We start from the raw sequence: 44,188 nt of genomic DNA, 5'->3' as shown, positions 1-44,188 counted from the left end.
TTCTTATTGTCTGAAAAGTGGTCCCTACTGGATTCGAACCAGTGACCCCCTGCTTGTAAGGCAGGTGCTCTGAACCAGCTGAGCTAAGAGACCTTCGTAATTGGATTGCAAATATAGGGCTGTTTTTGAATAATCCAAATAGTTAAAATGAAAAAAATTAAATTAAATTTAATGTAAAGGCTTAACTCTTTTCATTTCAAATAAATAATTTTTTAGTTTTTAAAAAGAAATTTTTGTCTTTTTCTTTTTTTCTTCAATTTTGACTCCTTTAAACAGGTAAATAATCCCTACAAATGATATCGAAATTGTAATAATTGAAAAGATAAAAGCAGCACTTGTAGCTAAAGTTTCATCAAAGTTGAAACGATGAGCAGCATACATAAATACCGCTTCTCTGATTCCGAAACCACTAAATGAAATAATCGATAAAATACCTGAAACTAGAAATATCAATAAATAAATACTGAAATTTTCAGGATGAATGTTTAACCCTTCCAAAACAAAATATAACATTCCGACTTGAATCAATTGTAAAACGATTGAATAAATCATTGAGTTGTAAAATGTTCGTTTATGAATAGGAAACAAAATACCAAGGATGAATGGAACTGCTATAAATCCAATTAAAGAGACCATCAAAGAACCGTACTGAATCAGAGGATAGTCGGTAAGATTTGATAAGAATACTAAAAAAATGATGATTAATAGCATAGCACATAAACCAATAATTTTATCTAAGAAAACTGCTTGAGAAATTTCTTTTAAACTGATTTTATAATTCTTATTCAGGACATAAACTTTGTACGCATCACCACCAATTCCCCCGGGAACAAAAGTATTGTAAAACATACCTAAGAAATATAAACGCGCATTGGATTTATAGGATAAATCGAGGTTGATATCCCTGAAATAATAATCTAATCTAAAAACAGAAAGTGCCTGAGAGACGACATATAAGACAACAGCAATAAAAATATAAATCCAATTTGCATTTTTGTAATGACTGAAAATATCGAAAATGTGCAACTTCACAAAAAAGATGTAATAAATTAGGATGAAACTAATAGCCAGTTTTATTCCTGTTACAATGTATTTTTTAGTTTTTGGATTCAATCGAAATCTTTTGATAATTAACAGACAAATTTAGAGAATCTTCTAGTAATGATTCAAAAAAATATTTATCGACTAATATTTGTTTGATATTATGTAGTTTTGCGATTAAATCAATTGAATCATGCAATCAAAAGTTATTGTAATTACAGGCTCTTCTTCGGGAGTGGGATTGACATTGGCAAACTACTTTCATGAGAAAGGACATCAAGTTTATGGTTTATCAAGGACAGCAAAAGGTCAGGAAAAATTTAAACATATAGCAACGGATATTTCAGATAAAGAAAATGTGGGACGTAGTTTTCAAGAAATTTTTGAACAGACAAATAATAAAATTGATGTATTGATTAACAATGCAGGGATAGGAATGTTAGGAGCTGTGGAAGATGCGACGAAAGCGGATATTGAGAAGCTGTTGGATGTGAATGTGTATGGTTCAATTTATACGATGCAAGAGGTATTACCAGCAATGCGTATGCAAAAGAATGGTCATATTCTAAATGTCTCTTCTATTGCAAGTAATAACGGTTTACCATTTAGAGGTTATTATTCTGCTTCGAAAGCAATGATTGATCGATTGATTGAGTCAGCTCGTTTAGAAAATCGCCATACAGGAATAGAAATAGCAACATTGAATTTTGGAGACATTAAAACCAATATCGCTGAAGGGCGTGTAAAAAGTTTCGTTTCTCAATTTTATCAAAAAAGATACGAAGCAATGGTGGCAGATATTGATCATGAAGTTCAGGACGGAACACCTCCGGAAGATTTGATTCCTATTATAGAAAATATTTTGAATCAAAAGAATTTGAAGCCACATTATTATATTGGAAAATCGATGCAGAAATTTTCAGTGACACTAAAGAATATTTTACCGCAAAAAATGTTCGAAAATATTATTGCAAAATACTCAAAATTAGATTAATCAATGGAAGAAGTGATTTGGCATTACAAAGCTTTTGATTTATTAACATCAAAAGAGCTATATAAAATAATTCAATTAAGGGCTGAAGTTTTTGTTATAGAACAAGAGTGCCTCTACCAAGATTGCGATGGTAAAGATTTGATTTGTGGTCATATTTGGGCGACGATAGATGAAGAAATTGCAGCTTATGCCAGAATTGTCCCTAAAGGAATTTCATATGAACATGAACCTTCGATTGGCCGTGTAATTTCGAATCAAAAATTTCGAGGCTTTGGATTGGGAAAACAATTGATGACAAATTCGATTCAAGTTATCGAAAATCAATTCAAAACTTCTTCTATTCGAATTTCAGCTCAATCGTATTTGAAAGATTTTTATTCTTCTTTTGGATTTGAGCAAGTTTCTGATGAATACTTAGAAGATAATATTCCGCATATTGAGATGTTGAGAAAATGAAATTTTTAAAATACGCTTTCATTTCGATATTTTCTATTTTCATGATATTGTTTTTGGTGGATGTTTACTACTCGAACCAACTCAAAAAAATGGCTCTGTTTAGTGGAGAGGTACAGGAATGGAATCAAATACGAGAAGGAAAAACAAATGTAGAGTTAGCAATTTTTGGTTCTTCACGTGCTTTTATTCAAATTAATCCTTTGATTTTAGAACAAGATTTAGAATTGACAACGCATAATTTTGGACTGAATGGAAGCAAATTTAAAATGCAGTGGTATCGTTTCAATTTGTATTTAACTTATAATCCAATCCCAAAAATTGTTGTTTGGAATTTAGACACGTTTTCGTTTTCACATATTGACGAGGTTTTTCAACCCAATCAATATACGCCGTTTATGTTATGGAATTTTAAATTGTATGAAGCGTTAAAAGAATACAAAGACACGAAACGTGCAGATTTTATAATTCCTCTTTATCGTTACCGAGACCAGACATATTGGAAAGATCAAATCTCAAAATCGAAAAAAGAACACGTGCATGAGGATGGACTTTTTCGTGATGATGGTTTTAAATCATATAACCGAGAATGGAATGTGGATTGGGAAAAGATGAAGAAAAAGAACTCTGATTTTGATGCCAAAGAGTATGCTTTATTAGAGCAGTTAATCAATAAATGTCAAAAAGAGGGAATTCAACTGATATTTACAATTGCACCAGAATTTTACAAAGGGCAGGATTATATGTTAAATCGTGAAGAAGTGATTAATAGATATAAAACAACACTAGAAAAATACAACCTTCCTTTGTTAGATTATTCGGATGATTCGATTAGTTACAATCAAAAGTATTTTTACAATACAACGCACATGAATGATAAAGGGGCGGATACTTTTACAAAAAAATTAGCAAAAGATTTGAAAGCTTACATTAAATCAAAATCATAAAAGGGTTTAAAATTTTTTTTAAACAATTAAATTCAAGAAACTTAACTAGCTTAATAATGAAAAAAATACTATCATTTTGTTTTATTTTATTGACATTCGTATCGATGAATGCACAATCTATTCAACAAAATATAAAACGTGATTATATAGCTTATACTCAATTTGTTTTAGAAAAAAAGTTTGATCAAGCCCTGGAATATACAAATCCAAAAGTTTTTGAATTTTATACAAGAGAACAGTTTAAAACTGCTATAGAATCTATTTTTACAACGCCTGGTCTAGAGTTGAAACTGTCTTTACCAAATACGTTTGAAATTGGTGAGGCTAAACATATAGATAAGATTGATTATGTAAAAATGAATGTAGTTTCTTTATTTGAAATGAAGATAACTGAAATGGATTTTTATAATGAAGAGGAAGAAACCATTGAATATGTTGTTAGTGCGTTAGAAGAAGAATATGGTGAGGGAAATGTAGTTTTTGATAAAAAAACTCAATACTTTAAAATAACAGATAATTCAGAAGTTGTAGCAAGTTCTTTAGATAATAAAATGACATGGAAATTTCTTGTAATTCAACCTAATTTGAAACCTGTTTTAGAAAAAATAATTCCAAAAGAATTCTTAAATTAATAAAAATGCCTTATAAAGCTAGCTTTATAAGGCATTTTTATTAAGGAATATATAATCTAAACTATTTCTACTTTCTTCTCTTTTTTCTGTGTTAAATAAACACCAGACAAAATCATTGCGAATCCAACTAAATGGAACCATGTAATTTTTTCTCCAACCAAAAATCCCCAAAAGACAGAGATAATAGGCATTAGATAAGTAACCATAGAAGCGAACAAAGAACCTGTTGCTTGAATTAAGCGGTAGAATAATATCATAGCTAGTGCTGTTCCCATTAATCCTAGGATTGTTACAAATCCCAAACTTTTCAATTGCTGCTCTGTTCCTTCAAAAGTATCAAAGAATCCTGAAAAGAATAAAATAACAATAGAAGGCAATAACCAAATTGTAAATAAAGCCGAAGATAATTGGAACGAAGGAACGTCATTTAAATAACGGGTTAAAATCAAACTATTTAATCCATATAAGGCGGTAGCCAGCACTATAAGCAAACAATGAACTAAACTGTTTTCGCCTGAAAATCCATCGCCGCCAATTAATAAAACAGCGCCCAAAAAACCTATGACTGCTCCGGAAACTTGATTTTTTGTTCCTTTGATGTTAAACAACAATGCGCCAAATAATAAGATAAATAAAGGAACAAGAGAATCTAAAATCCCAGCCATTGAACTTGATACATGTGTTTGAGCCATAGGAAATAAAAACATGGGGATAAAGTTTCCGCAGAATCCGGCCAACGCCACATATCTCAGTTTATTTTTTGGAATTTTGAATAGGCTGGGAATTCCCCAAATGGCTAAAATCCCACCGGCAATGGACAGACGCAAAGCCCCAACTTGATATGGAGTATAAGCGACTAATCCTTGTTTGATGAGAATAAACGAGCTTCCCCATGTAAGCGCTAAAACGCCAAGGATCATCCAGTATTTGAATTCGATTTTCATTTTCTAAGTTTGCGCAAAGATGCAAAAGTTGAAGCGTTTTTCAAACATAAATTTACCTGCAAAAGCAATCTTTTGTATGATCGTTTACCATTCCTGTGGCTTGCATGTGCGCGTAAATAATTGTAGAACCAAAAAATTTGAAACCACGTTTTTTTAAATCTTTTGCCAATTGGTCTGAAATTTCGGTCGTGGCAGGAACTTCTTTTATTGAATTCCAATTGTTAACAATAGGCTTGTGATCAACATAGCTCCAAAAGAAATCTGAAAAAGAACCAAATTCTTTCTGAATTTTGATAAATAGTTTTGCATTATTTATTGCTGCAATAATCTTTCCACGATGACGAATAATTCCTTCATTTTTTACCAATTCCTCAATTTTAGTTTCGTCAAAATCTGCGACTTTTTTGACATCAAAATCAGCAAAAGCTTCTCTGAAGTTTTCCCGCTTTTTTAGAATCGTGTACCAGCTTAGTCCGGCTTGGAAGGATTCTAAAATTAAAAACTCGAATAGGGTTTTGTCATCTTTCACAGGTTTTCCCCATTCGTTATCGTGGTAATCGATGTACAATTGATCATTATTTACCCAAGCGCAACGTGTTTTTTCCATAGTTTATAAGTTTTTATATTTTATTTCTTTGATAAATCATCATAACAATTTTTCAAATCTTCCAACCATTTAGAATTTATAGTAGAGTCATTTTTTGTTTTATTCATGGCTTGACGTAATAAAGGTAAGAAGTCTTTGTTTTGAGTTTCTAAGATTGCTTCAAATAATACAGTCGTGTAATCATCTTTTACTAATTCTTGTTTAATGATATCAATAACTCTATCGTCATTTCTTCTTGCTAACCCTGCTATAGCTTCCATTTTTGTATCTCTGTGTTTATCATGTACACGATTCCATAATGCTTTTCGAATCTTTTCATTATCAAAATCAATTTGACCAAGATAGAAAGTGGCCCAATCTCTTATGCGGTTTGCTTTATCCTCTGAAAATTTAATTAAAACATGAATAGCATTTTCATCTTCTACAAATCCAAGCGCAGCAACAAGTGCCTGTTTAATCAAAATATTATCTGTATTTTGAAAGGAGCAGATTTTATTAATTTGTTTTTTATTTAAACTATCGTTGTTGAAACTAATTCCAAAAAATATTGAAAATAATGTATCTATATCTGTTTCTGTATTTAATAAGCCAAAATAAATTTTCAAGGTTTCTTTTCTGAAAGGTCTTTTGTCTTTTCCGAGTTGAGCTAAAATATCGATACCAATCATTTTCTTTTTTTGTTCATTTGATTGGATAAATTCAACACATTTGGCAAATAATTCTTTACTGGGACGACTTCTTAATATTCGAATATTTTCCCAACGAGACTTGTTTGTTTTGTTGTTTAAAAGACGAAATATCAGTTTTTCATCGCTCCAACTCATTTTACTCATAACTATAAGTTTTTTAATGCGTCTTCAACCGAATATGTTGGTAATTGACAGGTGTAATTTTCGCAAATATGGATGGAAGTTTTTCCTTCTTCCAAACGATTTTTGGTGATTTCTAACTTTTCAGTTTTTGAAGCAACAAAAATTGCATTTGGAATATACTGTTTTTGCAGTTCATTGAGGTATTTCGTTGAATCATTTCCTACCATTACAATTTCTTTGAAGGAATAACTGAAATTTAAATACAATTGAATCCAATTTGCAAACCCAGTTGGATAATCAACAATTTTTTCTTCAATATTAGATAGCATTTGTCTCGCTTGTTGAATGTAATTTTCTTGATTTAAAATCTTACCAAGTTTAAATAAATTATTTGCCATTATCGAATTAGAAGAAGAAATGACATTGTCATAAATCTCAAAGGTTTCGTTTACCAAGGGTGTATCGTAATGCGATTTGTAAGCAAACATGTTGTTTTTATGGTTGTAAAATTGATTGAAAACTTCTTCGGTTAAAGTCTGAGCAGCTTCTAAATAATGCATTTCAGCAGTTGTTTCGTAAAGTTTAATCAATGCTTCAATCATCAAGGCATAATCATCCAAAAAACCTGAAATTGTGGTTTGTTCATCTTTATAATTTCGAAATAAAGTTTCGCCATTCCATTGATGTTCTAAAATAAAACTGACCACTTTTTTTGCTAAATCTAAATACTCAGAATATTCAAAAGCTTGAAAAGCATCACATAAGCCAATAATCGTTAAGGCATTCCAAGAAGTTAAAACTTTTTCATCGCGGTGAGGTTTTGTACGCTGTTCGCGAATGGGGTTGAGTATTTTTTTCCATTCAGCAACTTTCATATGAAGCTCTTCTAGCGAAATGTTTTGTTGTACTGTAAAATCTTCATCATCCGTTAAACGCATCAAAATATTATTTCCATGCTCCCATTCACCAAATTCGTCAACGTTGTAATATTTTTTAAAAAGATCGAAATCATCATTTAAAATTGATTTCAATTCTTTTGTTTTCCAAACATAATATTTTCCCTCTTCAGCTTCTGAATCTGCATCAATAGCTGAATAAAAAGCATTATCCGGAGAAAGCATTTCATCTTTCAACCAATTCACAGTTTCTTCAACCACAGTTTGATATTTCTTTTCTCCGAAAATTTTGTAGGCATTCGAATACAATGAAAGCAATTGTCCGTTGTCATAAAGCATTTTTTCAAAATGAGGAACTTTCCAATACGGGTCCACAGAATATCGTGCAAATCCTCCTTTTAATTGGTCGTAGATTCCTCCGAAAGCCATTCGGTCTAACGTAATTTTGGTTTGAATCAAACAATTTTCATTTTGGGTTTGGACTCCGTAACGTAAAATAGTTTGCCATGCATTGGGTAGCATAAATTTAGGAGCACGGTTGAAACCTCCCCATTCATCATCAAATTGTTGTTGCCAAAATTCAAAGGTCTCATCTATCTTGGAAGTAGAAAAAACAGCGGAAGATTTTAATTCTATGGTTTCCATTTTATTTAAACCATCCGCAATAGAATTGACGTATTCCATCATCTTTGAATGATTCTGATGATAGAGTTGATGGATGTTCTCTAACAATTCAATCCATTGTACCTTTGGAAAATAAGTTCCACCATAAAAAGGACGACCATCCGGTAAAGCGAAAACATTCAACGGCCATCCTCCTGATTGATGAATTAATTGTGAAACATTCATGTATAAGGCGTCCAAATCTGGTCGTTCTTCCCGATCAATTTTAATGCAAATAAAGTTTTCATTCATTACTTTTGCGACTTCTTCGTCTTCAAAAGACTGATGTTCCATTACATGACACCAATGGCAGGCTGAATAACCAATCGAAATAAGCAGCGGTTTATTGACTTCTTTTGCATAAAGAAGCACTTCATCACTCCAGCTCTGCCACCAAACAGGATTATTTTCGTGTTGTTTGAGGTATGGGCTTGTCGCTGATTTGAGGTTATTTTGTTGAAAATTCATACTGATTCTTTAATAATTTAAAGTTCGTACAATTTTTATGGATGAAAAATTATATTTTCGACAAAAATTAAATAAACATGAACATTTACGAATATATTTCTATTGGTGCATATATGGCATTGATGATTGGAATTGGAATTTATTCTTATCGAAAATCGTCAAACAATTCAGAAGATTTTTTGATTGGAGGTCGTAAAATGGGAGCAGCTGTTACAGCCCTTTCAGCAGGAGCAGCAGACATGAGCGGTTGGTTGTTGATGGGGGTTCCGGGCGCAATGTATTTTACTGGATTGTCCAGCGCATGGATTGCGATAGGATTAACGACAGGGTGTTTGTTAAATTATATTTTTGTTGCACCTCGTTTACGTATTTATACAGAAGTAGCCCAAAATGCGATTACTTTACCTGTTTTTTTTGAGAACCGTTTCAAAGATAAATCTCGTTTATTACGAATTGTTTCTTCAATTTTAATTTTAGTATTCTTTACATTGTATACTTCTGCCGGAATGGTTTCCGGAGGCAAGTTGTTTGAGTCAGCTTTTGGAATGGATTATATGACAGGACTTTGGATGACTAGTTTAGTTGTGGTGTTGTATACATTTTTAGGTGGTTTTTTGGCTGTTAGTTTAACAGATTTTGTACAGGGAACGATTATGGTTTTGGCGTTGGTAATTGTACCTATTGTAGCCATTTCTGAAATAGGAGGAGTCGGTGAAACATTCTCTATTATCAATGATAAAGGGGATAAATACCTGGATCTTTTTAAAGGAACGACAACGATAAGCATACTGTCTTTGATGGCTTGGGGATTAGGATATTGCGGTCAGCCGCATATTTTGGTTCGTTTTATGGCAATTGATAAGCCATCGGATTTAGCAAAAGCTCGAAATATTGGAATTACTTGGATGATTTTTACCGTTGGAGGAGCTCTGTTAGTAGGTTTAGTTGGAATAGCTTATTTAATGAAATATGATCAGACGACTATGTTTTCTTTTGACCATTCTAAGACAGAAGCAGAGACTATTTTTATATATTTTTCACGTGTGTTATTTCATCCATTGATTGGAGGGTTTTTATTGTCTGCTATTTTAGCAGCGGTAATGAGCACGATTTCTTCTCAATTATTGGTCACATCAAGTTCGTTAACAGAAGATATTTACAAGGCATTTATCAAAAAGAATGCAACACCAAAGCAATTGTTAACAGCAAGCCGGTTGTCAGTGTTAATTGTTGCGATTATTGCGGTATTGTTGTCATTAACACCTAAAGATTCTATTTTAAATTTAGTAGGAAATGCTTGGGCAGGTTTTGGATCAGCTTTTGGACCGGTGATTGTTTTTTCTCTTTTTTGGAAAAAAACGTCTTGGCAAGGAGCTTTGGCAGGAATGTTGACAGGAGGAATTGTTGTATTAGCTTGGGTTTATACAAATCATAACTATAAAGATTGGTATGAAATAATTCCCGGGTTTATATCTTCTGTGCTTGTTATTTATGTGGTTTCTTTAATGACACAAAAACCGAATCAAGAAATTGACAAAGAGTTTGACGAAATGAAAGAAATTCTGAAGAAAAATTAATTCTGAAAAAAGAGTATAACTTTAAGTGATCTCATGATTTGAAAGGTGAGTGACTGATTGTTTTCAGTATCATTTTTGAGAGTATTATGATGAAAACATAAATCATAATAATCTCGAATTGTTGATAAGTTTCACTTTCTTAGAATGAGTAAAAAAGGGAGATTTGTTTGTATATTTGTAAAGTTTGATTAAAAAAATAATCAAAAATTAAATCAATTTAAACGAAAAAATGAACGATATTATTCAATTACTGCCAGATCATGTAGCGAATCAAATTGCCGCGGGGGAAGTTGTACAGCGACCAGCGTCGGTGATAAAAGAATTGATTGAAAACGCAGTAGATTCTGGAGCAACTTCTGTTCAAATAATTGTAAAAGATGCAGGGAGAAGTCTGGTTCAAGTGATTGATAATGGTTCGGGAATGAGTGTTACTGATGTTCGAATGGCTTTCGAACGACATGCGACTTCCAAAATCAGAACAACTGAAGATATTTACGCTATTCATACAAAAGGTTTTCGTGGAGAGGCTTTAGCATCAATTGCTGCAGTAGCTCAGGTTGAAACTAAAACACGTAGAGAAGAGGACGAGGTAGGATCACAACTGATCATCGAAGGCGGAGAAGTTCGCAATCAAGATCCGGTAGTTTGCCCTGTTGGAACATCCATTTCAGTCAAAAATCTTTTTTACAATGTTCCGGCCCGTCGTAATTTCTTGAAATCAAATCAAGTTGAGTTTCGTCATATTCAGGATGAATTTCAGCGGGTTTCGATGGCACATGAGAATATTAGCTTCTTTTTACATCACAATGATGCCGAAGTTTATCATTTAAAAGCAGGGAATCTGAAGCAACGAATTGCACAGATTTTTGGAAAAAAATTAAACTCACAAATTATTTCGGTTGAGGAGGATACAGAAATTGTAAAAGTGAAAGGGTTTGTAGGGAAACCTGATGCAGCAAAAAAATCGCGTGGAGAACAATTTTTCTTTGTTAATCATCGCTTCATTCGAAGCGGATATTTACACAATGCGATTGTAGATGCTTTTGAAAGTTTACTGCCTGCAGGTTACAGTCCTTCTTATTTTCTGTACCTGGAAATAGATCCTTCAAAAATTGATATTAATATTCATCCTACCAAAACTGAAATTAAGTTTGAAGATGAAGCTTTGATTTTTACCATTCTTAGAGCTGCAGTAAAGCATGCTTTGGGACAATTTAATGTCATTCCTTCTTTAGATTTTGAACAAGATCCAAACTGGGCATTTATTCCCTCAGCTACTGAAGATACAGAGATTAAGGTACCTGAAATTACGGTGGATTCTAGTTTTAATCCTTTTGAACATCAACAAATAAGAACACCAAAGCCATCTGATATTCGGGCGAATATGGATTTTTATAAAGATGCAGTCGAATTAGAAATTGAAAATAATCATGCACATCAATTATTTGAATCTGAAGATTTTCAAGATAGTTTTGACGTGATTCAATGGATGAATCAATATTTAATTGTAGAATACCGAGGCGAATTATTAATTATCGATCAGCACAGAGCACATCAAAAAATATTATTCGAAAAATTTATTCATTCTAACAATGGAAATGCTTTGGTGCAGCAGATGCTTTTTCCGATAGAATTGGAACTCTCATCAAATGATCGTCAGAAATTAATCAATGTTGAACATCAATTATTAAGTTTTGGATTTGACATTTCATTGGATGAAGAAACCATTCAAATCAATGCCATTCCTGTGGATGTACAACAAGAGGATGTTGTGTCGGTTATTATGGATTTTATTGAAGAATTAGAGTACCAGGAATCAATCGAATTAGAAAATACTTTTGCGAAAATTTTGGCTAAGAATGCGGCTGTTAAAAAGGGGATTTCATTAAAACCTGAACAAATGCAGACGTTGGTAGAAGAATTGCTAAAATTACCAAATCCGAATTATACACCTTACGGACGACCAATTTTTGTGCAAATGAATACAGCTGATATTAAAAAAACATTACAGTAAACCGATGAGACAATCTATACCACCGATTACAAAGAATTTACTTATTATCAATGGTTTATTCTTTTTAGCAACTTTTGTTTTTAGTACAAAAGGAATCGATTTGAGAGTTATTTTAGGTGCTTTTTACCCGGAATCTCCAAATTTTAAATTTTGGCAAATTTTGACGCATATGTTTATGCATGCCGATTTTACACATATTTTGTTTAATATGTTTGCGTTGTGGATGTTTGGTTCTGTAGTTGAACAAACTTTTGGACCAAAGAAATTTCTAATTTTATATTTATTAGCAGGATTGGGAGGCTTTACATTATTTAATTCTGTAAACTATTTTCAGATTGAACAATTTAAAGAAACCATTCAATCGCAAGGAATAGGATTGGGACAAATTTATGAAGCAGCTAAATTAAATCTACAAGGAGGCTATCATACAAACTCAGTTATACAAAGTAATCAGGCAGCGTCCGATATTTTAGATTATTATGTTACTCCGATGGTAGGAGCTTCCGGAGCAATTTATGGGTTGTTACTGGCTTTTGCGGTTTTGTATCCGGACGAAAAATTAATGTTAATCTTTTTTCCTGTTCCTATTAAAGCGAAATATTTTATACCAATTATGGTGTTGATTGAGTTTTATATGGGATACAAAAATATTGGGAATATAGCCCATTTTGCGCATTTAGGAGGAGGATTAATCGGTTTCTTGCTGGCAAGAAAGTGGAAAAAGAATTTATATAGATGGAATTAGAAAATGGGAAATAATATCTTAGACGATTTAAAATTAAAATTTTCATCAGGGAACAGTGCTACAAAGTTAATTTATATTCAGGTTGTTGTATTTTTCACCTTGTTGATTATTGATTTTATTTCTCGTACGGTAGCAAATTCAATCATCATAACAACAGATTTATTTGCATTGTCTTCTTTTGATGATTTGATTGTAAAACCTTGGCAAATCCTAACGTATTCTTGGTTACACGGAAATCTTTTTCATTTAATCATGAATATGGTACTGTTGTACTTTGTTGGGCAACTATTTTTACAACAGTTTCAGAATAGAAATTTAGTGACATTCTATATTTTTGGAGGAATTACAGGAGGAATTTTCTTTTTAGTTTTTCAGAATATCTTTAATTACTCACATTTATTGGTTGGAGCTTCAGCGGCGATTTATGCTGTTTTTTTTGCAATGATTTCTTACAATCCTAAAATGCCTGTTCGTTTATTGCTTATTCCAACTTCATTTCCTTTACTTTATGTAGGGTATGTATTTATTGCATTTGATGTGTATAACATTATTGTAAATCAAAATGCCGGAGGAAGTATTTCACATTTGGGTGGAGCTATTTTTGGGTATCTTTACATGAAACAATTTGAAAAAGGCAATGATTTTTTAGGTAACTTTATTACACGGATAGAAGAGTTGTTTAAAAAGAAAGAAAAGACGACTTTCAAAACACATAAAAATTCTTCTTCAGCTTCATCTCGAACGAATGTTCCGAAAGATGATTACGATTTTAATCATCAGAAAGTTGAAAAGCAGAAAAAAATAGATGTAATTTTAGATAAAATTTCTCGTTCAGGTTACGAGAGTTTGTCAAAAGAAGAAAAAGACTTTCTATTCAGAGAAGGTAGATAATAAAAATGAGTATAATCAGTAAGTTCAAACTAAATTATTTCAATCGTTTAGTACTAACAATTAATATTGTTTTTTTGTTGGTGGCTTACTGTGTGTATTTAAATAAAGTTTTTACACCAACAGAGATCCCTTATTTCAATTTTATTTCAATTGGCTTTCCTATTTTATTTGCATCTGGCGCGTTATTTTTGTTGTATTGGTTAGTAGTTAGCTGGAGACATTTTTTACTGGTTTTAGTACTTTCGGCTGGTTTGTTTTACCCAATTTATCTTTCTTATCCAATTGTACAGTTCAATAAGGTGAAAGATAAGAAAGCTGATTTATCTGTTTTGACGTATAATACTCACGGATTTAAAGAAGAAGGAACAAAAGAACTTTTGATAAAGAATAAGGCCGATATAATGTTGCTTCAGGAAGCATATCAAGGGCAGCAAAAAAGTTTAAAGAATAAGGAGTTTAAAGATTATTATTCAGAGTTTTATGGGTTGTTGACAATATACAGCAAATACCCAATTATTCAAACAAAAAAAATAACACCGGATAATAATGATGATTTAAATGGATTAGCGGCATATGCAGATATAGACTTGGGAACAGATACCATTCGTGTTATCAATGTTTACCTGGAACCGATGTATATCGATAAAGAGATGGTGAAAGACATTATACAATCAGACAATTCTCAAAAGGCTGAAGTTTCCAGTAGAAAAGTAGAATTGAAATTGGTAAAAGGAATGCAAAAACACCAAAAGCAGTTAGAAGCAATTATTCCGTATATTACATCTTCACGTCATCCTGTTATTTTGGGTACTGATCTAAATTCGACACCTGTTTCGTATGAATATGAGAAGTTGAAAAGTTATTTACATGATTCATTTATTCAGGTAGGAAAAGGAGATGCAACTACTTTTCATGGATTTAAGTTTCCAATTCGAATTGATTATTTGTTTCATTCTAAAGAATTTGAAACGATAGAGGCCCGTGTGATTCGAAAAAAATTCTCAGATCATTATCCTGTCGTTGTAAAATATAAATTTTCAGAATAATTTTTTCCTATATTTATTCCATAATCAATCAAAATGAACCAGAAAGAGAGTTTTATTCAAGAAATGCAAAGTCGTTATTCCTATAAAAATGATAAAATAGTTTTAGGAAAAGCGAAGTTAGATGGAGAAATTGTGGAAGAAACCGAGATTTCGGTAGCTCTTAAAACAATGAATCGTCATGGTTTAATAGGCGGAGCAACAGGAACGGGTAAAACAAAATCTTTGCAGATTATAGCAGAACAACTTTCTTTAAAAGGAGTTCCAACATTGTTGATGGATATCAAAGGAGATTTGTCTGGAATCGGTGCAGCTGCAAATGTGGCTGATAAAAATGCACAGGAGAGAATGGACTCGTTGAATTTGCCATTTGAACCTCAGGCTTCACCAGTAGAATTATTATCAATTTCTGACGAGCCCGGAGCAAGATTACGTGCGACTGTAAGTGATTTTGGTCCAATCTTGTTCAGTAAAATTTTAGAGCTGAATGAAACACAAGAAAGTATTATCTCGATTATATTCAAATATTGTGAAGACCGGAATTTGCCATTAATTGATTTAGAAGATATTCGACGTGTTTTACAATATGTAACAGATTCTGATGAAGGAAAGTTGGAATTAAATTCCAATTATGGAACAATTGCTCCGGCTTCATTGGGAGCTATTTTACGTAAAATTGTTGCGTTGGAACAACAAGGTGCTGCTAAATTTTTTGGAGAGCCAAGTTTTGATGTACAAGATTTGTTGAAAACAAAAGATGGGAAAGGAATTGTTAATATCATTCGGTTGATTGATATTCAGAATCAGCCGAACCTGTTTTCAACTTTTATGTTGAGTTTATTAAATAAAATTTATTCCCAGTTTCCGGAATCTGGAGATTCCGACAGACCCAAATTAGTTATTTTTATTGATGAGGCTCATTTGATTTTTAAAGAAGCAACCAAAGCTTTATTAAATCAAATCGAGACAATGGTGAAATTAATTCGTTCAAAGGGAGTAGGTTTATATTTTGTCACTCAAGTTCCCGGTGATGTTCCTGATGCTGTCTTGAGTCAATTAGGGTTGAAGGTTCAACATGCTTTAAGAGGTTTTACCGCAAAAGACCGTAAAGAAATTACAAAAGCGATTGAAAATTATCCGACAACAACTTATTATAAAGCAAATGAGGTTATTACTCAGTTAGGTATTGGAGAGGCATTTGTGACTGCTTTAGATGAGAAAGGTATCCCAACTCCTTTGGCTTATACGTATATGAGAGCACCTAACTCGAGAATGGATGTATTGACATCTGATGAAATTAATAGCATCGTTTCAAATTCAGATTTGGTCAATAAATATGCGACAGAAGTAAATAGACAATCTGCAAATGAAATATTGTCTCAGAAATTAGAGCAACAGAAAGAAAACGAAAAACCTACTACTAAAACAGCCCCAACAAAAAGAATTCCGAAAGAAAAAGATTGGACTGATAATCCGATGGTAAGAGATGTAAGTCGTACTGCTACACGGAAATTGATTGATCTGGGAATGAAGATATTAACTAATTTTTTAAAAGGAAAAAAATAAGCAAGTGTACGCGATTTTAGATATTGAAGCGACTGGCGGTAAAGTAGGAGAAGAGTCAATCATAGAGGTTGCTGTGTATAAGTATGATGGGAAAGAGATTATAGATCAATTTATATCATTGGTTAATCCGGAAAAAAAGATCGATCAATATGTGCAAAGGTTGACTCATATTACAGATAAAATGGTGCTTACAGCGCCGAAATTTCATGAAGTAGCCAAACGAATAGTAGAGATTACTGATGATTGTATTTTGGTTGGGCACAATGTCATGTTTGATTATCGGATGTTGAAACAAGAGTTTAACCGACTTGGTTATAATTTTCAGAAAGAGTGGATAGATACTTTTGAATATAGTGAAAAACTAATTCCGGGATTGCCTTCTTATTCTTTAGGAAAACTATGTCAATCTTTGGGAATTGTTGTGACGGATCGTCATAGAGCTTCTGGTGATGCTCGTGCAACAGTGGCATTATTTAAGATGCTTATAGATAAAGATTCCCAAAAAATTATCATAAAAAAAACAGGGTTAAATCAACCTAAAAAAGCACATTCAAAATATCAAAAACTTTTAGAAGGTCTACCTAACTCAATAGGTGTCTTTTATTTATATAATAGCAAAAAGCAATTAATTTATATTAGTAGAAGCAATAATATTGCGGGATCTGTCAATCAAATTTTCACTTCTAAAACATTAAAGGCTAATAAGCTTAAGCGGTATACACGCTCTATAAAGTATGAAGAGACCGGAAGTGGATTTCTTTCAGCGATAAAAGAGAATAGTGAAGTTTTAAACAATCAACCTATGTATAATACAAAATTGGTTGAGAATAAAGTCTATCCTTTCGGATTATATCTTTTAGCATCTAAAAGAGGTTATTCAAGGTTAGAAATTGGAAAAGTTAGGAAAGTGCAACCTGTTTTGAAATTCAAAACAAAAGAACGCGCAAAGGAGGTTCTAGAAAAAATAGTTAATGATTATAATTTATGCAAACAGGTAAATGCAGGTGTCAAGTCTGATGACTCTTGTTTTCAATACAAAGTGAATAAATGTAATGGAGCCTGTATAAAAGAGGAGTCAAGAGATGTTTATAATAAAAGAATTGAAGATTTTATTCTAACAACTGAATATCCATCCGATACTTTCTTAATACTTGATAAAGGTAGAAAAGGGACAGAGAAATCTTTTTATTTAGTTGAAAAAGGAGAGTTTAAAGGATATGGTTATTATGAATTTCATCATCAAATAAAATCATTAGAAAAGATTCATAATATTTTAATTCCGATTCAAGAAACAGATGAAATAAAAAATATGCTAAAATATTTCCTTTACAAAGTTTCATCTAATCCTAATCAAATTATCGTATTAGATGAATTATAAAAAATTAAATAAAAAAAGGTCCGTTTTAAACGGACCTTTTTTTATTTAATATGGAATATTTATTTAATTTCTTTGAAGACAACTCGTCTGTTTTCTAAATTTTTCCATGCCGGACAATTTGTAACAGGATTACATTCTGCCCATTTCAAATCAGATTTACCTCTTCCTACTGAAGATAATTTTGTTGTATCTACCCCTTTATTTGCTAGATAACGAACAACAGAAGCAGCACGTCTTTCAGATAATTTTTGGTTATAATCAACACCTCCAGCAGCATCTGTATGACCTTCAACCATAAATTTAAAGTCAGGATTTGCTAATAATACTTCTGCCGCATGATTTAATTTTTCATACGATTGCTCTCTAATACGATCAGAATCGTAGTCAAATTCGATACCTTCTAAGTAAGCATTAATTGTAGTTGCAACTTCGTCTCCAGATATTCTTACAACTTTTTCAGGACAACCTCCATTTGTTGGTGGGCCAGGAATTGTAGGGCATTTATCTTCACTGTCCGGAATTCCGTCACCATCAGAGTCTAAAGAACAACCAGATCCGTCTACGCGAATACCTTCTGGTGTTCCAAGGCATTTATCCCATTGGTCACATACACCGTCTCTGTCTTCGTCAATACATTCGAAAGGAGTAGGAACGATCGGAGCTTGATAACCTAAAGGAGATACCCATTGTAAAGCATCTTTATGTTTTCCTATTTTATAATGTAATCCTAGAGAAAAAGTAATCATATTATCGTCACGCCCTTCTTCTACATCAGCAGCGGTCCAATAACCAATTTCAGGTTTTCCAGAACCATCAAATTCTTCATCTCCAGACATTACGTACATCGCTCGCAATTCTAAATCAAATTTATCATTGACTTTGTATCGTAATCCAGCTCCTACTTGAGAATATACTGATTTGTCTGCGAGTTTTTGATCAGTAACTAAACCGTAACCGTTTCCAGAGCCGTAGAAATGTTGTCTATAGGCTTTGTATCCTAAAATACCAAATCCTCCATACAAATGCATAGCCCATTTAAATTCGGTTTTGTTATCTACTCTTCTCAATAAATTAGAAGCATTAACATCGGCTAAAACAGATATACCATTGTATTTAGTTATACCATGAGCTTTACCTTGAAAAGCATTGCCCCATGGAGTATTATCATATATGGTACCTTTTTGTCTCGTTTGTCCTAATTGGTATTGTAAACTTAAGCCAAAAGCATGAGTAATCTGCTTATTTACTTGTAGCTGAAAATCGTATCCCGGAGTGAAGTATCCTCCCCCCATCCAAGAAACTAAATCAGTGTTTTGTAAAGCATTTGCTCCTGCAAAAACTGAAACAGACCAATCGTTAAATTCTTTTTTACTGTTGTTGAACGGTTTTTCATCGTACTTGGTTTGGGCAGACACACAGACTACCGAACCCAAGATTAATAAAGATAAAAGTTTTTTCATAGGTTAGAATTATTTTATAACTAATAATATATAAAGCGTTGCTAATATATTTTACAAAACTAATGATTTAATAATTAATATCTTAAAAAAAAGATAAACTTTTGATAAAATCTCTTGAATAGTTTTGAGGGTGTGGGATTCTCAATCGGGAACAATGAATGAAAAGATTATTGTAAAATAATATATCAATATCTATTAGCCGATCCACATATTTTTCATTTTCTTTTGGTTGAAAATATGTTCTTCCCATTTTTTCTTCGATTTCTTTTATTTTTTTTAAAAGTTCAAATGGAGAAAATAGAGTAGTAATTTCAATTTTCTGATTCAAAAATAAATGATTTGTTGTAAAACCTTCCGCCTCATTTTCTAAAATATTTGACTCTTTTTTTATTTCTCCAACCTCTTTGTTTATAAGGGTTTTAGCAATTTCTAAATTGTTTTTTTTGTTTCCTAAGTTTGTTCCTAGTAACAAAATGGCTTTATTTTGCGACATATTGTGCAAAAGTAATAATAAATTAAAAATGAAAAACTTTTTCGGGAGAGTCTTCTCAACTATTATAGGAAATCTATTAACGTTTAGTGTGTTTATCATTATACTTTTCGTTTTGATATTTGTTTCAGCATTATCCACACCATCTAAAAATGTGAAGGAAGGATCTGTTTTAGAAATTTCACTTGAAGATCCTATTATGGAAAGTGATATGGATCGTTCAGTATCTATTTTTAATATGTCAAATGAATCAGGTGTATTTTTGCAAGATATTCTTCATTCTATTGAAGAAGCAAAAAATGATGATAAAATAAAGGGAATTAGTTTAAAACTAGATAAATTCTCAGGAGGAGCAACACAAGCAACAGATATTCGCAATGCTTTAGAAGATTTTAAAAAGTCCGGAAAGTTTATTTACTCTTATTCTAACTCAGGAAGTCAGTTGTCATATTATATAAATAGTATTGCAGATAAAATTTATCAAAATCCTTTGGGAGGAACTTTGTTGCAAGGTTTAAGTTCTAACATTATGTTCTATAAAAATGCAGGAGATAAATATGGAGTAGATTTTCAGGTAATTCGCCATGGACAGTTTAAAAGTGCTGTGGAACCGTATATGAGAACCAATATGTCCGAAGAAAATCGTTTGCAGTTATCAGAATTATTGAATGATGTTTGGGGTAATGTAGCCAATACGGTATCGAAGTCTCGCAAAATTTCTCCGGAGCAATTTAATCTTGTTACAGATAGTTTGTATGCATTTATTCCGGAAATGGGAAAAGAAAACAAAATTTATGATGTTCTTGCTCAAGAAAATGATTATCAAAAAATTTTATTTGAAAAACTTGGTTTGAAAGAGGAAAAATCAAAAACGAATTTTGAGGTTCTAGAAAAACATACGATTAAAGTTGAAGATTATTTTGAAACGTTATCAGAAAAATCGGAAAAAAACAAGATTGCTGTTCTTTATGCATCAGGAACAATTACAGAAGGAGATGGTTTTGATGGGATTCAATCTAAAACTTATGTTGACGCGATTCGTAAAATAGCTGGAAATGATAAAATAAAAGCATTGGTTTTACGTGTTAATTCGCCAGGAGGAAGTGCTAATGCTTCAGAAGAAATTTTATATGAATTGATGCAGTTAAAAACAAAAATGCCAATTGTGGTTTCTTTTGGAGATGTTGCCGCGTCCGGAGGATATTATATTGCACAGGCTTCTGATAAAATATATGCTCAACCGAATACCATTACAGGATCTATTGGAGTCTTTGGAATGATTCCTAATGCAAAGAAACTATTTAACAATATCGGTTTAGATTTTGACGAAGTAAAAACAAATGCTAATGCAGATCAATTGAAATCTTTAACAACTCCAATGTCGGCAACAGCGAAGAATACGATGCAGAAATCAATTGTATTAATTTATGGCAAATTTGTGAACCATGTTGCGGCAAATAGAAAATTAACGTACGAACAGGTTGATAAAATAGGAGAAGGACGTGTTTGGTCAGGTACACGTGCAAAAGAAATTGGTTTGGTGGATGATTTTGGAAGTTTAGAAACAGCAATTCAAGAAGCAGCAAAATTAGCAAAGATTGAAAAATATTCAACCGAAAGTTTCCCAAAACGTAAAGATTCTTTTGAAGAATTTATGGACAATCTTCAAGGTAAGAATACCGAAGCTGCTATAGCGAAAGAATTAGGTTCGGATGGAATTAAGATTTATAAAGAAATTAAGATGTTGAACGAACAAAAAGGCGTTCAATTACGATTGCCTTACGATATTCAAATTCAATAAAAATCATAAAAAAGGGTTAAAAATATTTTAACCCTTTTTTATTGTTAAAATCTTCCTATTTTAGTAAAAATATTTACATGATTAAAAAATTAAATTCTCTTTTATAATCATGTAAATTTATTATACTTTTGTACATTCATTTTTAATAATACTGAGACATAATCAACGATGGGATTATTTGATTTTTTCACGCAAGAAATTGCGATTGACTTGGGGACTGCCAACACTTTAATTATACACAATAATAAAGTTGTTGTAGATAGTCCTTCTATCGTCGCTATACATAGAAGAACAAATAAAGTTATTGCTGTTGGAGAACAAGCAAAACACATGCAAGGGAAAACGCATGACGATATAAAAACAATTCGTCCTTTGAAGGATGGAGTAATTGCTGATTTTGAAGCTTCAGAATTTATGTTGACAGAGTTCATCAAGAAAATTCCTGGAATTCAAGGCAAATTATTTTCACCTTCACTTCGTATGGTGATTTGTATTCCTTCCGGAATTACAGAAGTTGAAAAACGCGCCGTTAAAGATTCTTGTGCGCGTGTTAATGCAAAAGATGTACGCCTTATCTACGAACCAATGGCTGCTGCTATTGGAGTTGGTATTGATATCACTCAACCCAAAGGTAATATGATTATTGATATAGGTGGAGGTACAACAGAAATTGCTGTTGTTGCATTAGGTGGTATTGTTTGTGACAAATCTGTTAAAATTGCAGGAGATGTCTTTACAAATGATATTGCATATTATCTAAGAACCCATCATAATTTATATATTGGAGAAAGAACCGCTGAACGTGTTAAAATAGAAGTAGGAGCTGCCGTTGAAGAATTAGAGCACGCACCGGAAGATATGCCGGTACAAGGTCGCGATTTGATTACAGGAAAACCAAAAGAAATTACTGTAAACTACCGCGAAATTGCTCGTGCATTGGACAAATCTATTTTACGCATTGAAGATGGTGTAATGGAAACATTGTCTCAAACTCCTCCGGAACTAGCTGCAGATATTTACAACACTGGTATCTATATGGCAGGTGGTGGAGCAATGTTGAGAGGCTTGGATCAACGTATCTCTAAAAAAACAGGTTTACCGGTTTTCTTAGCTGATGATCCTTTACGAGCTGTTGTTCGAGGAACGGGGATTGCTCTTAAAAATATAGATAAATTCACGTTCTTAATGAAATAGAAGAGTAAAAAGCAATGCAATATATTCTGAATGCGATTAGAAGAAATGGAATGCTGTTAATTTTTGTCTTTTTAGAGTTAATTGCGTTGTTTCTTGTTTTTAAGAAAAATATTTATCACGAAACTATTCTTGCTTCTGCAAGCACATCTTTCACAGGTTATGTGGACGATAAAATAGCTAAAATTACAAACTTTGTTCATCTACCTCAAACGAATAAAGAATTGATGGACGAAAATGCTTTTTTACGAGAGCAGTTAGTACATTTAGGTATCAAAGATGCTAAAACGAAAAAGTTTTATAAAGCAGATACATTAGGTTATCATCAAACTTATTCTTTTGTTCCTACTGAGATCGTAAATAATTCGGTTATCAAAACGCAAAACCTTTTGACAATTGATAAAGGTACGAATGATGGAATAGAAAAAGGTGATGGTATTATCACAAATAATGGTGTAATAGGTATTGTGACGTATGCCGGGAAAAATTATTCTCGCGCAATTTCTTTATTGAACAAAGACATTAATATCAATGCACGTATCAAAGGAAATCAATATTTCGGAACAGTAAAATGGGATGGTAAAGATCCTCGTTTTGTACAGTTGTATGAAATTCCTAAATATATCGAGGTCAAAAAAGGAGATATCATTGAAACGGATGGTAAATCGCCGGTTTTTCCGGAAGGAATTATGATTGGTAAAGTGGTAAGCAAGGGTGTAGATGAAACAGGTGAATTGAAAGTTCAAGTAAGATTAAAACAGGATTTTGCAAACCTTGCTCAAGCATATGTGGTAACAAACCTTAATAAAGTTGAAATTCAACAAGTAGAGAAATCAGATACTATAACAAACACGCAGAATGTTCAATAAAGATTTTTTAATCAATATTATCAAGATTATAATTTTAGCTTTACTTCAAGTTTTTGTCTTTAATCACATTAATTTCTTAGGAAGTTATCAACCATATATCTATATTGTATTTGTGTTGTTTTATCCTCCTTATCAAAACAAATATGCTTTATTAATCTTGTCCTTTCTTTTAGGGTTAATGGTTGATATTTTTGAATATACAGGAGGAATTCACGCTTTTGCATTAACGCTTATCGCATTTTTCAGAAATCCGATTATCAAATTATTAGCTGGAAAACAAGAATATGAAATGGAGTTTTTCTCGTTTAACTCTTTTAGTTTTGCACAATGGTTATTTTATTTGATTATTTTAATTCTTGGACATCACATTGTTTTATTACTTCTGGAAAACTTTAAACTGACCGGAATAGGTCCATTAATGTTGAAAGCATTGATAAGTTCAGGAATAACGTTTGTGTTTATCTTCATTTATAAAATTTTATTTAAAAATAAAGTTGGGGTATGAAAAAGTTGATGGTTGTCTATGCGTTAATCCTATTTATAGTTTTTTTATTTATAGGACGTTTGGCGTATTTGCAATTGTTTACAGATCGTTATACGCTAAATGCATTTAATACTTCAATTAAACAAGAAATTATTTATCCTAACCGTGGAGATATTCTGGATCGTAACGGAAAATTATTGGTGAGTAATACTTATTCCTATGAGTTAGATATTATTCCGGCAAAAGTGGTGAATGATTCCGGAGAAGTCATCAATGATTTTGATAAGATGAAGTTCTCTAAGATGGTTGGAATCTCAACGAATCAATTTGATTCTATTTTAACCAAAATTGTAACGGCTAAAGATTATAAAAAATTATCTCCATACCCTTTTCTTAAAAATATTTCGCGCGAAAGTTTTGCCAGAATGCAAGAACAATTGTACTTGTATCCTGCATTTAGCATCATCAAACGTCCTGAACGTAAGTATATGGTAAATTCTGCCGGAAATATATTGGGGTATATAAATGAAGCAAATCAAGCCTATATCAAAACAGATTCTACATATTATCAACCAGGTGATTTGGTTGGAATTGCCGGAGTCGAAAAATCTTATGAAAAAGATCTACGTGGGATAAAAGGGGTTAAAAACTGGATTGTAGACCGAACAATGAATGTTGTAGGACCTTATAAAAATGGTGATTATGACCGCCCTGTAAAAAGTGGAAAAACCGTTAATTTGACAATTGATTTTCGTTTGCAAGAATTAGCGGAACAAATGCTTCAAAATAAACGAGGAGCAATTGTTGCGATAGACCCTAGTAATGGAGAGATTTTGGCTTTAGCTTCTGGGCCAACAATTAACCCAAATGATTATTTGAATTCTAAATCGAGAAATGCATTAATTAACGATTCTATTTCTCGTCCTACCTATGATAGATCGTTACAAGGAACCTATCCTCCGGGGTCTACTTTTAAGATGGTGACAGCATTGGCAGGTTTACAAATGGGAACAATGACGGAGCAAACAACTTATGTTTGTAAACATGGTTTCCGTTATGGGAGAATGCATATTGGTTGTCATTGTGGGATGTATTATGCTCCACAGGGATTGGAACGTGCAATAGGGAAATCATGTAATAACTTTTTTTCTGAAGCTTATCGGGATATTGTTCGTAAGGATCCTAATGATTATAGTGTAGGAATTAACGAGTGGGCAGCAATTATGAATAGCTTTGGTTTAGGCAAATTCATGGGAACAGATTTACCAGTAGGGAGTAAAGGTCTTATTCCGACAGCAGAATTTTATAACAATAGATTTGGAGAAGGTGTTTGGAATCCTTATCGAATTATTTTCAACGGAATGGGGCAAGGTGATATTAATACAACGCCACTGCAAATGGCAAATTTTACAGCAATTATTGCCAATAAAGGATTTTTTTACACGCCACACATTGTTCGTCGTATTGATGGAAAACCTTTAACAGATTCTACTTATATGGTGAAGAAGAAAACATTGGTAGATTCAAAACATTTTGATATCATACATAGAGGGATGCGAAATGTATTTACAATGGGAACAGGACGTAGTTTCGATACAAACACTTTTGTTCAATTAGGTAAAACCGGTACCTCTCAAAATTCTCATGGACAGGATCATTCCTTGTTTGTGCTATTTGCTCCTGCAGATAAACCTAAGATCGCAATTGCTGCGATTGTAGAAAACGGATCATGGGGCACAACTTGGGCAGGACCAATGGCTAGTTTAGTTGCTGAGCTATATGTTACAGATACCATTAAACGTCCGGCGTTATTACAACGTATGAAAGCGGGGAATCTTCAAGGAGAATATAGACGCCAATGGATCGATTATTTGAAGCGCAAAGGATTATATGTGGAACCTGTGAAAAAAGATACATTAGCAGTTAAAAACGATATATTAAAGTTAAAAAAGGATTCAACAAAATTAAAGAATGAGTCAAAGCAGATTACTAAAAGGAATTGATTGGACAGTTTTGATCCTTGGGTTTCTTATCGTAACCTTTGGAATTATGAACGTTTACAGTGTCAATCCGGATTTAGGTGTGAAACAGCTGATCTGGTTTGGACTTGGAATGGTGATGGTTTTAGCTTTGATTATAGCGAGTGGAAACAATCGGAATTTCTTTGAGATTTATAGTCCCGTATTTTATATTGTTTCTTTACTTCTCTTGGTTGGGGTTTTGATTGTAGGAAAAGAGATTAATGGAGCGAAAGCTTGGTATAGGTTTGGTCCATTGAGTCTGCAACCTGCCGAGTTTGCAAAGATTGGAACAGCACTGCTTATAGCTAATTTTATCAATCATTCTAATGCAAATGTAAAAGATATTGGGTTTATAGGTAAAATATTGCTCATTATAGCAATTCCTGTTGTTTTAATTTTATTACAGCCTGATTTAGGATCAGTTATTATCTTTTGTTCATTAAGTATAGCGCTATACAGAGAAGGGCTTAATCCCTGGATCATTATAGCACCGATTATATTATTGATTATTTTCTTGATTTCGATTGTACAAATTCCTTTTTATGTACTTTTAATCTTAGGATTTATTATCCTTACAATAGCGTTGTTAATCTTGGCATTTAATTATAATCAGAATGTTGTAGATGCCATGCATGGAATTTTAATCGGTTTATCAATCTTCTTTTTATTATTAATTGGGATTTGTTACTTCGTAGAAGATCTTTCTGAAGAAACAAGAGAATCATTTGGACATCTTTTCCCGATGCGTTCATTGTTTTTTTCCGAACCAATATTTTTTAATACTGTTTTCTTTGGGGTAATAGGTTTTTTTATTTCAATTGTTCCCGTTCTGATTTTGAAATTAACAGAACAAAAAGAGATCAATAATTCTCCATTCAAAACTCAAGGAGGTTTAGCAGCAAATGTTTTAAATTTTAGCATTATAGCTTCAATTGTATTATTGTTATTTGCAAGCACTGTAAGTTTTATATCACCTATTATTTTCGAAAAATTACCAAAACACCAAAAAGAACGTGTAATGGTCTTGTACGAAGGTGAAGCGAAATACCGTGATACATCCGGATATAATTTATTGTACGCTAAAACAGCGATAGGTTCCGGTGAATTATATGGAAAAGGGTATAATCAGGGAACAATTAAAAAAGGTCGATTTGTACCTGAGCAACAAACCGATTATATTTTTACGACGGTAGGAGAAGAATGGGGATTTATCGGTAGTACAACCTTGGTGATTGTTTATGCAGTTTTTGTAGGAAGACTATTTTATTTGGCAGAAAACCAAAAGAATAAATTTGCTCGATTTTATGGGTATTCAGTTGCATCCATTCTGTTCTTTCACTTTTTTATTAACATTGCAATGGTGATAGGACTTTTTCCAACTGTTGGAATTCCACTTCCATTCTTTAGTTACGGGGGAAGCTCACTATGGGGCTTTACAATTCTGATTGGAATTTTTCTCATCATCCATTATAAAAATAGTCAAGGATTTATTTAAAAAATAGAATAAAATAAAAAAAGCTACATTGTTTAAGTGTAGCTTTTTTTATTTTTATCTAGAAGCTTCCAGCTCTGAAATATGATTAAATCTCTTGATTAATTTATTGTCTTTATCTACTAATAGTAAAGTAGGTGTGGACTCAATTCCAAATTCAGCTGCTATGGGCGAATCCCATCTTAAAAGATCCGTGTAGTTGTACCAAGGCAATTCTTTTATCGCATTATTAAAAGCATTTTGATCATAGTCCAAAGAGATTGCTACAATTTCCCCTCCTTTTGCTTTAAAGTCTTTGTAGAACTCTTTTATATAAGGAATTTCTTGTTGGCAAGCAGGACACCATGAAGCCCAAAAGACAATCAATTTTTGATTCGCTTTAATGTCATATAATGATTTTTTTCCATTAACGGCTTTATCAAAGGTGATATTCGGAACTTTATTTCCTATTTGAGTTGATGTATTTGAGCCAACCCTTTTTTTCAATTGGTCTGTAACTTTACATGTTAGACCATTTACTTTGTCAACATACTTTTTATGGAAGTTTGCATATTCTTTTTCAGGAACAAAGTTTAAGATTGTAGTCAAAACATTTTGACCTCTTGTTGTCTGAATATCCGTTTTAGCTAAAATTTCTTCTGTAGCTGCAATCAAATTTCCTTCAACGTCTTGGTTTCCTGCTGTGGCTAATTTTCCATTGATATAAGCGAAAACCAAATCATTGAACATTCCTGATTGTTCTAAGCGTTCGTCATCTTTTACAAAATGATTGACAATTACATCAAGATTTTCTGCATCTCTATTGTTTTGTCCTTTTTGTTTTAAATCACTCAGTTCATTAATATAAGTAATTAATCCGGAGAAATTTTCGTTTCTCTTCAATTCATTAATGCGCTTATCTTCTTTTATCATAGCAGTATAAAACTCGTCTGTCGGTTTATACATTTGCATGAGATAAGGAAATACTTGGTTTTGAATTTCGTTTAATGGTTGAAGCGCTAAAACTTTTGTGTACTCTTTTTGAGTATTTCCTTCCATCACTTGAAGCTTAGAAGTCATTTCTTTACCTGTAACCGTTTTAAATTTTAAATCTTTGTTATCCGTTAATAAAGATAAATTTTCGCCTGTAGGCAAATCCACACGAACAAAACCATTGTATTCTTTTGGAATATTGGTTGAGAAATGACCACTGTTATCCGTTTTAGTATTTTTGACTAATTTTAATTCAGCATTTTCGAAAATTTTAACCAGAACAGGTTTGTTTGCATAATTTTCGAATTGACCGGAAACATTAAATTGGCCAAATGCTGAGCTACCTAAAACAATTAATGGTACTATAAATTTATTTTTCATAATTTATTTTGATATAAAAAAACCTCAATCAAAACGATTGAGGTTTAAAATTATGAATTTATTTTTTAATTAGTTGTCTTTGTCTATAAGAAATTATTCCGGCAATTGTTACCGCCGTAACTACTAATAGAGGAGCATAATCGTCAATAGGAACTTTTCTGGTACCATCCCCATTTCCTGTGTTACCTCCGTTTTCATTACAATCATCCCAACCTGAGTCACAAGGATTCGGAGGTTGAGCGTTAACAGATATATTAATAATGAAAACAAATAAAAAGAATAGGTTAATTTTTAGTAATTTTTTCATAGCTAGGTTTATTTGTTAATGGTTTTTTTAGTTACAGTTTTACCGTCTTTATATACAATCTTAACCACATATACATTTGGAATATTGTTAAGGTTTAATTTATAATCTGAATTTGTAGAAATATTTGTTTTATAAAATATTTGACGGCCTGTTAAATCAAAAATTGCAATATCAGCGGTAGTATTACTTTGCTCAAATTTAACAAACTGACTTCCATTATTTGTATATAAATAGGTAGCTTTTGTACTATTCAAATCATCTGTACCTAGTGTTTTTGGTAATTCATTCCAATAGAATTCAAAACGATCATTAATTTTATCGTCAGCTATAAAAGATAATTCTGTTGTTTCGTTAATATCTATAATTTTGTCTGTAAGTTTATCGTGTAGGAAATATTTCCCTAATTTTAAATCTTTTACTTTATTTAAGATAGAATATTCATATAAATTAAGGTTTAATTGATATTTTTTACCAACCTCCAAATTATTAAACCCAACTCTTAAAGGTTTTCCAACATAATCTTCATTATTAAATGAGTTAGATATAGTTTGTACATTCGTTAATACATTACCTGAGCTATCTTCTTCATAGAAAAAGATTGGGTTGTCGACAGTGTTTGCTGTTGTTGAGTTACCTGTTTGCATAAAATTTGCATTCAACAAATAAGCAGGACTTCCTTGGATTGTATTTTCTTGACTTAAATACAATTCTAATTGAGTAAAATCGAAATCTGTAACTAAACCTTTTGCTTTTAATTCTTCATTGTTTAATAGACTTTCAACTGAGTTTTTTTCACTTGATCTACTAAAAACACCAGGAAGGCCTCCATCTCCAACAGGAGTAACACCAGAATAATCATATGCGAAAGTTTTATTCGAATCTTTTAATTTTAGATTCGAAGTAACTATACGGCTTCCATTTCCAGAAGCATTTCTATTTAATGTATAATAGTCTACATAAAAAGTTTCATATGGTTTAATCAATAATGCTTGCCAGTTTCCGGTCCAAAAATAATTTGTTCCATTGCTGCTCAAATATGCGCTAACTAATGTGTTAGGACCTGCTGTACTGGTATTACCATTTTGTTCATTCCACGTTATAGTATAACCATTTGCAATTTTAAAGACTTGGAATCTTAATGAATTCGTGTACACTTCAGTAGGACCTTTATCGTTACCTGATGGTATATTAAATGTAATCCATGACTCTCCAATTTTTACATTAGATAAATCTAAATTTGAAGTATATGGATTTCCAAAACGATGAAGGTTTTTACCATAAAGCTGATTAGCATCATTATTATTGTTTTGGTTACCTAAATAAGTGTCATATGACTGGTTGTAATTATTTATTTTATTTTTCCATTGACCATATGTTAAATCAGCATAATTGGCATTTTTAGCCCATCCTGATTTAATGTTCAATTGAGAAATAGTTTCATTACTCGGAATACCTGCAAGACCAATTTTAGTAGCACTTCCTAAAGCATTTAATGCATTATAAATATTGGTGTTATTTCTCAGGTTTAATAAATATCTTTTATAAGGTTCAATCCTGTAGTCATTATCAACAGCGTCATATTCTGTCTCTCGGGTATCCCAAACCAATAAAGACTGTAAATATCTTTTATTACCACCACAATCTACATTAACATCACAATCCCCCTTAAAAATATTGTTTGATAAAGAGTTGACAACCTCTTTTGCTGTGATATTTTTAAAAGGCAAAGACAAAACATATTCGTCATTTGCAGTTTGATCCGGTTTTATTCTTTCCATAAGAACTCTACCAGTTACCGAAGTCGTTTGATTTTGATTTATAATCAATTGACCATAATGAGTACTTCCTGTACCAACACCATATCGATTAACAAAGTTTTTACCACTAGTGTTTCCATTTGTAAAACCACCTTGTATTTGGATATTTCCTTCGTTAATTATTTTTTCTGTAGTTCCTCCAGCAACATCTGTAGTAACACTTACATTTCCTCCGTTATAGAATAAGGTATTAGGATTAACCTTTACTACTACAGCATCTTTTATATATGTGTTTTGCGCTGATGCATTATATATCGCACCTAGTGCGAATAAAGCAAGTAGATTCTTTTTCATAAATTATGTTATTTTGGTAGGTTTTTAAAATTAACGAGTAATTTCGTTACAAATATAGTAACTTTTATTAAAAAGTTACTATACAATTAATTATATTATAACTTTCTCTGGTAAATCTTTTATATCATACATTAAATCCGTGAAAATTTCTTCCGAAACAGCCCTCAATCCACGAGCGCCTAACCCCAATTCATTTGCACGATCTACAATCTTATTCAATGTTTCATCCGTCACTACAAGTTCTTTTCCATCTAATGAAAAAAGTTTTGTATACTGTTTAATAAGAGAATTTTTAGGTTCTGTTAAAATCGCTCTCATTGCTTCTTTGTCCAATGCTTTGAGATAAGTGATGATTGGTAAACGTCCGATTAATTCTGGAATAATACCAAAGTTTTTCAAATCTTGTGCATTTACTTCATCCAAAAGATTTTCTATTTCTTTTTGGTCTTCATTTTTGAAGCCAATCACATGTTTTTTCAAACGATCTGCGATGTGTTTTTCAATTCCGGAAAAAGCTCCTCCCGCTATAAATAAAATATCTTTTGTATTGACTTCTATAAATTTCTGATCAGGATGTTTACGTCCTCCTTTTGGTGGAACATTCACAACTGTACCTTCTAATATTTTTAATAAGGCTTGTTGTACTCCCTCTCCGGATACATCTCTTGTGATAGAAGGATTGTCACTTTTACGCGCAATTTTATCTATCTCATCCACAAAAACAATACCTTTTTCGGCAAGTTCTACATTATAGTCTGCAGCTTGTAAAAGACGTGTCAAAATACTTTCCACATCTTCTCCTACATATCCAGCTTCTGTAAGCACGGTTGCATCAACAATTGCAAATGGAACATTCAATAATTTAGCAATTGTTTTTGCTAATAATGTTTTTCCGCTTCCTGTTTCTCCAACTAAAATAACGTTCGATTTGTCAATCTCAACATCATTTTCTTTGTCTAATAATATTCTTTTGTAGTGATTATAAACTGCAACAGATAATATTTTTTTTGCTTGATCTTGACCTATCACATAATCATCCAAAAATTCTTTAATTTCTCTCGGTGATTTTAAGGTTAAAGGTTTAATCAAATCGTTATTTCCATTAAATTTAGATTCCTCTAAAACAATACCATGAGCTTGCTCAATACAATTATCACAAATATTACCGTCAATTCCAGACACTAAAATATTTACTTCGTTTCTGCTTTTACCGCAAAAAGAGCACTTATTTTCTTCCAATTTTTTACTTAATTAAGCTGCAAAGGTATTTATTTTCTTGAAGATAGAAAATATTTCTGTGTTAATTTATTTAAGACTTATGCTTGCTTAAAATAAGACTTTTATATCCTCTTTTTAGATTGTTGTCTTTTTGATTCATTTTTATAACTTTATAAAAGGTAGAAATTTTATAAATAAAAAAGGATACTCAACTACGAGTATCCTTTTTTATATAAATTGAATAAGAAATTAAGAACGAGGTAATAAAACTTCGTCAATCATTCCGTATTCTTTTGCTTCTTGAGAAGTCATCCAATAGTCACGTTCACCATCTTTTTCAATCTGTTCGAAAGTTTGACCTGAATGATGTGCTAGAATATCATACAATTCTTTTTTCAATTTCAAGATTTCCTTCAATGTAATTTCCATATCAGTCGCCTGTCCTTGAGCACCTCCTAAAGGCTGGTGAATCATCACACGAGAATGTTTAAGTGCCGAACGTTTTCCCGCTGCTCCTGCAGATAATAGAACTGCACCCATAGAAGCTGCCATTCCTGTACAAATTGTTGCAACGTCAGGTTTCACTAACTGCATTGTATCATAAATTCCTAATCCGGCATAAACACCACCACCCGGTGAGTTAACATAAATCTGAATGTCTTTTGTTGCATCCACACTTTCTAAGAACAATAATTGTGCTTGAATAATATTTGCAATTTGGTCATCAATTGCTGTTCCTAAAAAGATGATTCTGTCCATCATCAAACGAGAGAAAACGTCCATTTGAGCAACGTTTAATTTTCTTTCTTCAACGATGTAAGGCGTTGTATTTTGGATATAACTCTCCATATGTAAAGAGCTAATTCCTTTGTCTAACAACGCATATTTTTTAAATTCTTCTCCTACGTTTTTCATTATTAAATTTAGATTTTAAATGAAAGGTATAAAGAATTTTCTAGAAGCAATTAAGCTTCTGCTAATTCTTTATTTTTTTCAGTAATAATGTCAACAAACTCGTCAAATGTAACTTCTTTTTCATTTAATTTTACATTGTTTTTGAAAATGTCTAACATTTTGTCTGTAAACACTTGGTATGATAAACGGTTGTATTCTTCCTGATTTTGTAAAGCAGACATTGCAATTTGTTGTAATGTTTCTTCAGGAATAGAAGTTTGACCGTACATTTTTAATTGATCTTTGATTGCGGCAAAAGCAGCTTCTTTTACTTCCTCAGCATTTACTTCTACGTTGTTAACTTCAGCAATTTTAGCTTCTATTAATTGGTAACGTAAACCTTTGTCCATCTTTGTCAATTCTTCTTTCGCTTGTTCTTCAGAAGTTACATTTTCGTTAGAAGTAATTAACCATTTTGTTAAAAATTCTGTTGGTAAATCAAATTTTACGGTATCTAATAATTTAGCGACAACATCATTGATAATTTGTTTGTCAGATTCTTTGTTGTACATGTTCTCTGACTCTTCTTTGATTTTGTTACGGAAAGCTTCTTCAGTATCTACAGCTCCTTCTCCATATACTTTATCAAATAATTCTTGGTTAACTTCTGCTTTTTCAGCTTTGTTAATTTCTTTGATTGTATAAGCTACTTTAGTTCCTTCTTCAGAAACTTCTGTGTTCAATTGTTGAGCAGCTTCTTCAGCAGTGTCAAAAATATCATTAGAATTTACTTCTACAACATCACCAACTTTTTTACCGATAAAAGCCGATGCATCTTTTAACTCTTCTAAACGAATAAATGTTGGTTTAGCTTCTTGTCCTTCTACTGCAGCTTCAACTTTTAATACAGCTTCAGCTTCAGCCTCAGTTAAAGATTTTAATGATCCGAAACGTGAAGCAAAATTGTCAACATATTTTTGGATTTCATCATCAGCAACTTTCACTTTGTAGCTTTCAACTTCAACTTTCGATAAATCAACATCAAATTCTGGTGCTAATCCTAGTTCAAAGTCAAATGATAATTGATCAGCATCCCAATCAACATCTTTTATAACTGGAACTGGATTTCCTAAGATTGATAATTTTTCTGTGTTGATGTAATCAGAAACACTTTTTTGTAAAATTTCGTTAACTGTATCAAAAATAACAGCTTGTTCGTATTGTTTTTTTACAAAACTCATCGGAACTTGTCCTTTACGGAAACCTTTGATGTTAGCTGTTTTTCTGTATTGGTTTAATACGTCAACTACTTTTTCTTGATAATCTGCCTTATCAACAGTTACAGTTAATACTGCGTTTAATTTGTCTGTTGTATTTTTAGTAATATTCATCTACCTTAAATTTGGAGTGCAAATGTATAAAATTTTAATCATTTTTAATAGTAGAATATGAAAATCCAAGCAATTCATTTTCTATAAATTAACAATTCAGATTCAATCCCACCAAATTGTTTAGATTTAGCTTTTGTATGATTTCGTCCAAAACGTTATTTGCCTCTTTGGGTTTGATATTTCCAACAATTACGCCAATTGATTTTTAATGACAGAATGACATAAAATAAAAAAAGCAAGAACAACTGTTCTTGCCTTTTATTATTATTTTGAAATCTTAATTTCTTAAAATTCTCCGTAATTCGCGTAAGTTTCGTCAAATTGAAAATCTTCCATGAATTTTGTAGTATAATTACCTGCGATGAAATCTGGATGGTCCATTAATTGTAAATGGAAAGGAATTGTTGTTTTGATTCCTTCAATATAGAATTCACCTAAAGCACGTTTCATTTTTTGAATTGCTTCTTCACGTGTTTGTGCCGTTACAATTAGCTTAGCAATCATAGAATCGTAATTCGGTGGAATTGTATATCCGGCATAAACGTGTGTATCTACACGAACCCCATTCCCACCAGGAATATTGATATTTGTTATTTTTCCCGGAGACGGACGGAAGTCGTTGTAAGGATCTTCTGCGTTGATACGGCATTCTATTGAATGTCCTTGTGGATAATAATTTTTACCAGAAATAGGTTCTCCTGCAGCTAACATAATCTGTTCGCGTACCAAATCAAATCCTGTAACTTGTTCTGTAATTGGGTGTTCTACTTGGATACGTGTGTTCATTTCCATAAAGTAGAAATCACCATGCTTGTCAACTAAGAACTCAATAGTACCAACACCTTCATAACCGATATATTCACATGCTTTAATTGCAGCTTCACCCATGCGTTGACGTAAATCATCCGTCATAATAGGAGAAGGTGTTTCTTCAGCTAATTTTTGATTACGACGTTGGATAGAACAGTCGCGTTCAGACAAATGGCAAGCTTTTCCGTTTTGATCACTTGCTACCTGAATTTCGATATGGCGAGGTTCTTCAATCAATTTTTCCATGTACATTCCGTCGTTACCAAAAGCTGCAGCAGCTTCAGTACGTGCAGATTCCCATGCATGTAATAAATCTTCTTCTTTCCAGATTGCACGCATACCTTTACCACCACCACCGGCGGTAGCTTTCATCATGACAGGGTATTTAATTTCACGCGCAACTTCTACAGCTTGTTCATAGCTTTCTAATAACCCATCAGAACCTGGAACTACAGGAACTCCTGCTTCTTTCATGGTTGCTTTTGCATTTGCTTTATCTCCCATACGGTCGATGTTATCTGCTGGCGCACCAATAAATTTAATTCCGTTCGATTGACAGATTTTAGAGAAAGTAGAATTTTCAGATAAGAATCCATAACCTGGGTGAATAGCATCCGCGTCAGTAATTTCTGCAGCCGCGATGATGTTAGCCATTTTTAGGTACGAATCTTTACTTGGAGCAGGACCAATACACACAGCTTCGTCAGCGAAACGTACGTGTAATGAAGTCTCGTCTGCTTTAGAGTAAACGGCAACCGTTTTGATTCCCATTTCTTTTGCAGTGCGTATAATACGCATTGCAATTTCACCTCTATTAGCGATTAATATCTTTTTAAACATAATTTTTTTAGATGTAATAGATTAAGCAGGATCAACTAAGAATAATGGTTGATCGTACTCAACTGGACTTGCGTCGTCAACTAAGATTTTTACAATTTTACCAGAAATTTCTGATTCAATTTCGTTGAATAATTTCATTGCCTCAACAATGCATAAAACTTTACCAGGAGCAATAGAATCACCAACACCTACGAAAGGTTCTTTACCAGGACCTGCAGAACGGTAGAAAGTACCAATCATCGGAGATTTAACCGTAATCAAATTACTGTTGTCTTCTTCTTGTGGAGAGTTATTTGTTGGTGTAGCAACTGGCGCTTGAGGCGCTGCAGCTTGAGCTACAGGAGCTTGAGGTACATAAAATTGTTGAGATGCAACTTGTGCAGGAACGCTAGCTAAAGTTTTGATTTTGATTTCAATGTCATCTTGTTTGATGCTTACTTCAGCAACTTCTGCTTTTGATACGAATCTAATTAAATTTTGAATGTCTTTAATGTCCATATAATGCGGTTTTTTATTTGACCTTTTTCGTTATTTTTTTGTTAAACGAAATCAAAGGTATTGAAAAAAAAATAAAAAAAAGCCGTTTCTTTTAGAAACAGCTTTAAAATCTTTCAAAGGATGTCTTATTCAGTAACTTCTTGTACTTTTTCTAAAACTACTTTTCCTTTGTAGTATAATTTACCATCAGACCAGTGAGCTCTGTGGTATAAATGTGCTTCACCAGTTGTTTTATCGATTGCTAATTGTGGAGCTTCGATTTTGTAGTGTGTTCTACGTTTATCTCTTCTTGTTGACGACTGTCTTCTCTTAGGATGTGCCATATCTAACTACTTTTTTTTCTTTATTTCTATAATTTATTTTAATATAAAAACCTGTTAAGGTTTCAAATCTTTCAATTTTGCCCAACGAGGATCAATGTCGTCATTATCATCGTCATCTCCATTATCGTTGTCATTCTCTTCGTCTTCTGTATCTTCGTCTAATTCGTAAATACTGTATTGGTCTAGCAAATCTATCATTTCAGAATCACTCTTACCATTTAACACGTCAGGATGAATTCGTTTTGTTGGTACTGATAATATGGCTAATTCATAAAGAATTTGAGCGACATTAATTTGATATTCTTCACGAGGAATTATCCAAATTTCATTATCAGTATCGTCAAACTCGTCGCCAAATTTAACAATTAATTCTGTATTATTCGAAATTTCTTGCTGAAACAATTCTCCAGTTAAATCGCAAGGAACAGTAATGTTGCCTTTTAAGGTGATTTCCAACTCAAGCATTGTTGATTTTTTATCTAAAATGATTGTAGCAACCATGTTAGGGTTTTCAAAATCTTGCTCAATTTCAAATAAATCAAAGAACGATTGTGATAATTCGAATGTAAAATCACTCTTACCTAGAGGCAAGCTTGTAAATACAATATTATAAATTTTTAACTTGTCCATATCACAAAAAGGTGTGCAAAGATAATCTAATTTATTTAAAATTAATAGCTCTTTACAACTTATTTTAATTTTTTATTCTTTATTATCTCCTTTCTCTAGTTTTAGAGGAATGTGTTGAAGAACATTTTTTGTCAGCTCTTGATATTCGTTTCTATTTTTATGAATTTCTATCGCCGAAAAAATAGCTTCTTTAAATGATTCCTCATTTGCGATACCTTTTCCGGCAATATCATAAGCAGTTCCATGATCAGGGGAAGTGCGAACAAATTTTAATCCGGCAGTATAATTTACTCCTTCATCGAAACTAATCGTTTTGAAAGCGACTAAACCTTGGTCATGGTACATGGCCAATACAGCATCAAAAACATCCAGATTAGAAGGACTGAAAAAACTATCAGCCGAATAAGGTCCAAAGACTAACTGATTTTCATTGATACAACGTTCAATAACAGGTTGAATAATTTCTTTTTCTTCAGAACCTAACAATCCATTGTCGCCAGCATGAGGATTAAGACCGAGAACAGCAATCTTTGGTTTTTCGATGGCGTAATCTTCAATTAAACTTTTGTGGATTTGCTGAATCTTAGCGTAAACAGATTTGTTGCTGATGTTTTTGGCAACATCCTTTATAGGAATATGCTGCGTAACCAATCCGACTCTTAATTTTTCTGAAACTAAGAACATTAAAGGTTTTCCTCCCCAAACTTCACCTAAATATTCGGTATGACCAGGGAAGTGAAATTCTTCAGACTGAATATTATCTTTATTGATAGGTGCTGTAACTAAAACATCTGTAAAACCATCTGCTACTGATTGTGCTGCTGCTTTTAAAGATTGATAAGCATGTTCTCCGGCTTCTTTGGTTACTTTACCGAAATGTACGTCAATTTGATCTTTCCAAAGATTGACAACATTTATTTTTCCATCTACAATTTGATTAGGAGCTTGAATTCCTTGAAAATTGATTCGGTCAAATTTTAAACGATCTTTTTGGAAAGATAAAAGTTTTGTAGAACCAAAAATTACAGGTGTAAAAAAATCGGTAATATCCTTTTCTTGAAGAGTTTTCAGAATAACTTCTATTCCAACTCCGTTATAATCGCCAATAGAAATGGCTACTCTTATTTTTCTATCTCTTTCAGACATAATTTAATTTTAATAAGATTGGCTAGAGGGTTTATGTTTTCTGAAAAACTTTTTATAAATCAAATCTACAATTAATCCTCCAATCCATGAAGAAAAAAATAAAACCGGACAAATAGCAACCTCGTACCAAGTTGGATGATATGGAGTGATAAGAACATCTCCCAATGCAACAATCAGAACAATAAAACCGACAAACATCGTGTAGGCTTGTTTTGCTCTTTTTACAAGTAATGCAGTGATAACTCCGCCAACCAAAGCCGCTATTCCGCTAATTGCCAGCATTGATCCAAAAAATTGTACCTCAAATTTTTTTCCTTCTCCATGCGAAAAGTATTTGATGACATGTCTCCATTCCGGAAAAACTTTATCATCCCATTCTAACCTGCTCGCATTGTATATAAGTCCAAATTGAATAATTGCATAGATGATAATTAATCCTACAATTACAGCAATTGTGTTTCTTAATACAGTCTTGTCTTTAAACATATTTTTTTATTAGTCTGCAATAGCGATTACAGATATTTCGACATTTACATCGCGAGGAAGACGTGCAACTTCTACACATTCACGTGCCGGGTAATTAGAATCATTAAAGTAAGATGCATACACTTCATTTACGGCAGTGAAATCATTCAAATCCTTTACAAAAATTGTTGTTTTTACAACATTATCTATTGTTGTACCTCCTTCTTCAAGAATCGCAATGACATTTTTCATAACTTGATGAACCTCGTCTTGAATTCCTGTTGTTACCAATTCATTTTTCTCTACATTGAATGGAATTTGCCCGGAAGTGTAAATGAAACCATTGTATTTAACCCCTTGTGAATATGGTCCGATAGCTTGCGGAGCTTTGTCCGTATGGATGATTTGTTTTTTCATGTTTAAATATTTTTAGTAATTAAGTCTTGATCTGTCGTTGTATTTTAAATCTTGTAGGATTGAAGCTTTGATTCCAATAAAGAAATCATAACTTTTATAAGTACCCATTGGAGTCCAGTTAAACGATAACGTAAAACTACGTAAATCTCGCTCAAATCCGAAACGAACATATGTAATTTCGCTTGTAATGAAATCATAAGTCGCGTTTGCAGATATTGCCCAGTATGGAGTCGGGGAAATTTTTCCGTTTAATGCAACTGAACCGGTACTGTTTCCTTTGCGTTCAGTTCCTTTGCTGTAGTTGTAACTAACATTTGCTGTTAAACTCCAGGGAATAGAAAACTGTGCATAATTGTCATTGTCGTAATAGAAATTTTCATCACGAACCGTTCCTCTTTTTTTATAGTTCTTTGCATCAAAACGTTTTCCACCAAATGTACTGTTGTCAAACGTATAGCCGGTACCTAAAGTCATATTTGAAATTCGTAAATTCCCTAAACCTATTTCGTCAATATATTCAGAAATTTCACTACCGGAAGCGTTGATATATCGTCTGATTTTATAAGGATTAACAGTGGATGAAAACTGTACATTTACTTTACGGTCAAACAATGATGTCATACCATTGATACTAATAGGTGAAAGTTTAAATTCTTCTGCAGAAAAATTGTAAGCAGAACTAAATCTTAAATATTCAAAAATCTTGACCTTTTTGAATCCTTTTGGATCGTTTGTGTCTCTTACTTTCATCTCTAAGTTGTTGGAGATACCAAAATTCAAAGAATTTGTTAAACCTGGAATCCCAACGCCATATAGCATGTTTTGATATTGGTTATACCATATGTCTTCTTGGCTTTTATCTTTGTATGATTTATAATATCCCCAGGATTCACTTTGAAAATCAGGTGTATAGCTGTATCCAATAGAAGGTGTAATGACATGTTGCACCCCTAAAATGGGTGCATTTTTATTCGGGTTAATATAAGTTCCGTAAATATTTGTGGAAACCGAAGCATTAAAATTGAATGTTCGATAGGAATTAAATCCTTTTAAAGTTGTGTCTTCTACTTTTCCGTTCACGGAATTGTAACGTTTAATCAAACGGTTATCACCCCATACTTCATTGTAATCAGAAGAAAGAGTTAAGGGGAAATAGTTTGCAAGTGTGATACCGGTTTGTAATCCAATCTTGTGATTCGCTCCCATTCGCATTTGATCTTTCCACATTTTATCTGTGAATATATCTGCATCATTTGTATTTACTTCATTTCCTGCTTGCATACTGTAGGTTAAACCAAGGTTTTGTAAAAGACCTTCTTTTGGCATGTTCTTCTTAGCAAAAGGAAAAATCCTAGACATATTCAGATTGAATCTTGGAAAAGCAATGTTGATATTTCCTGTATTGTAGTTTTGAGAATGTGACATACTTAACTGAGCTGTTAAAGGAGCATTCTCAAAATTTTTCGTTAAATTGATGGATGAGTTAACGTTGTTTGTAAATACTTGTCCGGTATTGATGTATTGATTTCGTACCGACTCACGGTAATATTTTGAACTCGAAAAATTAACATTTGCGTTAAATAGCCAATAGGGGTTTGCTTTAGGATCTTGGCTATGTGACCACATAACCCCAAACAAATTTTGCTTAGAAAAAGCGTTTGTTCCTGTAGTAATACCTTTTATACCTGTTAGTCGATTTTCAACATTTGCAGAAAGTCGTCCGTTGTATTTGTAGATTTTTTTATAAGTAGATTCTGCTCTTGCCGCCCAACTACCTTTTGTATAAACATCCCCGGAAAGTTTTAAATCGAAATTATCTCCAAACGGAACATAAAATCCTAAATCTTCAATAAAGAAACCAAGGTTTGTACGTTCTCCGGGGCGAGGCATTAAAATACCTGCTGCACGTTTTGCACCCATCGCCGGAATATATCCGAACGGTAAGGCTAATGGTGTCGGAACATCGTAAATCCACATATTGATAGGCCCGGTAATCAATGTTTTTTTTCCATTTTTATCAATCATTTTTCCTTCTTTGGCACGAAGAAAATAATCCGGACGAGTGTCTTTACCTTCTTTAAAATAAGTATCAGTTGTAAAATCAGCGCGCTTTAATAACATAACCGAATCGTTGACGCGTTTTGCTTTATCAGCTATAATAATCCCATCTTCTTGCATCATTCGAATATTATAAGCAATTCCGACTTTTGTTTTAAAGTTGACTTTGAAAGCATCTTGTAAAATTTCTTGCTGTCCTTGCGTAAATTTCGTTTTCTCAATGATGTTTCCTACAGAATCACGTTTACCTTCTGCATATACGTCGCCCGTATCCCAGTTTAGCTCAATATAATCTGCATCAATAGTCATATCACCATAAACGACATGTGCCTTACGTAAAAGATACGTCATACGTTTTTTACGGTTATGAATTTCGTCTTCAGAACTGTGTTCTACCACAAACTCTAATTTCTCTTTTACAGGTATAATTGTATCTAACTTTACAGAATCAGAAACAACTTTAGAGTGATCTTTATCGTTATTATTTTGCTTAACTTGTCCAAAAGAAACGGTACAAACCATTACCGGACTAAAAAATAAAATCGATTTAATTGCCTTTGTAAACAAATTGAAAAACTTATTTTTTATAAATTGCGTCAAAATTAATCAAAAAAACAAACCTAGAGTATGAGTTTAAAAATGATTAACATACAAAAGTATTTATTTTTTGTGATGATGATGGTATTTTCTACATTTTCATTCGCACAAAAAAAACAAAATTTTGTTATTGTTATAGATGCAGGGCATGGAGGACATGATGCAGGAGCAAGGGGAGTCGCTGATTTAGAAAAGAATATAACATTAGATGTTTCAAAAAGACTAGCGGATTTAATCAAAAAAAATCATAAGGATGTTAAAGTTGTTTTAACACGTGATAGTGATGTTTTTTTAGAATTATGGGAACGTACAAGAATTTCGAATGATAATCATGCTAATTTGTTTGTGTCCATTCATTGTAATTCAGCAACAAATTCAGCAGCAACAGGTACAGAAACTTTTGTCATGGGCTTGAAGAGGTCAAATGAAACGGACGAGGTTTCCAAAAGAGAGAACTCGGTGGTGTTTTTAGAAAAAGACCAGGAAAGGTACGAGAAATTTAATCCAAATGATCCTGAAGCTGTTATTGCTTTTGAAATTATGAATGCGGCTTATAAAGAACAATCGATTCGTTTTGCAGATTTGGTTGAAAAAGGATTTGTGAACCGTGATTTTAGAAAAAGTAGAGGGGTAAAACAAGCAAATTTTCACGTTTTAAGAGGAAATGCCTCACCTTCTGTTTTAATTGAATTAGGATTTATTTCGAATTATGATGAAGGTACATTTTTGGCTTCTAATGAAGGAAAAGACAAGACGACTCAAACAGTATACGAGGCATTCAAACAATTCAAAAAAGAATTTGATCGTAGAAGTGGAATAGAGGAGGAAGATGAAAAACCAAAGCCTGTTAAAAAAGTTGAAAAAGCACTAGAAGGTAAAAAACTTAAGATAAAAGTGATGGAATCTAAAATGAAATTTTCTGCAACATCACCGCAATTAAGAGGTTTAACAGATTTAGATGTGATTCAGGAAGGAGATAATTATGTGTACTATTATGGAGAGACAGATTTACAATCTCGTGCTGATGATCTTTTAAGTACTGTAAAACGTAAAGGTTTCTCAGGAGCAAAAATTGTAGAATTTGAAACGAATAAAAAATTAGAAGGAGGAAAAAATTACCGTGTTCAATTCATGACCTCTAATAAAAAATATAAAGACAAAGACGACAAATTTAATGGACTTACAAATGTATTAAGAGTAAAAGAAGGAGGACTTCAAAAATATTATTTTGGAGCCGATAAAACGATGGAAGCGGCTCAGAAAACATTAAAACAAGTTCAGGACAAAGGTTTTAGAAACGCTTTTATTGTTACATTTAATGGGGAATCACCAATGTAAACGTAATATAAAATGTTTCTTTACAAATTAAATTTTATTTTTGCATAAAATCATATCAAGTGAAATTATCTAAAGAATTCAAAATAGGAATTGTAGCAGTTTTAACCTTAATAGGTTTCTTTATGTTGTTCAATTTCTTAAAAGGACAAAATATCTTTTCATCAGGACGTTTATTTACAGTGAAATATGAAAATGTAAATGGACTGGCACCTTCTAAACCTGTTTCTGTAAATGGGCTGAGGGTAGGACAGGTGAAAGAAATCAAAATTATTGATACAGCCAAACCAATTTATTTCGAAGTCGTAATTTCTGT

Annotated in this window: 40 protein-coding genes and 1 tRNA gene (1 of these 41 running past the window's edge); 19 read left to right on the top strand and 22 right to left on the bottom strand. The window is 32.5% G+C overall.

What is annotated here, in order from left to right; genetic code table 11:
• Positions 1-18: 18 nt before the first annotated feature.
• Both H277_RS0112080 and H277_RS0112075 read right to left on the bottom strand, forming a co-directional pair.
• Positions 19-93 (bottom strand) — tRNA-Val (locus tag H277_RS0112080).
• A 126-nt stretch (positions 94-219) separates the two neighbouring features.
• On the bottom strand, positions 220-1,113 hold the full coding sequence (locus H277_RS0112075) for a lysylphosphatidylglycerol synthase transmembrane domain-containing protein (protein ID WP_019975857.1): 894 nt from the start codon (positions 1,111-1,113) through the stop codon (positions 220-222).
• A 121-nt stretch (positions 1,114-1,234) separates the two neighbouring features.
• Here H277_RS0112075 and H277_RS0112065 point away from each other — a divergent pair, with 121 nt between their 5' ends.
• The 4 genes from H277_RS0112065 (at position 1,235) to H277_RS0112050 (ending at position 4,067) form a co-directional block, all read left to right on the top strand.
• Positions 1,235-2,035, top strand: a complete 801-nt coding sequence (locus H277_RS0112065) for an SDR family NAD(P)-dependent oxidoreductase (RefSeq protein WP_019975855.1) — start codon at positions 1,235-1,237, stop codon at positions 2,033-2,035.
• A 3-nt stretch (positions 2,036-2,038) separates the two neighbouring features.
• On the top strand, positions 2,039-2,491 hold the full coding sequence (locus H277_RS0112060) for a GNAT family N-acetyltransferase (protein ID WP_019975854.1): 453 nt from the start codon (positions 2,039-2,041) through the stop codon (positions 2,489-2,491).
• Positions 2,492-2,580: 89 nt separating this feature from the next.
• The gene (locus H277_RS0112055; protein ID WP_146810442.1) at positions 2,581-3,435 is read left to right on the top strand and encodes a hypothetical protein; all 855 of its coding nucleotides are present in this window, start codon (positions 2,581-2,583) and stop codon (positions 3,433-3,435) included.
• A gap of 56 nt (positions 3,436-3,491) precedes the next feature.
• Positions 3,492-4,067 (top strand): hypothetical protein, encoded by a 576-nt coding sequence (locus H277_RS0112050; RefSeq protein ID WP_146810440.1) that lies wholly within the window; start codon positions 3,492-3,494, stop codon positions 4,065-4,067.
• Positions 4,068-4,123: 56 nt separating this feature from the next.
• Here H277_RS0112050 and H277_RS0112045 read toward each other — a convergent pair whose 3' ends face one another.
• From H277_RS0112045 to H277_RS0112030, 4 genes are read right to left on the bottom strand one after another with little or no spacing between them, the layout of a single operon-like run.
• Positions 4,124-5,011 (bottom strand): DMT family transporter, encoded by an 888-nt coding sequence (locus tag H277_RS0112045; RefSeq protein ID WP_019975851.1) that lies wholly within the window; start codon positions 5,009-5,011, stop codon positions 4,124-4,126.
• A gap of 52 nt (positions 5,012-5,063) precedes the next feature.
• Complete coding sequence (locus H277_RS0112040) at positions 5,064-5,618, bottom strand: DNA-3-methyladenine glycosylase I (RefSeq protein ID WP_019975850.1); 555 nt, start codon at positions 5,616-5,618, stop codon at positions 5,064-5,066.
• Between the two features lie 20 nt (positions 5,619-5,638).
• Positions 5,639-6,451 carry a hypothetical protein gene (locus tag H277_RS0112035; RefSeq protein ID WP_019975849.1) on the bottom strand — a complete coding sequence of 271 codons (813 nt, stop codon included), beginning with the start codon at positions 6,449-6,451 and terminating at the stop codon, positions 5,639-5,641.
• 2 nt (positions 6,452-6,453) lie between these two features.
• The gene (locus tag H277_RS0112030) at positions 6,454-8,457 is read right to left on the bottom strand and encodes a thioredoxin domain-containing protein (protein WP_019975848.1); all 2,004 of its coding nucleotides are present in this window, start codon (positions 8,455-8,457) and stop codon (positions 6,454-6,456) included.
• A 77-nt stretch (positions 8,458-8,534) separates the two neighbouring features.
• Here H277_RS0112030 and putP point away from each other — a divergent pair, with 77 nt between their 5' ends.
• From putP to H277_RS0111995, 7 genes are all read left to right on the top strand, one after another.
• The gene (gene putP, locus H277_RS0112025) at positions 8,535-10,034 is read left to right on the top strand and encodes a sodium/proline symporter PutP (RefSeq protein WP_019975847.1); all 1,500 of its coding nucleotides are present in this window, start codon (positions 8,535-8,537) and stop codon (positions 10,032-10,034) included.
• Between the two features lie 229 nt (positions 10,035-10,263).
• Positions 10,264-12,048 carry a DNA mismatch repair endonuclease MutL gene (mutL, locus tag H277_RS0112020; protein WP_019975846.1) on the top strand — a complete coding sequence of 595 codons (1,785 nt, stop codon included), beginning with the start codon at positions 10,264-10,266 and terminating at the stop codon, positions 12,046-12,048.
• Positions 12,049-12,052: 4 nt separating this feature from the next.
• On the top strand, positions 12,053-12,793 hold the full coding sequence (locus tag H277_RS0112015; protein WP_019975845.1) for a rhomboid family intramembrane serine protease: 741 nt from the start codon (positions 12,053-12,055) through the stop codon (positions 12,791-12,793).
• Positions 12,794-12,796: 3 nt separating this feature from the next.
• On the top strand, positions 12,797-13,684 hold the full coding sequence (locus tag H277_RS0112010; protein WP_019975844.1) for a rhomboid family protein: 888 nt from the start codon (positions 12,797-12,799) through the stop codon (positions 13,682-13,684).
• 5 nt (positions 13,685-13,689) lie between these two features.
• Positions 13,690-14,730 carry an endonuclease/exonuclease/phosphatase family protein gene (locus tag H277_RS0112005; protein ID WP_081623219.1) on the top strand — a complete coding sequence of 347 codons (1,041 nt, stop codon included), beginning with the start codon at positions 13,690-13,692 and terminating at the stop codon, positions 14,728-14,730.
• 33 nt (positions 14,731-14,763) lie between these two features.
• Positions 14,764-16,293: a helicase HerA-like domain-containing protein gene (locus H277_RS0112000; protein ID WP_019975842.1), complete on the top strand. Its 1,530-nt coding sequence runs from the start codon at positions 14,764-14,766 to the stop codon at positions 16,291-16,293.
• Positions 16,294-16,297: 4 nt separating this feature from the next.
• Positions 16,298-17,671, top strand: coding sequence for an exonuclease domain-containing protein (locus H277_RS0111995; RefSeq protein WP_019975841.1), 1,374 nt, complete (start codon positions 16,298-16,300; stop codon positions 17,669-17,671).
• Between the two features lie 59 nt (positions 17,672-17,730).
• Here H277_RS0111995 and H277_RS0111990 read toward each other — a convergent pair whose 3' ends face one another.
• Positions 17,731-19,131 carry an OmpA family protein gene (locus H277_RS0111990; RefSeq protein WP_019975840.1) on the bottom strand — a complete coding sequence of 467 codons (1,401 nt, stop codon included), beginning with the start codon at positions 19,129-19,131 and terminating at the stop codon, positions 17,731-17,733.
• Between the two features lie 82 nt (positions 19,132-19,213).
• Entirely contained in the window at positions 19,214-19,723 is a 510-nt protein-coding gene (gene folK / locus H277_RS0111985) for a 2-amino-4-hydroxy-6-hydroxymethyldihydropteridine diphosphokinase (protein ID WP_081623218.1), read from the bottom strand.
• Here folK and sppA point away from each other — a divergent pair.
• From sppA to rodA, 6 genes are all read left to right on the top strand, one after another.
• Positions 19,605-21,422 (top strand): signal peptide peptidase SppA, encoded by a 1,818-nt coding sequence (gene sppA, locus H277_RS0111980; protein WP_338107162.1) that lies wholly within the window; start codon positions 19,605-19,607, stop codon positions 21,420-21,422. The two genes, folK and sppA, sit on opposite strands and share 119 nt — an antisense overlap.
• Before the next feature lie 168 nt (positions 21,423-21,590).
• The gene (locus H277_RS0111975) at positions 21,591-22,616 is read left to right on the top strand and encodes a rod shape-determining protein (RefSeq protein WP_019975837.1); all 1,026 of its coding nucleotides are present in this window, start codon (positions 21,591-21,593) and stop codon (positions 22,614-22,616) included.
• Positions 22,617-22,630: 14 nt separating this feature from the next.
• Complete coding sequence (gene mreC / locus H277_RS0111970; protein WP_019975836.1) at positions 22,631-23,482, top strand: rod shape-determining protein MreC; 852 nt, start codon at positions 22,631-22,633, stop codon at positions 23,480-23,482.
• Positions 23,472-23,987, top strand: coding sequence for a rod shape-determining protein MreD (gene mreD, locus H277_RS0111965; protein WP_019975835.1), 516 nt, complete (start codon positions 23,472-23,474; stop codon positions 23,985-23,987). Before mreC ends, mreD begins: the two co-directional genes overlap by 11 nt.
• Positions 23,984-25,969 (top strand): penicillin-binding protein 2, encoded by a 1,986-nt coding sequence (gene mrdA / locus H277_RS0111960; protein WP_019975834.1) that lies wholly within the window; start codon positions 23,984-23,986, stop codon positions 25,967-25,969. Before mreD ends, mrdA begins: the two co-directional genes overlap by 4 nt.
• Positions 25,938-27,482, top strand: a complete 1,545-nt coding sequence (gene rodA, locus H277_RS0111955) for a rod shape-determining protein RodA (protein ID WP_019975833.1) — start codon at positions 25,938-25,940, stop codon at positions 27,480-27,482. The genes mrdA and rodA overlap by 32 nt, the downstream gene beginning before the upstream one ends.
• A gap of 54 nt (positions 27,483-27,536) precedes the next feature.
• Here rodA and H277_RS0111950 read toward each other — a convergent pair whose 3' ends face one another.
• The 14 genes from H277_RS0111950 to H277_RS0111885 form a co-directional block, all read right to left on the bottom strand.
• On the bottom strand, positions 27,537-28,832 hold the full coding sequence (locus H277_RS0111950; protein WP_019975832.1) for a TlpA family protein disulfide reductase: 1,296 nt from the start codon (positions 28,830-28,832) through the stop codon (positions 27,537-27,539).
• Positions 28,833-28,890: 58 nt separating this feature from the next.
• Positions 28,891-29,139, bottom strand: a complete 249-nt coding sequence (locus tag H277_RS0111945; RefSeq protein WP_019975831.1) for a hypothetical protein — start codon at positions 29,137-29,139, stop codon at positions 28,891-28,893.
• Positions 29,140-29,147: 8 nt separating this feature from the next.
• Positions 29,148-31,250 (bottom strand): T9SS sorting signal type C domain-containing protein, encoded by a 2,103-nt coding sequence (locus H277_RS0111940; RefSeq protein ID WP_019975830.1) that lies wholly within the window; start codon positions 31,248-31,250, stop codon positions 29,148-29,150.
• A 90-nt stretch (positions 31,251-31,340) separates the two neighbouring features.
• On the bottom strand, positions 31,341-32,489 hold the full coding sequence (gene clpX / locus H277_RS19015; protein WP_019975829.1) for an ATP-dependent Clp protease ATP-binding subunit ClpX: 1,149 nt from the start codon (positions 32,487-32,489) through the stop codon (positions 31,341-31,343).
• Positions 32,490-32,717: 228 nt separating this feature from the next.
• Positions 32,718-33,383: an ATP-dependent Clp endopeptidase proteolytic subunit ClpP gene (gene clpP / locus H277_RS0111930; RefSeq protein ID WP_019975828.1), complete on the bottom strand. Its 666-nt coding sequence runs from the start codon at positions 33,381-33,383 to the stop codon at positions 32,718-32,720.
• A 50-nt stretch (positions 33,384-33,433) separates the two neighbouring features.
• Positions 33,434-34,753 carry a trigger factor gene (locus H277_RS0111925; protein ID WP_019975827.1) on the bottom strand — a complete coding sequence of 440 codons (1,320 nt, stop codon included), beginning with the start codon at positions 34,751-34,753 and terminating at the stop codon, positions 33,434-33,436.
• A 285-nt stretch (positions 34,754-35,038) separates the two neighbouring features.
• Positions 35,039-36,403 (bottom strand): acetyl-CoA carboxylase biotin carboxylase subunit, encoded by a 1,365-nt coding sequence (gene accC, locus H277_RS0111920; RefSeq protein WP_019975826.1) that lies wholly within the window; start codon positions 36,401-36,403, stop codon positions 35,039-35,041.
• 21 nt (positions 36,404-36,424) lie between these two features.
• Entirely contained in the window at positions 36,425-36,901 is a 477-nt protein-coding gene (gene accB / locus H277_RS0111915) for an acetyl-CoA carboxylase biotin carboxyl carrier protein (protein WP_019975825.1), read from the bottom strand.
• Positions 36,902-37,026: 125 nt separating this feature from the next.
• Entirely contained in the window at positions 37,027-37,224 is a 198-nt protein-coding gene (gene rpmF / locus H277_RS0111910) for a 50S ribosomal protein L32 (RefSeq protein ID WP_019975824.1), read from the bottom strand.
• Between the two features lie 54 nt (positions 37,225-37,278).
• A complete protein-coding gene (locus H277_RS0111905) occupies positions 37,279-37,854 on the bottom strand; it encodes a YceD family protein (RefSeq protein ID WP_019975823.1) in 576 nt (191 codons plus the stop codon).
• A 72-nt stretch (positions 37,855-37,926) separates the two neighbouring features.
• Complete coding sequence (gene pdxA / locus H277_RS0111900; RefSeq protein ID WP_019975822.1) at positions 37,927-39,000, bottom strand: 4-hydroxythreonine-4-phosphate dehydrogenase PdxA; 1,074 nt, start codon at positions 38,998-39,000, stop codon at positions 37,927-37,929.
• 9 nt (positions 39,001-39,009) lie between these two features.
• A complete protein-coding gene (locus H277_RS0111895; RefSeq protein ID WP_019975821.1) occupies positions 39,010-39,486 on the bottom strand; it encodes a hypothetical protein in 477 nt (158 codons plus the stop codon).
• A gap of 9 nt (positions 39,487-39,495) precedes the next feature.
• A complete protein-coding gene (locus H277_RS0111890; RefSeq protein WP_019975820.1) occupies positions 39,496-39,882 on the bottom strand; it encodes a RidA family protein in 387 nt (128 codons plus the stop codon).
• A 12-nt stretch (positions 39,883-39,894) separates the two neighbouring features.
• A complete protein-coding gene (locus tag H277_RS0111885) occupies positions 39,895-42,507 on the bottom strand; it encodes a putative LPS assembly protein LptD (RefSeq protein ID WP_019975819.1) in 2,613 nt (870 codons plus the stop codon).
• Between the two features lie 72 nt (positions 42,508-42,579).
• Between H277_RS0111885 and H277_RS0111880 the strand changes: the two genes are divergently transcribed.
• Together H277_RS0111880 and H277_RS0111875 are read left to right on the top strand one after the other, a co-directional pair.
• Complete coding sequence (locus H277_RS0111880) at positions 42,580-43,875, top strand: N-acetylmuramoyl-L-alanine amidase family protein (protein WP_244874892.1); 1,296 nt, start codon at positions 42,580-42,582, stop codon at positions 43,873-43,875.
• Positions 43,876-43,934: 59 nt separating this feature from the next.
• Positions 43,935-44,188 carry the start of an MlaD family protein gene (locus H277_RS0111875; protein WP_019975817.1) on the top strand. The gene runs 721 nt beyond the window's last position, so 254 of the gene's 975 nt are visible here — the first part of the coding sequence; its start codon is at positions 43,935-43,937; the stop codon falls past the right edge of the window.

The organism is Empedobacter brevis NBRC 14943 = ATCC 43319 (genome assembly GCF_000382425.1).
In the GTDB taxonomy this organism is placed as follows: Bacteria; Bacteroidota; Bacteroidia; order Flavobacteriales; family Weeksellaceae; genus Empedobacter; species Empedobacter brevis.
This window is presented reverse-complemented; position numbering and strand designations above follow the sequence as displayed.

What these genes read in the sequence shown, in the direction of transcription:
- H277_RS0112065 (WP_019975855.1), top strand. Translation starts at nt 1,235, where the DNA reads ATGCAATCAAAAGTTATTGTAATTACAGGCTCTTCTTCGGGAGTGGGA.
- H277_RS0112060 (WP_019975854.1), top strand. Translation starts at nt 2,039, where the DNA reads ATGGAAGAAGTGATTTGGCATTACAAAGCTTTTGATTTATTAACATCA.
- H277_RS0112055 (WP_146810442.1), top strand. Translation starts at nt 2,581, where the DNA reads ATGGCTCTGTTTAGTGGAGAGGTACAGGAATGGAATCAAATACGAGAA.
- H277_RS0112050 (WP_146810440.1), top strand. Translation starts at nt 3,492, where the DNA reads ATGAAAAAAATACTATCATTTTGTTTTATTTTATTGACATTCGTATCG.
- H277_RS0112045 (WP_019975851.1), bottom strand. Translation starts at nt 5,011, where the DNA reads ATGAAAATCGAATTCAAATACTGGATGATCCTTGGCGTTTTAGCGCTT.
- H277_RS0112040 (WP_019975850.1), bottom strand. Translation starts at nt 5,618, where the DNA reads ATGGAAAAAACACGTTGCGCTTGGGTAAATAATGATCAATTGTACATC.
- H277_RS0112035 (WP_019975849.1), bottom strand. Translation starts at nt 6,451, where the DNA reads ATGAGTAAAATGAGTTGGAGCGATGAAAAACTGATATTTCGTCTTTTA.
- H277_RS0112030 (WP_019975848.1), bottom strand. Translation starts at nt 8,457, where the DNA reads ATGAATTTTCAACAAAATAACCTCAAATCAGCGACAAGCCCATACCTC.
- putP (WP_019975847.1), top strand. Translation starts at nt 8,535, where the DNA reads ATGAACATTTACGAATATATTTCTATTGGTGCATATATGGCATTGATG.
- mutL (WP_019975846.1), top strand. Translation starts at nt 10,264, where the DNA reads ATGAACGATATTATTCAATTACTGCCAGATCATGTAGCGAATCAAATT.
- H277_RS0112015 (WP_019975845.1), top strand. Translation starts at nt 12,053, where the DNA reads ATGAGACAATCTATACCACCGATTACAAAGAATTTACTTATTATCAAT.
- H277_RS0112010 (WP_019975844.1), top strand. Translation starts at nt 12,797, where the DNA reads ATGGGAAATAATATCTTAGACGATTTAAAATTAAAATTTTCATCAGGG.
- H277_RS0112005 (WP_081623219.1), top strand. Translation starts at nt 13,690, where the DNA reads ATGAGTATAATCAGTAAGTTCAAACTAAATTATTTCAATCGTTTAGTA.
- H277_RS0112000 (WP_019975842.1), top strand. Translation starts at nt 14,764, where the DNA reads ATGAACCAGAAAGAGAGTTTTATTCAAGAAATGCAAAGTCGTTATTCC.
- H277_RS0111990 (WP_019975840.1), bottom strand. Translation starts at nt 19,131, where the DNA reads ATGAAAAAACTTTTATCTTTATTAATCTTGGGTTCGGTAGTCTGTGTG.
- sppA (WP_338107162.1), top strand. Translation starts at nt 19,605, where the DNA reads ATGGCTTTATTTTGCGACATATTGTGCAAAAGTAATAATAAATTAAAA.
- folK (WP_081623218.1), bottom strand. Translation starts at nt 19,723, where the DNA reads ATGATAAACACACTAAACGTTAATAGATTTCCTATAATAGTTGAGAAG.
- H277_RS0111975 (WP_019975837.1), top strand. Translation starts at nt 21,591, where the DNA reads ATGGGATTATTTGATTTTTTCACGCAAGAAATTGCGATTGACTTGGGG.
- mreC (WP_019975836.1), top strand. Translation starts at nt 22,631, where the DNA reads ATGCAATATATTCTGAATGCGATTAGAAGAAATGGAATGCTGTTAATT.
- mreD (WP_019975835.1), top strand. Translation starts at nt 23,472, where the DNA reads ATGTTCAATAAAGATTTTTTAATCAATATTATCAAGATTATAATTTTA.
- mrdA (WP_019975834.1), top strand. Translation starts at nt 23,984, where the DNA reads ATGAAAAAGTTGATGGTTGTCTATGCGTTAATCCTATTTATAGTTTTT.
- rodA (WP_019975833.1), top strand. Translation starts at nt 25,938, where the DNA reads ATGAGTCAAAGCAGATTACTAAAAGGAATTGATTGGACAGTTTTGATC.
- H277_RS0111950 (WP_019975832.1), bottom strand. Translation starts at nt 28,832, where the DNA reads ATGAAAAATAAATTTATAGTACCATTAATTGTTTTAGGTAGCTCAGCA.
- H277_RS0111945 (WP_019975831.1), bottom strand. Translation starts at nt 29,139, where the DNA reads ATGAAAAAATTACTAAAAATTAACCTATTCTTTTTATTTGTTTTCATT.
- H277_RS0111940 (WP_019975830.1), bottom strand. Translation starts at nt 31,250, where the DNA reads ATGAAAAAGAATCTACTTGCTTTATTCGCACTAGGTGCGATATATAAT.
- clpP (WP_019975828.1), bottom strand. Translation starts at nt 33,383, where the DNA reads ATGAAAAACGTAGGAGAAGAATTTAAAAAATATGCGTTGTTAGACAAA.
- H277_RS0111925 (WP_019975827.1), bottom strand. Translation starts at nt 34,753, where the DNA reads ATGAATATTACTAAAAATACAACAGACAAATTAAACGCAGTATTAACT.
- accC (WP_019975826.1), bottom strand. Translation starts at nt 36,403, where the DNA reads ATGTTTAAAAAGATATTAATCGCTAATAGAGGTGAAATTGCAATGCGT.
- accB (WP_019975825.1), bottom strand. Translation starts at nt 36,901, where the DNA reads ATGGACATTAAAGACATTCAAAATTTAATTAGATTCGTATCAAAAGCA.
- rpmF (WP_019975824.1), bottom strand. Translation starts at nt 37,224, where the DNA reads ATGGCACATCCTAAGAGAAGACAGTCGTCAACAAGAAGAGATAAACGT.
- H277_RS0111905 (WP_019975823.1), bottom strand. Translation starts at nt 37,854, where the DNA reads ATGGACAAGTTAAAAATTTATAATATTGTATTTACAAGCTTGCCTCTA.
- pdxA (WP_019975822.1), bottom strand. Translation starts at nt 39,000, where the DNA reads ATGTCTGAAAGAGATAGAAAAATAAGAGTAGCCATTTCTATTGGCGAT.
- H277_RS0111895 (WP_019975821.1), bottom strand. Translation starts at nt 39,486, where the DNA reads ATGTTTAAAGACAAGACTGTATTAAGAAACACAATTGCTGTAATTGTA.
- H277_RS0111890 (WP_019975820.1), bottom strand. Translation starts at nt 39,882, where the DNA reads ATGAAAAAACAAATCATCCATACGGACAAAGCTCCGCAAGCTATCGGA.
- H277_RS0111880 (WP_244874892.1), top strand. Translation starts at nt 42,580, where the DNA reads ATGATTAACATACAAAAGTATTTATTTTTTGTGATGATGATGGTATTT.